At 43.3% G+C, this 49,014-nt stretch carries 36 protein-coding genes and 1 riboswitch; of the genes, 11 read left to right on the forward strand and 25 right to left on the reverse strand.

Translation table 11 applies throughout. From position 1 onward, the window contains the following. Positions 1-613: 613 nt before the first annotated feature. From BLS49_RS20985 to BLS49_RS21065, 17 genes are all read right to left on the reverse strand, one after another. Positions 614-1,639: a LacI family DNA-binding transcriptional regulator gene (locus BLS49_RS20985; RefSeq protein ID WP_175471497.1), complete on the reverse strand. Its 1,026-nt coding sequence runs from the start codon at positions 1,637-1,639 to the stop codon at positions 614-616. A gap of 73 nt (positions 1,640-1,712) precedes the next feature. Beyond that, complete coding sequence (locus BLS49_RS20990) at positions 1,713-2,453, reverse strand: MgtC/SapB family protein (RefSeq protein ID WP_091235443.1); 741 nt, start codon at positions 2,451-2,453, stop codon at positions 1,713-1,715. 24 nt (positions 2,454-2,477) lie between these two features. Then, positions 2,478-4,562: a methyl-accepting chemotaxis protein gene (locus tag BLS49_RS20995; RefSeq protein ID WP_091235445.1), complete on the reverse strand. Its 2,085-nt coding sequence runs from the start codon at positions 4,560-4,562 to the stop codon at positions 2,478-2,480. Positions 4,563-4,579: 17 nt separating this feature from the next. Then, on the reverse strand, positions 4,580-5,389 hold the full coding sequence (locus BLS49_RS21000; RefSeq protein WP_091235447.1) for a histidinol-phosphatase: 810 nt from the start codon (positions 5,387-5,389) through the stop codon (positions 4,580-4,582). Positions 5,390-5,421: 32 nt separating this feature from the next. After that, positions 5,422-6,258, reverse strand: a complete 837-nt coding sequence (locus BLS49_RS21005; RefSeq protein ID WP_091235511.1) for a sugar ABC transporter permease — start codon at positions 6,256-6,258, stop codon at positions 5,422-5,424. Between the two features lie 2 nt (positions 6,259-6,260). Continuing rightward, on the reverse strand, positions 6,261-7,571 hold the full coding sequence (locus tag BLS49_RS21010; RefSeq protein WP_091235449.1) for a carbohydrate ABC transporter permease: 1,311 nt from the start codon (positions 7,569-7,571) through the stop codon (positions 6,261-6,263). Positions 7,572-7,665: 94 nt separating this feature from the next. Continuing rightward, positions 7,666-8,988: a sugar ABC transporter substrate-binding protein gene (locus BLS49_RS21015; protein WP_091235452.1), complete on the reverse strand. Its 1,323-nt coding sequence runs from the start codon at positions 8,986-8,988 to the stop codon at positions 7,666-7,668. Positions 8,989-9,035: 47 nt separating this feature from the next. Beyond that, positions 9,036-9,659 carry a histidine phosphatase family protein gene (locus BLS49_RS21020; RefSeq protein ID WP_091235455.1) on the reverse strand — a complete coding sequence of 208 codons (624 nt, stop codon included), beginning with the start codon at positions 9,657-9,659 and terminating at the stop codon, positions 9,036-9,038. A gap of 536 nt (positions 9,660-10,195) precedes the next feature. Continuing rightward, positions 10,196-12,154, reverse strand: coding sequence for a type I pullulanase (gene pulA / locus BLS49_RS21025; RefSeq protein WP_091235457.1), 1,959 nt, complete (start codon positions 12,152-12,154; stop codon positions 10,196-10,198). A gap of 26 nt (positions 12,155-12,180) precedes the next feature. Further along, positions 12,181-14,214, reverse strand: a complete 2,034-nt coding sequence (locus BLS49_RS21030; RefSeq protein ID WP_091235461.1) for an amylo-alpha-1,6-glucosidase — start codon at positions 14,212-14,214, stop codon at positions 12,181-12,183. Positions 14,215-14,355: 141 nt separating this feature from the next. Next, a complete protein-coding gene (locus BLS49_RS21035) occupies positions 14,356-15,183 on the reverse strand; it encodes a carbohydrate ABC transporter permease (protein ID WP_245742653.1) in 828 nt (275 codons plus the stop codon). An 11-nt stretch (positions 15,184-15,194) separates the two neighbouring features. Next, entirely contained in the window at positions 15,195-16,064 is an 870-nt protein-coding gene (locus tag BLS49_RS21040) for a carbohydrate ABC transporter permease (RefSeq protein ID WP_091235464.1), read from the reverse strand. A gap of 62 nt (positions 16,065-16,126) precedes the next feature. Next, positions 16,127-17,413: an extracellular solute-binding protein gene (locus BLS49_RS21045; protein ID WP_091235466.1), complete on the reverse strand. Its 1,287-nt coding sequence runs from the start codon at positions 17,411-17,413 to the stop codon at positions 16,127-16,129. Between the two features lie 12 nt (positions 17,414-17,425). Next, positions 17,426-19,168, reverse strand: coding sequence for a glycoside hydrolase family 13 protein (locus tag BLS49_RS21050; RefSeq protein WP_091235468.1), 1,743 nt, complete (start codon positions 19,166-19,168; stop codon positions 17,426-17,428). Between the two features lie 33 nt (positions 19,169-19,201). Then, positions 19,202-20,212: a LacI family DNA-binding transcriptional regulator gene (locus tag BLS49_RS21055; protein WP_091235469.1), complete on the reverse strand. Its 1,011-nt coding sequence runs from the start codon at positions 20,210-20,212 to the stop codon at positions 19,202-19,204. A gap of 377 nt (positions 20,213-20,589) precedes the next feature. Continuing rightward, the gene (locus tag BLS49_RS25395) at positions 20,590-23,955 is read right to left on the reverse strand and encodes a DUF6359 domain-containing protein (RefSeq protein ID WP_245742655.1); all 3,366 of its coding nucleotides are present in this window, start codon (positions 23,953-23,955) and stop codon (positions 20,590-20,592) included. Between the two features lie 162 nt (positions 23,956-24,117). Continuing rightward, positions 24,118-25,554, reverse strand: coding sequence for an NAD(P)/FAD-dependent oxidoreductase (locus BLS49_RS21065; RefSeq protein ID WP_091235471.1), 1,437 nt, complete (start codon positions 25,552-25,554; stop codon positions 24,118-24,120). A gap of 76 nt (positions 25,555-25,630) precedes the next feature. Continuing rightward, positions 25,631-25,730: riboswitch (purine riboswitch) on the reverse strand. Positions 25,731-25,974: 244 nt separating this feature from the next. Between BLS49_RS21065 and BLS49_RS21070 the strand changes: the two genes are divergently transcribed. Beyond that, positions 25,975-27,294: a hemolysin family protein gene (locus BLS49_RS21070; protein ID WP_091235473.1), complete on the forward strand. Its 1,320-nt coding sequence runs from the start codon at positions 25,975-25,977 to the stop codon at positions 27,292-27,294. A gap of 46 nt (positions 27,295-27,340) precedes the next feature. Here BLS49_RS21070 and BLS49_RS21075 read toward each other — a convergent pair whose 3' ends face one another. The 4 genes from BLS49_RS21075 to BLS49_RS21090 form a co-directional block, all read right to left on the reverse strand. Next, on the reverse strand, positions 27,341-28,609 hold the full coding sequence (locus BLS49_RS21075) for a glycosyl hydrolase family 28-related protein (RefSeq protein WP_175471498.1): 1,269 nt from the start codon (positions 28,607-28,609) through the stop codon (positions 27,341-27,343). Between the two features lie 189 nt (positions 28,610-28,798). Beyond that, on the reverse strand, positions 28,799-29,866 hold the full coding sequence (locus BLS49_RS21080) for a hypothetical protein (protein WP_091235477.1): 1,068 nt from the start codon (positions 29,864-29,866) through the stop codon (positions 28,799-28,801). An 80-nt stretch (positions 29,867-29,946) separates the two neighbouring features. Beyond that, positions 29,947-30,282 (reverse strand): thioredoxin family protein, encoded by a 336-nt coding sequence (locus tag BLS49_RS21085; protein ID WP_091235479.1) that lies wholly within the window; start codon positions 30,280-30,282, stop codon positions 29,947-29,949. Positions 30,283-30,316: 34 nt separating this feature from the next. Continuing rightward, positions 30,317-31,192, reverse strand: coding sequence for an AraC family transcriptional regulator (locus BLS49_RS21090; RefSeq protein ID WP_245742658.1), 876 nt, complete (start codon positions 31,190-31,192; stop codon positions 30,317-30,319). 129 nt (positions 31,193-31,321) lie between these two features. Between BLS49_RS21090 and BLS49_RS21095 the strand changes: the two genes are divergently transcribed. The 7 genes from BLS49_RS21095 (at position 31,322) to BLS49_RS21125 (ending at position 38,266) form a co-directional block, all read left to right on the forward strand. After that, positions 31,322-32,383: a Gfo/Idh/MocA family protein gene (locus BLS49_RS21095; RefSeq protein WP_091235481.1), complete on the forward strand. Its 1,062-nt coding sequence runs from the start codon at positions 31,322-31,324 to the stop codon at positions 32,381-32,383. A gap of 21 nt (positions 32,384-32,404) precedes the next feature. Then, positions 32,405-33,289 (forward strand): sugar phosphate isomerase/epimerase family protein, encoded by an 885-nt coding sequence (locus tag BLS49_RS21100; protein WP_091235483.1) that lies wholly within the window; start codon positions 32,405-32,407, stop codon positions 33,287-33,289. Between the two features lie 27 nt (positions 33,290-33,316). Further along, the gene (locus BLS49_RS21105) at positions 33,317-34,174 is read left to right on the forward strand and encodes a sugar phosphate isomerase/epimerase family protein (protein ID WP_091235485.1); all 858 of its coding nucleotides are present in this window, start codon (positions 33,317-33,319) and stop codon (positions 34,172-34,174) included. Between the two features lie 154 nt (positions 34,175-34,328). After that, positions 34,329-35,009 carry a response regulator transcription factor gene (locus BLS49_RS21110; RefSeq protein WP_091235487.1) on the forward strand — a complete coding sequence of 227 codons (681 nt, stop codon included), beginning with the start codon at positions 34,329-34,331 and terminating at the stop codon, positions 35,007-35,009. Then, positions 35,006-36,385 carry a sensor histidine kinase gene (locus BLS49_RS21115; protein ID WP_091235489.1) on the forward strand — a complete coding sequence of 460 codons (1,380 nt, stop codon included), beginning with the start codon at positions 35,006-35,008 and terminating at the stop codon, positions 36,383-36,385. The genes BLS49_RS21110 and BLS49_RS21115 overlap by 4 nt, the downstream gene beginning before the upstream one ends. Before the next feature lie 97 nt (positions 36,386-36,482). Next, positions 36,483-37,589 carry an ABC transporter permease gene (locus BLS49_RS21120; RefSeq protein ID WP_091235491.1) on the forward strand — a complete coding sequence of 369 codons (1,107 nt, stop codon included), beginning with the start codon at positions 36,483-36,485 and terminating at the stop codon, positions 37,587-37,589. Beyond that, positions 37,589-38,266, forward strand: a complete 678-nt coding sequence (locus tag BLS49_RS21125; RefSeq protein ID WP_425432169.1) for an ABC transporter ATP-binding protein — start codon at positions 37,589-37,591, stop codon at positions 38,264-38,266. Before BLS49_RS21120 ends, BLS49_RS21125 begins: the two co-directional genes overlap by 1 nt. Positions 38,267-38,360: 94 nt before the next feature. On the opposite strand, the gene xylB is transcribed toward BLS49_RS21125, so the two are convergent. Further along, the gene (gene xylB / locus BLS49_RS21130) at positions 38,361-39,857 is read right to left on the reverse strand and encodes a xylulokinase (RefSeq protein ID WP_091235495.1); all 1,497 of its coding nucleotides are present in this window, start codon (positions 39,855-39,857) and stop codon (positions 38,361-38,363) included. A gap of 101 nt (positions 39,858-39,958) precedes the next feature. Continuing rightward, the gene (xylA, locus tag BLS49_RS21135; protein ID WP_091235499.1) at positions 39,959-41,275 is read right to left on the reverse strand and encodes a xylose isomerase; all 1,317 of its coding nucleotides are present in this window, start codon (positions 41,273-41,275) and stop codon (positions 39,959-39,961) included. Positions 41,276-41,490: 215 nt separating this feature from the next. Between xylA and BLS49_RS21140 the strand changes: the two genes are divergently transcribed. Beyond that, the gene (locus BLS49_RS21140) at positions 41,491-42,666 is read left to right on the forward strand and encodes an ROK family transcriptional regulator (RefSeq protein ID WP_091235502.1); all 1,176 of its coding nucleotides are present in this window, start codon (positions 41,491-41,493) and stop codon (positions 42,664-42,666) included. Positions 42,667-42,774: 108 nt separating this feature from the next. On the opposite strand, the gene BLS49_RS21145 is transcribed toward BLS49_RS21140, so the two are convergent. Beyond that, on the reverse strand, positions 42,775-46,314 hold the full coding sequence (locus tag BLS49_RS21145; protein ID WP_175471499.1) for an EAL domain-containing protein: 3,540 nt from the start codon (positions 46,312-46,314) through the stop codon (positions 42,775-42,777). 229 nt (positions 46,315-46,543) lie between these two features. Then, positions 46,544-47,332 carry a formate/nitrite transporter family protein gene (locus BLS49_RS21150; RefSeq protein ID WP_091235508.1) on the reverse strand — a complete coding sequence of 263 codons (789 nt, stop codon included), beginning with the start codon at positions 47,330-47,332 and terminating at the stop codon, positions 46,544-46,546. Positions 47,333-47,527: 195 nt separating this feature from the next. On the opposite strand from BLS49_RS21150, the gene BLS49_RS24910 reads away from it, so the two are divergent. Further along, positions 47,528-47,671 carry a hypothetical protein gene (locus tag BLS49_RS24910; RefSeq protein ID WP_175471500.1) on the forward strand — a complete coding sequence of 48 codons (144 nt, stop codon included), beginning with the start codon at positions 47,528-47,530 and terminating at the stop codon, positions 47,669-47,671. 142 nt (positions 47,672-47,813) lie between these two features. Beyond that, a complete protein-coding gene (locus tag BLS49_RS21155; RefSeq protein WP_245742660.1) occupies positions 47,814-48,671 on the forward strand; it encodes a hypothetical protein in 858 nt (285 codons plus the stop codon). Positions 48,672-49,014 lie beyond the last annotated feature (343 nt).

The following is a 49,014-nucleotide window of genomic DNA, read 5'->3' on the forward strand; positions in this document are numbered from 1 at the left end:
CAGGCTTTCTCTAAGATTCTTTTCAAACTAGTCTATTCTAAACAATATTCCTACATTTTATACGAAAATAAAGAGTATGCCACAAGTAATCGTGATTAGGCTCGTGTTAAACAGAAGCATCAGGGCTACAGTTGGACGTTTTCAACCTATTTTCAGCACTTCGGTAGCAATAAAGGAAAAAAGTTCCCCTATTCCATCAGGATTCGCTCAAGATCATAAACTAAAGGAACTTAATTCCTCTATTTTGGTGCTAAACGCTGATTTTTCGCATTTTAGGGCAATTTCAGTAAGGATAAAGGAAAATACTTCCTTTATTTTCTTTAAAATCATCTCATTTTCGAAAATAAAGGAGATTTTTTCCTCTACTGTGTTCGATCTGCAATCTTCTGACTTCTCACGAATAAGCTAGCTGTACTATTTCGAAAAAGCGCAATTTGGAGTATATTATTTTCATTCTAGGTGGTGACGCCTGAGCGTCATAGTTGTTTTTTCATGTTTTTCCTGATATCTTGCCTTTTTTCTGCTAAAAAGCTATCTTAGATAACTCTTGGGACAGCCTCTCAAGAGCCTGGTTAGTTTCTTCTTAATCGTTGTAAAAATAGATCCGGTCAATCTAGCTCAAAGGACGATTTGTCGATTGCCGCTCGATGATTTCTGAGGGAAGTGTCACACTCTTATGCACCCAAGCTGGTGGTTTCGTATCCATTAATTCGCTCAAAAGTTGAACAGCCTCTGTTCCAAGTGCGGAGTGATTCAGGTTTAAGCCAGTGATCGATGGAGCCACTTTATCTAAATATGTAACATTATTTAAAGTCATTATGCCAACGTCTTCCGGCACTCTCATTTTTTTATGCTGACAATACTTCATCGCAATTAAAGAGGCAATAGAATCCATCGTCATAATTGCATCAAAGCTGATCCCCTCCTCAATGACCTTGTCTAGAGCTTTTGTGATATCCAACTCTTCATTGCTGCAATATATGATATTTGTGAAATCAGCCTCATTACTTTCCTCAATAGCTCTCTGATAGCCATGAATACGGTCATAAGTAAAGTCCTGCTTTAAGTCCGGAGTCAGGAACAATATTTTACGGTAACCTTTATCAAGCAGATACTTGGTCGCCATATAGCTATCCCGAACATTGTCGTTGTGAACAGAAAATACATTTTGATTCAAGCTGCTCCCGATCATAACAAACGGAACATGATTCTCAAGCATGCTCTTTAGCAGTAGATCTTTATCCGAGGATAATATGCTTGTAAAAATAAACCCGTTCACTTGTTTCTTCTTAAACAATTCAATCGACTTCTCGATCAACTCATCAATGGTATAGTATAACGAGAATTGAACATTGTAGTCGAACTTCTTCACCGCATCGGAAATTCCGCAAAGCACGTTGCTAAAAAATAGATTGTCAAGCATGTCCTTAGGATCTCTTGCAATCGAAAAGCTTATTGTCCCTGATTTATTATTTGTTTGAGAATGTACTGGTACATATTTAATTTGCTCCATAGCAGAGAAAACTTTAGCCTTTGTTTCACTCGCGATATTACCTTTTTGTGTAATAACTCTGGAAACTGTTGCTGGCGATACCCCTGCAAGAAGAGCTACATCTTTTATAGTAGAGATTTCAATCACCTCTCCGAAAAATGAGTACTTAAAAAACAAATACTCTCTATTTTACTATTTTATAACGAATATCCAGTTGAATCTAGTTGAGTTTCTTGGAGAGATTGAATAAATTGGATATTTCTATAGACAACACATCATCATAATTGTAAATTCTGTTGACCGCATTCACAATTTTGTTCTCCCTGGGCAATTTAACACTTAGGCGAACAATTATTGTCTCCAGATGTTCTTCGGTTTTGTGGTTTGACTGAACCAGCAACTCATAAATCTGTATATCTTGTTCACCTAATTCTTCTACGATTTGTCCTAATATTTCTTGACGATCATACATTTTAATGTTCATTTCATGTCTTCTATATTTACGCAGCATATACTTTTCCCACTTCTGAAATACAAACAAGCTGACAAGTACTAGAAAGGTAACGAGAACTGCTCCGAAATAGAACCCTGCCCCTACACATAGACCTATCCCTGCCACTACCCAGATCGAAGCCGCTGTCGTTAATCCGGAAACATAAGAGCCTGTACGAATAATCGCGCCGGCTCCTAGAAATCCGATACCCGTGATAACCTGAGCGGCTAACCGAGCAGGGTCCATTCTGACGTTAGGCTCATTCGCGAAATCTCCAAATCCGTATATAGACAATAACATAATTGTCGCAGAGCCGACGCAGACAAGAATGTGAGTTCGAAACCCTGCCGCATGGTTGTTAATTTCCCGTTCAAATCCGATGATCCCGCCCAGCAACAAGGCCATTAATATCCTTATAGTCATATCCCAGTATGTGATATGCCATATACCTGAGCTCATTCCAGTCATTTATTTTCCCTGCCTTTCCCCTATTCACTCTCCCTTACCTCTTGTTTGGAATAGTATCAATGATTCTTTCAAACTTTCTGATAAATCCGCCAATTTGTCGGAGAGAATAACTAGCTTCTCACTACTATTTAATTGCTCGGATGCTATTGAAGCCACTTCTTCCGACGATGCTGATGATTGTTCTGCTACTGCACTCACATTGCTTATCGACTCAGATAAAACAAGCTGCGATTGATTTAATTCCTTAATTGATGTGGTCGATACCTCATTATGCTGGATGAATAAATCCATTTCCTCTCGCACATGATCGAATATAGTCGCGGCTTCCTTGACTGAATGAATTTGCTCGGTTAATAATGGAGACGCCGTAAGCAGAAGCTCAACTGTTTCCTCGACCTCTCTTTGAATATCGCTTGTAATAGTCTGCACAATGTTGATCGAGTCTTTCGACTGGTCTGACAGATTACGTATTTCATCCGCGATGACCATAAATCCTTTTCCCGCTGCACCTGCCCGGACTGCCTCAATTGATGCATTCAATGACAGAATATTCGTCTGTTGCGTCATTGCCTTTAATACTTCCAATATTTTGTGAATCGAGATTGTACTTTCTTTCAGCCTATCCACTTTACCTATCATTGAGCTTGTCAATTCTTCAGTTGAGTTGGTCTTTAAGATGAGTTCATTCATATACTCTGTTCCCTGACTACTAATTTGATACACTCGATCCGCGGATTCTTCCATCTTTGAATTGGAATCAATCACATTATCCATATTCAATCCAATGTTCTCGGCATAGGTCATTTCTTTTTCAGCCTCTATTGATAGCTCCATCGCTCCCTGTGCAATTTCCTCAATAGCTACCGACACTTCTCTCGCCATCGTAGAGCTCTTCTGTGAAACTTCGGACAATTCAAAAGCAGTATGTAATACATGCTGCGCTGAATCATTCGTTTTATTAACCAGGACAGAAATTTGCTCCATCATCTGATTAAAGCTTTGTCCCAGCTTGCCTATTTCGTCTTGTCCTCTAAAGTCTGTGCGTACAGAAAGGTTGCCTTTTTCGCCCTCCTCCATTAAGGAAGACAACTTCTGCAAGGGTCTACCTACCATTCGTATCACAAACATTCCGATAGCAACGCTTAAAAGCGCAGACAAGACTATGATAATAATGGTGATTTGGATGATGCTGCTCGTCTCTTTAACTAGCTCACTGACCGGCGCTACACCTACCACATTCCACTTAGATAGTTCATTTTGTTTGTACACAACAAGCTGATCCTTGCCATGCTCATCCTTGACAAAAAGTGAACCCTTACTCTCTTCTCCATTACCAGAAATATGGATCGTTGACTTACTTCCCAGCAAATTCGAATCCTCAATATGAACAATATCATTATCATTACTAATTAACATAATCTGACTTGATTCAGCCAAGCTAATGTTTGCTAATACACCTGATAATTCCTGATCTCTAACTTCCAGCAAGACGATATATTCTTTCTCTGGATTGTTCAGGTTCTTCAGCAGTCGCCCAATCATCATCGTAGGCTCCGAATTCAGATCAAATAGACCTTTTTTCTGAGCAGGAATATATACGATTTCTCCATTCGCCTCAATCACTTTATCCAGCCATGAATTGCTGTTCTCTGTAAGGTTAAGCGAGCTTGCACCCTTAGAACTTACTAGCTTTGTTTTATCCATACTTTTAGGCACAAGTCTCACTGAATATAACCTTTTATCCGCTGCAACCATACTATTCAATCTCTCGACGATACTATTGGATATCCGTGTCTTCTCAGCAGTAGCCAGCTCCGGTCCATTATAGGCAACCAACTGACCCATCAGCTCTTGATCAACTAATAGTTGTCTTGACTGACTCTCGTACACCCCAAACAAAAAATCCAACTTATCTGATGCCTGTTCAATCGTTTGCAGAGACGAAGAAGCTACCTTATTTTTAATGATATTCTTCGATACTGTATAAGAGGTCATCCCTAGGATGGATACAAGCACAACAATACTGCAAATAATAATGAGAAAAAGCTTTACTCCAACCGATCGATTGATGGCTCCAAATAGTCGCACCCCTGGTTCCTTGTTCTTCATAACACCCTCCGGATTTCTTATGATTTGAGATCCAAGTAATAAGGATTACGCTGTTTAAAGATGACCCATCGCTTATATCCTATTTGTTCCAAGGTGCTGCGAACCTTCTCCCATTCATCTCCGACTCGCAAAGGATCATGGGCATCTGAGCCAAATGTAATATCCACTCCATAATAATGGGCCTGCTCAATCACATTAACTGAAGGGTACCAATCTTCTGAAGCGACCCGAAATCCGCCTGTATTTACTTCCAGAGCAACGCCTCTTTCTGCCATCGTCTTGAGCAAAGATGATATATAAGGCGCATATAAATCTTTAAACGACTCATATCCTCGATTAAACCTGTCCATATGACCGATGATGTTAACCCATTTACACCGAACAGATAGCTGCATCAGTTCAATGAATCTTTTGAATTCCGCCTCTCGCTCTTCTTCAGAAGCTACACTCCAATCTAATCCTTTATCCACGTTTAATGGAGATGTGAAATGGATCGAGCCAATGACGTAATCAAGTGGAAATCCACTGTAAACGTGACTGTACAAATCAACGTGTTCCTTAAAAATATCCGACTCAACACCAACTAACAATTCTATTTGATCCATGTATTTCTTTTTTAATCGAACAGCCTCATCCACATAATTAAAGAATTCACTTTTGGCCATTGCCAATTTTGGAAAGGGATGATCCTTATCCGCGAAAAAATATGGAGAATGATCAGTTATTCCCAGAACTCGTATTCCTTTTGAAATTGCGCTTTCTATATATTCCTCCAGTGCGCCTCTTGCATGGCCGCATCGTTCGTGGTGTGTGTGCAAATCAAACACAGCTTCTCCTCCAATCTCTTTATAATGATGGTTTATCCTTTATCAGCACCAGCGGTCAAACCTTCCACTAAGAAACGTTGGAAGAACATGAACACTAAGGTAATAGGCAGTGCAACTAATACACAACCAGCAGCAAACAAGGTAAATTGTGTTGAGAATTGACTGCTTACCATGTTGTACAATCCTACTGCCAGTGTCTGTTGTTCCTTCGTTCGCAGCACCATTTGAGCGAAAATAAAATCATTAAATGCCCCGGCAAACGAGGTTACGGACAGGTACACAATTAATGGTCTGGATAAGGGGACAAATATTCTAAAGAATATGATCCAGTGATTAGCTCCGTCTATTCTTGCTGCTTCCTCCAGGCTCCGTGGAATAGTGTCAAAGTAACCTTTTACCAACAAATATCCCATAGCTGCTCCGCCAGTATAAACAAACATCAATGCTGAGTGCTTGTTCAGCAAATTCATATTCAACAGCAAAATGTAAACTGCAATCATGCTCATAAAAGATGGGAACATGTTCAGAACAAATAGTCCGGACATTAAGCTTTTCCGTCCACGGAAGCGGAAACGTGAAACAGCGTAACCGGTCAGCAATACAAAGAATGTACTACATACCATTGATACAAGAGCAATTTTGATCGTGTTCATATACCATTGTGCAAATGGAAACTCTCTAAAAAGCTCTATGTAATGCTCAATGGTAAAACGTTCAGGCAGCAGATGCTCGCTGTAAAGCGCTGTTCCTGGTCGGAAGGAAGCCAGCACGACCCATAAGGCAGGATAAATAGTAACGATGGCAATAACAATTAAAAGCAAATGGTGGCTAATATCGCCAAAGATTTTTTTAAACTTCGCAGCACTCATCATTAGTTAAGTTCCTCCTCTTTAAATGAGCGTGTCCGGCGAACGTTCCAGATCGACAGAGTTGCCAGAATGATAAAGATAATAATACCGATGACAGATGCGAAATTGTAATTACCTTGATTCATCGTCAGATTGTATAGCCAGGTAATTAAAATGTCTGTATTTCCAGCAAATTGATATTCACTATTAGCCGGGTTGCCGTTGGTTAACAGGAAAATAGCGCTAAAGCTATTCACATTACCAGCAAACATACCAATAAGAATCGGAGATAAAGAGAACATGACGCTTGGGAATGTGATCATTCTGAATTTCTGGAAGGCGGATGCCCCATCAACTTCTGCGGCTTGATACAATTCCTTGGAAATCGTAGTTAGAATTCCGATGATGAGCAGCATCGATATCGGATATCCATGCCAGAGATTAACTAATAACACCGTTACCTTGGCCCAAGTAGGATCGGAGAGCCAAGACGGTCCCTGAATACCAAGCCATTTCAAATACTGATTAATCGGCCCAAACTGGGAGTTAAACATGTTGCGCATAACCAAATATGAGACGAAACTCGGAATTGCAAAGGGCAGAATATAAATCGTCCGCCATACGGATTTAAGCCGGGTTCGGGTGCTCTGCACCAGTAACGCTACGCCAAATCCGCCGAAGAATGTCGATATCGTTGCAACAACCGCCCAAATAATATTCCATTTGAGTACCCCATAGAATGTATTTGCCCATTTGTTCAGTGTAAACAATTGTTTAAAGGCATCAAAGCCAATCCAATCTATCAAATTAGCGGGAGGTAAATACTTTGGCGACGAATAGTTAGTAAAAGCAATCATTACAGAAAATACAAGCGGCAGTACGGTAAAGAAAAGTACAAAAAGCAGTGGCACAGAAATAATAAGCTGTGGAAACTTATGCTGACTAACATATTTCAATGATTTTATAAAATTATGAGGTTGAATCCCTTGTTCAAGAGACTTCCCAACTTTATATGCATCTTTAATGTTTGCAATGTACGCATAACCAAACACAATAAGCCCGAACAGCACGATCAATCCTTGAACAATCAAAAAAATGGAGTGATCGCCAGGAACCATCTTATATACTTTTCCAACAAGCTCCAAATGCTGAGCCTTTTCGCCCAGAGTAATGATGCCCCATAATGCTTCTTTCAAATTAAAGATAATGTAGTATAATCCCAAGCCATGTAACAGGAGCATTAGAATGCCCTTCATGTATTGGCGATTATAGATTTGCCCTAATCCCATTGCAACGACGGAGAGAATGGATGCCGTCTTTCTGTTGGGTTTCATTATCAGTATTACATCCCCTTCAAATTAAGCAATTATCCACTTTGAAAGTGGATAATTGCCCAACCATTTATTGTTATCTACTATAATCTGAGATTTACTTAGCGCTTTGCTGTTCAATTCCTGCCTTGATGTCAGTAACAGCCTTGTCCAGAGTTGTCTTTACATCCGCGCCTTCCCAGATTAATTCCAACGCTGCAGTCATAGGTCCCCACATTTGAGTCGCAGGAAGAATATTTGGCATCGGCTGAGAATTTTTAATTTGATCAGTGAATGCTTTTACAACTTCATTACCTGTAATTTCCGGTAGGGAATCCATGCCATTACGCGACGGAATGAGACCTGTCAGTTCAAAGTTCTTCTTCGCTGCTTCTTCTGTAGTTGCGAAATGAATAAATAGTTTGGCTGCATTCGGATATTGGCTGAATGAGCTTACATAATAAGCTTTTACCCCAGAGAAGCTGATAGGTGTCTTACCGTTTGGCATTGGAGGAAGAGGAACTGCCCCGACTTCAAACCCAAGCTTTTCTTTTGTGAAGTTCCCCAATTGAGCTACCCCATCCAGATTGATCGGCAATTTCCCGGTTTGGAACAGATTTGTTTTTACGTCTGCAGTTGCATCTACACCTTTAATAGGAAGAGCATCTTTCAAGCTTTGGAAAAATTTCATACCTTCAATAGCACCTTCGCTATTTAAGCCGATATCTGCCGGGTCTGTTCCATTATTTCCAAAGATATAACCTCCGCTACCCCCAATCCAAGAATAGTTATAGTAAAAGTCCGTTACCTGCCACATAAAACCAAACTTGTTGTTAGTTACATCGTTATAACCTTTAGCAAATTCGATAATGCTGTCCCATGATTTAAGAACCTCTTTATCTACCAGTTCCTTGTTGTAATACAAGAGGTAGGTTTCTACATTACGAGGGTAGCCGTAGATCATACCGTCCAATGATACTGCATCTACCAATTCCTTAGGGTAGTTGGCTATCGTTTCTTCTGCATAATAATCGTTAGGCAGCAAAATACCGGAAGCTACCGCATCGCCTAATGTATTGTGAGGCATAACTAATACATCTGCACCTAGACCAGCAGGGCCGTCAGTTTTCAGCTTTTTCCGTTGTTCAGTTGAATTAACCTCCTGAAATTCGACCGGAATATTATATTTGGCTGTAAATTCCTTCGCGATCGCTTCAATGAAAGGCTGCTCGTCCTTCCCCTCCCAAATAACCAGCTTTGCACCAGGCTCCGGCTCCAGACCTTCATCTTCAGCATCCCCTGACGTCGACGAGCCGTTCTCCGTCGGAGTGTTATTGCTTGTGTTAGGTGTCACGGAATTATTTGAACCGGATGAGCATGCGGTAATAGAAAAAACTAAAACCAATGCAGTCAACAAAAGTGTGAATTTTTTGAAATTCATTATGAAAACCCTCCTAAATTGGCTTTGTTATTACATATGAAAAAGATTTAATCAGACACATGTATTCCTAGATGCTCAGTAAAGACTTCAGCAGACTCGCATTTACCATCTGCATTCATAGTAAATTTGACAATACCGGCATTATAGACCGGGATCATATCGCCGGGGTTTGCAATTTGCTTCAAATCCGCAGTAGATTGTCCGTGCCCAAAAACAACAATATGTTCGTCAGTTCCCAGGTCTGGAGCAATATGAGCATCATAGAAAGATTGAACCCTGACTCTTACAGCGCGTTTATCCTCCGGCCATACCGGCCACCACTGCTTGCTTTTATGGTGTGTATGTATAAATCGCGCGTTTTCGTAAACGCTTTCAATTTGATCACAACTTTGCCAATCATAATCCCGGTATTCTGTCCATTGATCTAGGAACATCTCTGACATTTCAGGAACAAGCGTTACCGGCAAGTTACAAGCACGTGCAAGAGGCAATGCCGAATGAAGAGCTCTTCGAAGTGGACTGCAATAAATGACCTTAACCTTGATATTCTGAAAGAAAGATGGAATTTGTTCTACCTGCCAATATCCTATTTCGGAGAGATCGCAATCTGCGCTTCCTCCCTTTCCGATATTCTTTGTCGACTGTCCATGTCGAATAACGTATAAATGCAACGGATGTATTCACCTCCTTCTCCTTCATGGAATGTTATAGAACAGAAACGCAATTCATATTAATTTCATAAATATTTCATTAGCGTTTCATTAATTTCACTTTTATTTAATCATATATTCCATGTTTTGTGAAGTGATTAATCAAACTATTTTGTTATTATTGCCATAAATTCTTATTTTTCCGCCTGATTCACATTTAAATTATCAATTTCAGGAAATTAAAATGAAACATATGGAAATTATATGTGATAAATTTCAGGAATAATCGTTTCATATTTTTTCATAAAAAAAAGACTCCCAAATATAAATTGCTGCAAAAGTGCAGTTTTTCGGAATCAATATCACCAATCCAACTGAAAAGCCTGCAAAAGTGCAGTTTTATTACTTTTATTGAGCCAGAATCTACGTTTTAGCTCAAAAAAGATGCACTTTTGCATGAATTCCACATGGCTGATTAGCATTCCGAAAAAAAGATGTACTTTTGCAGTAATTACCAAATAGGAAGTCTTTTTTTAAATGTGTACTATTTCAATTAATTAAGGCGTTACTGCGAGGACAACGATTCCAATCCCACTAACCTCTAAGCGGTTGCTTTCTAGGTTCGCAACAGATTCATGTCCGTATCGTATTTCCCAAGCTCCCAATTCTGGAAGCTCAATTTCTACCAAGTTAGTATTAGCATTATATAACACATACAAATGCTTATCCTGATCCCCTCCAGCATGGTTGCGGAGAGTATAAGCTACCGCATGCTTAGGTGAAACCTCGAATTGAAGATGCTTGCGAATCTCTTCAGCCGTCCGCAATCGGAAGGCAGGATGAGTCTTGCGCAGATGGATCAGACTGGCCATGTAAAGAACATCATCCTGATTCTCAGCACAGCGTCCCCAATCCAGCCAATTAGTTTCAATCGGAGATTTATAGCTGTTCTCCACCCCGTCTTTTGTACGTAAAAATTCCTGTCCGGCATGGATGAAAGGAATACCTTGGCTCGTCATCACAATCGCAGAAGCCAGGCGGTGCATATCGCGCCGAACTTCATCACTCTCGTCTGGAGTAGAGATTACGATCTTATCCCACAATGTGTGGTTGTCATGACACTCTACATAATTTACGCTCTGAACCGGCTCATCGGCAAATTGGGCGATATCCCCACCATACTTGATGCCTCCAACAATCCCGCGCTTGATATCATCCTCGAAGCCATCGCCCCCGCTGATAAAGCCCTTTTTATCATAAATAAAAATGTCGCCTTTAATAGCATCACGATACCCGTCGTTAAAATGTCCGATCTCCGGAAGCTTATTAGCATTGTTCTGATTAGCGCGAATCGGTTCTGGCAATACAGTGTCCATGATCCATCCCTCGCCAATTGTCATAAGTGACGGATCAATTTCGTTAAGACGACGGCGAACCTCATTGATTGTACCTGTATCAATTAATCCCATCAGGTCAAAGCGGAACCCATCAATATGATATTCGCGAGCCCAGTACAGAATGGAATCCACGATAAATTTGGTCATCATCGCTCTTTCGGATGCACACTCATTACCGCAGAACGCACCGTTAGAGAACTTGCCATCTTCCTTATAACGAAGGTAATATCCCGGAACCAGCTTGGTGAAATTGACGATATATCCGTCGTACACATGGTTATAAACCACGTCCATAATAACCCGAAGTCCTTTATCGTGCAGAGCTTGGATACACTGCTTCAATTCCGTGATCCGGGAGGAGGGCAAATATGGATCCGTTGCGTAGGAGCCCTCTGGGACGTTGTAATTTTTAGGATCATATCCCCAGTTAAAATGAGGTTCATCCAACTTCGTCTCATCCACACTCTCTGTGGAGTAGTCATAGATCGGAAGTAATTGCACATGAGTTACTCCAAGACCAGCAATGTGATCCAGTCCTGTAGGGATTCCATTCGGACCCCGTGTTCCGCTCTCTGCCAGGCCAAGGTATTTACCCCGGTGCTTGGAACCGCTATCCTCTTTAATCGACAAATCACGTACATGAAGCTCATAGATAACTGCATCAAGATGGGAAACAAATGGAGGTTTGTCCTCCGTCCACCGCTCAGGATCAGTGCTGCGCAAATCCACAATGGCTGCCTTATCTCCGTTTACTGCTACCGCTTTAGCATAAGGATCAGCCGCCTCGTTCCAGACCTCGCCAACCTTAACCCGATACGTATACAACGTATCTTTGCAGTCCTCAGCTACAGTCAGTATCCAAGTTCCCTGCACATCTCTAGTCATCGGCAGCTCGCGAACAGCCTCTCCATTCCATGTCTTGTAAAAAACTGCCAAAACCTCTGATGCTGTTGGAGCCCACAGCCGAAACTTAGTTCTCTCTGGCGTATAGTCGACCCCAAGATCGTCACCATCATAGTAGAACTTCTCATCAAACCTGCTGTCAAAAACAGAAATACCCTCAGTTACCTCAAGATCACCGTAATCAAATACAATATCCAGTTCCTTTTGTACTGCCACAACATTCACTCCTATCGTGGAATTTATTAAATATGCGGCAAAACATCTTCCGTATATGCCCGCAGTATTTCCCCTACACTCCAAGCCTGAGTAAAGCAGCCTCTACTTGTACATGCGAACTCGCCGTCAAAAATCTCTGCAATTCCACCAATCCCGCCATCATGCATATGGTCTTCAAACACTTCGCACATTTCTTTAGCCACTGCTATGGCATCCGAACTGTAATCATGCACTTTGCAATACGATGAAATAAATGCACCTAACGGAAAAGCCCAAGTTGTTCCCATATGATAGGCCGCATCACGATGTATCAATTTACCGATATATTGAGATTTATATTCCGAATCTTCAAAAGACAGTGAACGAAGTCCATAAGGAGTATATAAGTGCTTATATACAACCCCAACAACAGATCTCTCCTTCTCATCTGGAAGCATCGTAAATGGCAATGAGATGGCCCAAATCTGATTAGGACGAATGCTTCCATCGTCCACCTTGCTTCCATCAGGCTGCACTACATCAACTACATCATAGAGACTCTGTGCCTCTTCATTCCAAAAGCGTTCATTAAAAGATTTCCGTACTTGCCGGGCTAATGCTTCATATGGAGTCGAATCACCAAAACGTTCGGCAAGCTCTGTCATTACACACAGTGCGTTATACCAAAGAGCATTAATCTCTACCGGCTTCCCATGACGCGGGGTTACCACCCAATCGCCAACCCGCACATCCATCCAGGTTACCTGGTCATAGCCCCCGCCTGCACGAATGAGACCGTCTTCATCCATTCCTATCGAGAAATCAGTGCCAGTACTATAGGCGTGGATAATTTCTTTTAGCTTCGGATAAATTCGCTGCTCGATAAAACGATAATCCTCTTCACCGCCGGTATATTTTAAATACTCGTGAACCGAATGGAAATACCAGAGCGAGGCATCTACCGTATTGTACAGAGGCTCCTGTCCATCATCAGGAAACATATTAGGAATAAGTCCGTTTCGTACATATCTGGAGAAGGACTCTAATATTTCCCGGGCTTCCTCAAAACGTTTGGTTGATAAGGTAAGCCCCTGAAGTGCGATCATCGTATCGCGTCCCCAGTCGGTGAACCAAGGATATCCTGCCAATACCGTTTTTAATCCTGTGGATTCCCTGTTTACGATAAAATGATCCGCCGCCTCCACGAGACGATCAGCCAAACGATTATGATGGCCCGCGTTACTGACGAGTCGATCCATTCTTTCTTTGTACTCGCGTACAATAGTAAAACCATCCTTCTCATCGAGTGGATCGATAGAGCATTTTACATAGAATGTTTTCCGCTCATAAGGCTCTAATGTTATATTGATTTCGTACGGCGTATAATGGTGGTCGACACCCATAAATCCGTTCCGATTATCAAACTTGTAATAATGATTTTCTTCGTACAAATAGGGTGGAGTAGCCATCGTGACCGGAAGCGTCGAACGATCCAGATACTGCCCCTCTGAAGTCATAAAAGATATCGTTAAATCCGGATTGCTTCTAGGGACTAATTGAAGTCTATTCCCCTCCAGTGCAGTATCGAACACAAGATTGCTTTTCTCAGAGGCATCGCCTGGTGAACGATGATTGAACAGTGGTACAATCTTCAAATTAGTGTGTTCTCTTCCTCCTGTTACTTCATAGCATACCGTCACCGTATTATGTCCATACTCCATGGAAATTGTTTTTTGCAGCTGAACATCCTCTACCTGATACAAATACTGTGGAACTGTGTCCAATTTGAATCGCGTTAAATAACGTTGTCCATTCTTCTCCCAATTCACATATTGCTGAGAGGTCAGATCATAGCTTCTATCACCGATCCTAACTTCTTCCTGTGTTCTGGTGAATACTAACACCCGATTGACAGGCGCTTTCGTAGAACCTATCAGATATCCATGCGACATGCGGAAACCTCCGCCAGGAACCGAGTGATTTGCATAACCTCCGATCCCGTTCCCTATCAACCATTCACGTTCATTGCCTTCTTCGATAGTTCGCCAAGCATTCCGTCCCAAAACATACGCTCTACTCACGGTAGTTCCCCTTTCACCTACCAGGTGATCATCCCCGGTTTACTCCCCACTTAAACGTTTACTTACTACTATGTGGTGCATTATAACACCCTTGTTTTGAGACGGTCAATCGTTTGAGTTTATTGAAAAGAAGCAGGAGGTTTATCCTTTGATAGCTCCTGCCGTGATCCCGGCGATAAAATAGCGCTGAAGCAGCAAAAACAACAGAATAATCGGCAGAATTGCGATTAACGAGCCTGCAAAAACAATTCCCCATTGTGTCGTATACTGTCCCTGGAAATTCGCCAGCGCAATGGGCAGTGTCCGTTTGGCCGGATCATTAATGATGGTAAGTGCCCAAGGAAATTCCTCCCATACTGTCAATGCATTAAATATCGTGGCAGGTACAAAGGCCGGCTTGGATAGAGGAATAATGATTGACGCAAATAATGTCCATGCGTTTCCTCCCTCCATTTCCACGGATTCATCGATATCTCGAGATATGGAATCAAAGAAGCCTTTAAGCAGAAATGTTGTAAATGGAATCGCTCCGGCTGCGTAAACGACGATCAGTCCCCATCTGGAGTCGAACATACCAAGCTGGCGAATCAGGATAAACTGCGGAATCAGCAGCGTCAGACTCGGAATGACTAGTCCGCCCATCAGAATGGCGAAGCTTAATTTTTTGCCTCGAAATTCAAATCTTGAATAAGCAAATGCCAGCATGGATGAAAAAAGAAAAATAAATGCAAAGCTGACCAATGTAACCATAATGCTATTAAACAAGTACTGTGCAAAATTTTGGCTGACCCATGCATCCCTAAAATTGTTAAATGTCATTTCTGAAGGTAAAAATTTAGGTGGAAACTCAAATAGCAGGGTCATCGGCTTAAGTGCAGTCATCAGCATGTATATTAACGGATATATAGAGATGACCGCGCCTAAAATAAGCAGGGCGTACATCCATATTTTTTTCCAAAGTGAGCTCATAGTTTCCCCTCCTAATCCTCTTTGTTCAGACGGAACTGAATGAATGTCAGAATGGCGATAATGATCGCAAAAACATAGGACAGTGCAGAGGCATAACCGAGATCGTATTCGGTAAACGCCTTCTGATACATTCTTGTCAACATAACCTCGGTCTGATGAAGAGGTCCGCCGTCGGTAATCAAGTAAATGGAGGTAAATACGTTAAACGCACCGATAATAAGCATCATCTGAATAAAAAATGTCGTGCTTCGAATCGCCGGCAGTGTAATGTAGCGAATCTTGTTCCACGTATTGCAGCCATCCAGGGAAGCAGCTTCATATTGATCTACCGGCACACCCTGCAAGGCAGCCATGTAAATAACCATGACCCAACCGATACCTTTCCAAATCCCGAGAAATCCAACCACCAGCAGCGCTTTGTTAGGGTCGCTGAGCCAGCTGATTGTGGTATCCGTAAAATGAAGTTTATCCATAATAAAATAATTAAGATAACCCTGATCCGTGAACACAAATTTAAAAATCAGCGACGCAACGACCCATGAAGTGATAACAGGTAAAAAGTACAGTACACGAAAGGTCTTCGTTCCGAATCCATTGCGATGCAACGCGTAAGCGACAAAAAATCCGATAATCATCTGCCCGGGAACCGAAATAAGTCCATATATCACTATATTTTTGAGTGAAACCCAGAACACAGAGTCCGTAAACACGTTCACATAGTTATCAAAACCGATAAACTCAAGATGATTGAGATCACTTAATCGAAAATCATAGAAACTATATATTAGATTCCGAACTAACGGATATAGAATAAATACGGCAAAAAACAAAAAACCAGGTAAGAAAAATAAGTATCCTGCCACTCCGTTCTTCTTGCGCATAGTATGGCTCCTTCATGGATAGAGCGTCTCCAGCCTTTTGGATGACGCTCCTCCCGATGTAATTATTGTTTTAGCAATCCGTCAATTTTACTTACAGCGGCATCCAGCTCAGCTTTGATATCCTTATCGGTCATAAAAATACTGCTCATGGTGTCGCTAAGCACTCCATCAATTTGTGGCCATACATCCACTGATGGGCGAGCCTTGGCAGTTTTAAGCTGCTCCAGGAAAGGTCCGTAGTAGTCGATTGCTTTTATTTCAGCATTATCCATAGCTGCCAGGTTAACCGGAATTTGACCCACTTTACCCATTTCAACCTGAGCGGCTTCTGAGACCATAAACTTAACAAATTTCCAGGCTTCCTCTTGCTTGTCCTTGCTGAAAATACCTAAATCTTCTCCGCCGAGTACTTGAATAGAGCCAGCCGAGCCTTTAGGGAACTGCGCCATTTGCACTTTGTAATCTGCAAACTGTGAGTTGAACTGGGCAACAGCCCAAGGGCCTTCTGCCATCATGGCATAGCTTCCGCTGGCATGGCCTTCTGTAACTGCAACATCCCCTGGTTTGAATCCTGAGATTTGACCTGCTTTATATGCATCTCTTAACTTTGAAATAATGTCGACTGTCGCAGGGCTATTCAAATAAGCCTCCGCGGTGGTGTTATCCGGAGACAGGATGTCGCCGCCATTACTCCAAATCCAAGGCAGCAGATTCCAGCCTTGAAGAGCCGGCTCGCCAAAGCCCCACACTTTGTCATATTTCGTTTTGATTTTACCAAGTGCTGTAAAGAACTCCTCCGTCGTTTCAGGAGCTTTATCTACTCCACTTTGTGTAAGCATATCCTGATTCCAGAACAGAACTTTAGTATTTGTGTTGAGTGGAACACCATAATAATGATCGCCTACTTTGCCTGTAGTAAGAGGACCTTCCAGCAAGCCTTGTGCAATATCATTAAAATCAGTAAATTTTTCATCAAGCGAAAGAAGAAGATCACGTTTCTGGAATTCAGGAACCCAAATAATGTCCAGACGTGCTACGTCCGGCAGGTCGCCGCCACTTCCTCCGATTTGCAGCTTCTTGTGCAGCTCATCCCAAGGAATAGCTACTGCCTTCACCTTAATTCCGGGATTTTCTGCTTCAAATTTAGGAATAAGCACCTGAGTTAGTGTTTTCTCTTCAGGTGAAGCTGTGCTGTAATGATGCCAGAACGTCAAAGTTACATTTTTGCCGGATGCTTCTCCTGTAGAACTCGATTGATTATTGCCTTTATTGTTACCAGAACTGCATGCAGATAGGACGACAAGCATAGTAAGAAGAACAAGTGATAGTTTGCTCCATTTATTTGTCATAGGTAGAACTCCTTATTGTACAGTTTGGATTGTAATATATTGCCCCGACTCGATCACTTCAGGCAGTTGGCCCAAATGCTCTTCGCCGTATATTGAATAATTTCCGTTCAGCTCCAACTGCGACATCACTGATGACAGGTTCTGACGATCCTCTGAGAAGTTCATCAGCAGTATTACATCTTCAGTGTCGTTATGACGCCGAATAACATAGCAGTCCGATCCTTGCTTATACTTCAATTCAAGAGAACCTGATTGCAGCACAGGATTAGTAACCTTACGCGAAATCCAGACTTGATGCTCTTTAAAGAATGCTCTTGCAGCCGATTCCGATTCCTCAAGGCTATCCCATGACATACTGCCACGGCAGCCAGGATCGTTCTCTCCGATCATCCCCAGCTCGTCTCCATAATAAACAGTAGGATTGCCTGGGAATACATATTGAATTGCCAAAAGCTGCTGCAGCTTCGTCTTATCTTCCTTGCACCGAGTCAAAATACGCTCCGTATCATGACTTCCAAGAAGGTTGAACATTTGATGAAGCTCTGCAAGTGAGTACCGGTTAGCCAATTTGACTAGTCTTGCATGGAACTGCTCCAGCGTAATGCTGCGGTCCAGCACATAATCGAACATGATGTTTCTCAGATCATAGTTCATCGCACTGTCAACTCCGCCCCACATCATCAGCCGCTTGGCATCGTCCCATATTTCTGCAATAATGATAGCGTTGGGATTTAATCTTCTAACATAGGATTTCAGCTCCCGCAAAAAGCTGATCTCCACCTCATCTGCGACATCGATTCTCCAGCCATCGATATCCGTCTCTTTCTGCCAAAAGGACACGATATCGTAAATGTACTGCTGTACTTCTGGATTCGATGTCCGCAGCTTGGGCATCCATTGATAATACCCTACGGAATCGTAATCATTTTCGCTCCGCTCTACGGGATAACGATTTACATAGAACCAATCGCGATACCCCGATGCTTTGCCTTTCTTCACAATATCCTGGAAGAATGGATGATAAAATCCGCAATGATTGATCACCAGATCCAGAACTACCTTGATATCTCGCTCATGACACTTGGCTACCAGCTCATGCAAATCTGCTATCGCCCCAAACGAAGGGTCAATGTCGAAATAATTCACGGTGTCATATTTATGATTTGAAGTAGCTGTAAAAATCGGATTCAAGTACAAGGCATTGATACCTAGTTCGCTTAAGTAATCCAGACGCTGGATAATCCCCTGAAGATCACCTCCCATGTAATTGTCACGGGTTGGTACGCTTCCCCAAGGCTCTGTATTCGCCGGGTCATTCTTCTGATCCCCATTACAGAAGCGCTCAGGAAAAATCTGATACCATACCCGGTTCGTGATCCAGTCTGGAGAACCTACAATATCGCGATCACCTGCGTATGAGTAGGAATAGCTTCCTTTGGACCCATTTAACTTTTGAAGCCCCTCAGCATTAAGCCAGTGCGACTCCCCCTTCATTTCAAATTCAAATGTATATTGAAGGTAACGGATACGTGATTCCATCCCTGTCAATATCGTACGGTAGTATTTGTAGTTGTCTGATTCCGCCCAGAGCGTCATTGGCTGGTTTTGAACCCCGTATTCCTCGGTTTTGTATTTGTTCCAATACAACAATCGAACCGATGTTGCCTCATTTGGAAGCCTAAGTCTTAATTCGAGCTCGTTCAGCGACACTAATGTGGCGTCTACCACAGGATCATGATACAAGTTAGTCATCATTTATTTTTTCCCTCTTCATTCAGTATGGTATGGTTAGTTTCCGATTCTCGTATGAATGGAGATCGACTTCGGCACATCAGTTTCTTTATTCATTAACGAGAACAGCATTTGTGCCGCTTGCTTCCCCATCATCTCCAGATCAATATCCACGAAATGAACCGGATGAGTCATATACTTGGACATTGGAAAGTTATCAAACGTCGCCAGCGCCAATTCTGACAACATCGGATTTCCTCGTTCCCAATCCAATATTTCAAAGAGCTGTTCATGCGTACAACAGATCAGCGCGTCTGGACGAGTGCCTGTAATCCCTGTTCGCTCGGACTTTCCCGATTTTTTCGCGAGGTTAAGCGTTTTCAACACATCCGCATGTTCTATAACCGAAATGTCCAGTTGATTACGCTTCATTGTCTCGGTATAGCCCTTCAACCGATCTGCCAGGAACTTGTCCCGTGCGACTGCTTCGCCTCCGGCATAAATCATAATGTTCCGGCATCCCAGCTCAATCAGATGCTCCGTTAACACTTGCCCCGCCTGAACATTATCAATGTCTACCCATGGCACTCCTTCTTTCGGCAGCATGTTCTCACCAGTCACCACATAGGGCATATTATGTTTGATGAGCAAATCATAATTCTGCTCCGTAAGCAGTGTATTCGGTATGATCAGGCCGTCGACACGATGCTGGCTAACCACATTTTCAAACGTAGAACTGCTTTTCTTGTTGACATGGTCACTCATCATCAGAAACATGTGGTCATTGTTATAGACGATCTCTTCGATCCCTTGCAGCACCTTGTAGAAAAAAGGATTGGCATACGCGCGCTTATCGGTGTAATCGGAATAAAAACCAACCGTAAAGGTCTTATTAAAGGCCAGCCCACGCGCAATGGAATTGGGAACATAGTTGTGTTCCTTCATGATAGCTTCGACTTTCTCCCTCGTCTTCTCGGAAATGTTGGCGCTTCTGTTAATAACCCGGGATACCGTCGCTTTGTTCACTCCCGCCAGATCGGCGATCTGTTGAATCGTAATTTTAGACATCTTTGAATTCTCTCCTTCTAATTGCAACCGGTTGCATTATCATTATATAAAACGTTTCTTCTCAATGCAATAAGGATTTTATTGGAATATAGTATTGCAATCGGATAATTGCTGCAAAAGTGCATCCTTTCTTCTATTTAATGCCCCATCTCATCGTATTCCCGCAAATGTGCATCTTTTTTCGCCCAACCTCCCGTTCTAGCGAATGAAGTGGACAAATTGTTGTACTTTTGCAGGCTTTTGTTCGTAATCTGCCATTCTTCTTGTTAAAGCATGCACTTTCGCAGCTTTTCAACTTTACATCAAAAAAGGAGCGTAAAACCTTCACTAAATGAAGGCTCCGCTCCCACAATCAAAAGCAAAAACTTTGAACACCTCTAACTCGCGATGTTTTTACTAATGTAGTTCAGATCATCCAGCAGCTGTTTTGTGAAATCCCTCGTGATTCCTTTGCCCTCAAACGCTCGGATAACGATTTTTAGTGCGCTAATTTTAAGCTGACGCTCTTTATTGGATTTCGCTTTTTGAAGTGAGGATACTGTGGCCTGCAGGCTTTTTAATGTGCCCTTTTTATAAATAAATTTGTTAGTTTCACCAAGAGAAATCAGCTCATCCAGATGATCTATGTCGATCGTCACCTCAAACGTAACACTAACACTCCCACTATTCCCGGCTTGATCTTCTGAGGTGACAATCAAGGTATGTTTGCCTACAGACCATGATAACGGGGTAATTTCAAGCATATTACTAATTAGTTTACCATCCAGCTTATATACGGTTTGCTGCACTCCGCTAATCTGATCACTGACAACAATGGAGAATGGCAACTTCTCCAGCGTTTGCAGCACATGATTTGTTTCACCCTCAACTACGATCTCTGGAGCTGCTCGATCAATATTGATATAGATGATCTTGGACTCCTCCACATTTCCCGCCTTGTCCTCAGAACGGAACTCCACAACATATTTTCCATTCTCCGATAAGGTAAGTGCGCTTAGGTTAGTCCATTCTCCTCCATTCACCCGATACTCCGTTCCACTCAAACCGCTGCCGCCATCATCGCTTGCAATAAAGCTGATCGATACATCCTGTGTATTGTATTCAGCCTGTCCGGTTTTGCCGATGACTTCTGCTACTGTTACCGGAGCAGTTATATCCGATACATTGGCAGCAACATGATTCAGCGATAAAGGTTTTAATTGATACGTGCCTTTAAAAATAGACGAAATCCCGGAAATGCTTACCTTTATTCCTTCAGGATATAGGGAGCTAAACTCTGCATAGCTAACCCCTGTTCTGCCATCGATCCGAATTCGAGTGGAGGAGCCGTCCTCCCGAAGTGCATTAAACTCAAAAGAACCGGCTGGTGAAGCTTGGGCATAACTCTGAATTTGAACATTTTGCAGTGTAATGAGGCGACCTTGATTGTTATCGTTAACTGCCTCCTGCAGCTCTGCCACCGGTAACGGGAGTGTTCCTGTTTTCTCAATCACAACCGGATTCTCCAGCTCTACTTCGCCGTTATATAGTGTTTTGGTTGCGCTAATCTTCAGAACATCTCCAGCTTGATACCCTGCCGCAGTCTGAAAAACATAAATTCCTCCAGTTGCATCCTGAATATAAAAACCTTGTCCTCCGAACACTCCCGGCTGAGACGTTACAACACCCTCAACCGTCACAACAGTACCGTCGGCTGCTTGCCTTGCATTTGCTATGCTGGTCAGCTGTGGAACCCCACCTGTATCACCAGGCAAGGGTTCAGCGCTCACATTTGCAATGGTAACGCTCTTCGTTATTACATTGGCACTGCCTTGCTTCAAGCGAAGGTTGGCAGCACCTGACTGGCCAGGCTTGAGCTGAACGGTCAAATCAATAGATGCGTGTCCCAACGCATTCGCTGTAAGCGAAAATTCCGGACTATAGTTATAATCGGACCAACTGCCGCTGCTGTTTTTAAATCTAGCAATTTGAGTACCTCCGCTGAGATAGATACCCACCTTAAGCGCTGAGACGCTTTGTCCAGGATTTAGACCATCCACTGCGAGACGAATTTGAAACTCTTCACTGCTTGGAAGCTGCGACTGATGGACGAAGTTGTATACCGGATCAGCCACAACAATTCCAGTGGAGCCATAGGCGCCTGGCTTGAATGTAGTTGGATCATACCATTTGTACCCCGCTGCCGGCGCAGCCCACGGTTCAGGCTTTGGCTCCGTTGTATTCGCAGGCTGCTCATCAGCTCCGAGTACTGTTGGCGTATCCAGCTGAAGTCCAGGTACTTCACTTAGAGATGTGTAGCTTTCGTCATGAGCCAGCCATTTGACCGTTTGAACGAGGAACAGACCATCATCTACCTCCTTGAACCCATCATACGTCGTTTTCTTGGCTCCGTTCTCTTCACGAACGTACTTCGGCGTAGCATCCTCAACAGGAGATGAATCTCCAATAAAAGCAGCTTTACCTAGTCCTAGCTTAGCAATAGCAGCATAAGGACCTTCTGCACGTCCTCCACCGTTATAGACACCGCTATCTACCGCATTGCCCCAAGCTGAAACTCCAGTCGGCACATAGGCGATTCCTTTTGCTTTATTCGGATCAAGAATAGCGAGCGTTGATCCGGCGTGAACAGCAACCGAGCCAACTCCTGCTGTTATTCCAAAAGCTTGAGATGGAGCTACGATATCATTTGCATTAACATCACCAAGCGCATTATAGCGGAAACGCACTCCAAAATTGTCCGCGAGCCAATCAGAGCTTGTGATCTCCTGCATAGCAGGTGAGTTACTTTCTTCAGCACTCATTCCCTTGGCCGGGTTCTCGTAGGCACCTCTGCGGTAGCCATTGAATACTTCCGATGAATCCCAGCGGTTTTTGTTCCGATCCGCATTATAGTGATCAGAGATAAAAAATACTGCGCCCCCATTTTGCACATATTGTACTAATGCAGCCTGTTCTGACGCTTTAAATGGAATGTTCGCCTCAGGTATAACAAAAACATCATAATCGCTTAACGCGCTATACGTGATAGGCGCCTCTCCAAAAGTATATGGAATCGGACGCTCCAACGAGCTTACGGTAAATCCGGCTGAACGAAGACCATCTGCAAAGTCAGAAAATGCCCCCTCAATAACCCAATCAGCCGCTCCAGCTGTTTGAGCATGCGAATTGTCGAACAGCACCTTTTTTCCGGTTCCGTCAGGCAACGTTGGCGTTTCTCCATGACCTGGATCTGGCTCACCAGTGTCAGGGTCTGGATTCCCCCCCGATCCATCCTCTGAGAGCTCTATAATCGTTACATTTTTAAGTCCTGAGAAATTGTTGTACGCTGCAAGAGAACCCGATACGACCACCTTTTTACCTACTAAACTCGGGTTGCTTTGGAGTCCGAAGCTGGCACGAAGGCTTGACGGAACTTGAACATCTACAAGTCTACTTGTATCCTGTTCACCTGCTGCATCTGCTATTAGAAAATTATAGTCATTGGCAAAAGGAGATTGAAAATTGGCAGTTAATGATCCTGTAGCATGTCCTGCAATGTAACCCGATACCGTAACGATTTCGCCATTGTTCCCTTTGGCAATCGCCTGGGCAACACTTATGCCCTCACTACTACTCTCCTGAAGCGATACGTTCTCTTCAGCTTCTGCCGCCTTAACTTCCGGTACAAATCCAGCGACACTGCTTACAGCCAATACTACAGTCAGCAGTAAGCCCAGCAGCTTATTTCTCCACGGACAACTCATGAGCAACAAATTCCTCCCCAATTGTGAAATGTACTACCTCCCTATCATATTTTTTAATAAATAGCTCACTGTTGCGCGGTTGTTAAATCTATGTAAAATTTTATATTATTTCCCATAAAAATAGCCCGACGGCTTCATCGCCATCGAGCTATATAATCCATCTTATAATCCGACTTTCTCCATCATTCCCCGGGCGATCCATACTCCAGCTGCTCCAGCCTGCGCTAATCCTCGGGTAATACCGGCTCCGTCCCCTCCACAGAACAGTCCTGAAATTTCTGTCTCCAGAGATTCTGTCAGCTTCGGACGTGCGGAATAGAACTTTGCCTCCACACCATAAAACAACGTATGCTCAGAGGCAATGCCCGGCGTCACTTTATCCAGCGCCTCGATCATCTCAATCAGACTTTTCATCGTAATGTAAGGCAGCACTAGCCCAAGATCGCCTGGAACGGCTTCCTTAAGCGTAGGCTCCAGAAATCCTTCTGCAATACGGCCGGCAGTCGAACGACGTCCACGAAGGATATCGCCATACTTCTGAATGATGACACCCCCATTGGATAGGTCGTTGGCTCTTTGGCATATTTCACGGGCGTATTCATTAGGCTTATCAAAAGGTTCAGTAAACCTATGGGAGACAAGCAGTGCAAAATTGGTATTATTCGATCCCAGAGCAGGGTCCTTGAAGGAGTGACCATTCGCCGCCATAACGCCGCTATGATTCTCCACCACAACATGGCCCGACGGGTTGCTGCAAAACGTCCGTACCCGAGTTCCAACAGTTGTATTAAATATAAATTTCCCCTCATACAAATTTTCATTGATCTCTCTCATGACGACGTCCGAGGTTTCAACCCGAACGCCTACGTCCACCTGATTGTTTGCCATTTTCAGACGTCTGCGCTTCAAAATGTCCGTTAACCAAGCTGAACCGTCTCGCCCCGGAGCTACCATCACTAAATCAGCTTCATAAGTATCGCCGTTCTTTAGTGTAACGCCCTGTACGACATGTTTGCCATCTTCCTTGATCGTAATGAGATCTTCAACCTCGGCCTTGTAGATCATATCAATACGTGTATTCAGGTATTCATAAATGGATTTCAAAATTTCAAGATTCTGTTCCGTACCAAGATGTCTGACCTGTGCGCGAAGCAATTTCAATCCTGCTGCATAGCCGCGTTGTTCAATAGCACGAATCGCTTCTGTCTCCGGATCAGTAATGGCTGTAGTCGCTCCGTGCTCCAGATTGATCGAGTCTACATATTTAATCAATTCCAACACCTTGGAAGGTGAAATATAATCGCTCAGCCAACCTCCGAATTCGGTCGTTATGTTAAATTTCCCGTCGCTATATGCTCCAGCACCGCCAAACCCCGCTGTAATTGAGCAGGCAGGCAAGCAACCTGCAAATTCTTTTTTTCCCGCTGCAGGTGGGCAAAGCTGAATCTTCTCCTCCAGAATAGGGCAGCGGCGACGATAAATATCATGTCCTTTATCCACCAGCAGCACTTTCCAATGAGGCGCTTTGCGCGTCAGCTCATAACATGCAAATATGCCTGCAGGGCCTGCTCCAACAACAATCACATCGTATTTACTCATTAGTCTCCTCCTGAAGTTTAGGAAATGTGGGTGTTTTCGACAAGCAACGAACAAAAAAATCCCGACTATGAATAGGTATGCGAAAACACCTATTCGTAGCCAGGAATTTATGGTTCCTTGTAGAGACCCTCAAACCTTATTTTTGAGGATATACGAATTGTAAAAGTAATAAGAACACCTTAACAAGAATAACTTTATTATACGAATGTGTCAATTAAATTTATCAAGAATGTTCGGATTATATAGGTTTTATAATCAAAATAATCTTTAATCATATCTTAAAAATACTAAAACACGAATTATATTTCAGTAATTCTATAACGATTATTACGGGAATTAGCATTTCCGTTCCGTATATTATATAATTAGCTTATTTACAATCTTCATATCTTATCATTCAAAAGGAGTAGATTTACAACAATGGACAGTGACAGGTTTTTGGTTTTAAACTTGGGTTTAATCGTCATCCTTATTGCGATGACCGCATTTTTCGTAGCAGTAGAGTTTGCAATCGTTCGGGTACGTAGCAGTAGAGTTGACCAGTTGATTAGTGAAGGGCACAAGAACGCATTAGCCGTAAAGCAAGTAACAGCGAATCTGGATGAGTATTTATCGGCATGTCAATTAGGGATTACAATTACAGCTTTGGGTCTTGGTTGGCTGGGTGAGCCCACCATAGAGAAGATGCTGCATCCGTTATTCCACAGCCTGCATCTGCCAGATGCCGTTAGCGGTGTACTTTCTTTTATCATTGCGTTTGTAGTGGTCACTTATCTTCACGTCGTCGTCGGGGAGTTGACTCCAAAGACAATAGCGATTCGCAAAGCGGAAAGTGTAGCCATGTTTACGGCAAAACCACTTATTTTGTTCAATAAACTCATGCGCCCTTTCATTTGGAGCTTGAACGGCTCAGCCAATCAATTGGTTAAGTTAATGGGTATCAAGCCAGCATCTGAGCATGAAGAAGCCCACTCTGAGGAAGAACTGCAAATCATTATTAACGAAAGCTATGAAAGCGGAAAAATTAATCAAAGCGAATACGGATATGTTAACCGGATCTTTGCTTTTGATAATTTGCTCGCCAAGGAAATTATGGTACCTCGCACCGACATGGTGTGCTTATATACAGACAAGTCGCGCCAGGAAAATTTGGATATTATCAAGGAACAGCAATATACCAGATTCCCGGTCGTCAGCGGCAGCAAGGACAATATTATCGGTATTGTGAATACAAAGCAATTTTTCCTGGCATATGAGGATAATCCGAACCTTGAGGTAGCCTCTATCCTCCAGCCGGTTATGGCAGTATCTGAAGTAACCCCGGTCAATGAGCTGTTAAAAAGAATGCAGCTGGAAGGCACTCATATTGCGATCCTGATTGACGAGTACGGCGGTACAGCAGGTCTCGTTACGATTGAGGATATACTGGAGGAAATCGTCGGTGAAATTCGTGACGAATTCGACAAGGAAGAAGAGCAGCCAATTGTTCAGTTGAACGATAATCACCTTGTTGTAGACGGTAAAGTAACCGTCACCCAAATCAACGATTTGCTGATGACCGAGCTTGATACAACCGACGTAGACACGATTGGCGGCTGGTTGTTCGGGATGCATCCGGAAATGAATATCGGTGAGATATACACTCACCATAATCTTGACTTAAAGCTTCTCGAAAAAGAACCTCATCGATTCAGAAAAGTCGAAATCATTAAAAAGCAGCCTAGCGAACAAGCTTTCTAACAAAATTCAATCCCCCTCCTATTTTGATGGAGGGGGATTTTTCAGCTTACATAATAACTACATTTTGGTTGGAAGGGGCGGTTTGAATCGTATATTTCGGTGCCTGAATACGATTGAAGCTGCACATAATATTACTCTGAACATACCCTGGTAAATACGTACTTAGATCGATCCCTCCTCCCTGCATTTTAATATCATTATTGCTGATTAAGCCTGAATTCGCATTTTTCCATATCCATATTCCTCTTTCGCCATTGCTTAAATGGTTAGTTAACACTTTAAAATTAACGATATTACCAAGCCGGATAGCAGTTTTACCTTGAATATTGCTTGAATCGCCCATACTGATGCTGTTGCTTTGAATCGTTATATCATCAGCGGCTTCATTGAAATCTACCTCTATCCCTGAGTAGAAGCTGCCGCTGCCCGAGATCATATTGCTCTCAATTAAATGATTACTGCCATATATGCTGATAGCCGAGTACATGTCCGGTGCAAGCCCGCCCTTATCTGTCCCCTTGTAATAGTTATTGTTTAAATAGGTATTCGTTATCTGATTACCTACTATCATTGTTCCATTGGCATATATTTTTATGGCTCTCTTGGCACAATGATCAAACCGATTATTGCTTATTATGCTATACACATCTTGCCCCTCGTTATGATCCATTGCACGATCTTCAATATAAATGCCATCTCCGTCATCCGCCGGCTCCACATGATGAATATAACATCCTGTTATTAGTAAATTTCTAACAATGGTCTCAGTGCTCTCCCATGCTGTGGTAACGTATATTCCTCTAGCTATTAAACTGCCACTTGTTAAATTGGTAGCTAATATATTGGATATTTTCGTGCCAGTTATAACGATATCCTTTGAATTTCCATATACAGTGATTCCCGATACAACACCAATATAATAATCGCTATCCGGATCAGAGCTATGCGCAGCGTTTGCAACAAAAGAATTACTTATATTGATTCTATGGCTTCCCCCGCCAATAACTACCACACGGTTCACCCGATTGTTTCCATCAAAAGATATTGAACTAATGCTAATATCGTCACCTTCAATACGAATCAGTTCCATACCAAAATATTTTGAATCTGCTTTAATAACCGCCGAACCCCCCGTACCCTTAACGATCGTACCGCTGCTGATCTTAAGACTCTTCTCTGGATTTATCATATAAACACCATTTGGAAAATAAACCGTATCCCCTCGTTGTGCCGCTAACTGAAAAGCCTTCTGAATGACTGCCGTATCATCATGTCGACCGTTGCCCCGAGCTCCAAGATTTTTAACATTAATCATGGCCCATTCCTCCTGTACATCCATCGATGCGGATCACTGGCCCCGCTCGTGAAGCTATCATTTTTGTTGCTTAATTTTATTAAATATCGTGATAGCTTCGGGAACAATTGGTAAATGTCCAAAAAGGCTGACCCAAAATCATTCGCTTGAATGACCTTGGGTACAGCCTTGTTTGTTTGCTTCCTGTAACTATACCTCTGTCAGCCACCCTGACAGTAACGATGTATCGGCAGTTGTCGCGTAAATGGCTTGCAGCTCATCACGCAGCTCTTTTACTTGGGTCAGGTAAGCTATCGATTCCCGCATGGACTTGGAGTATTGCTCCTTGACTATAGCGATCTCCTCAGCATATTTTTCATCCGTTCCCTCTGTAATGGCAAGGTCATACACATCCAGGATGACGTCACCGTCACGACTTGGGTAATGTTCATGCGGTGCAGTACTATCGAAAATAGCTAAGCTCAAATTACGAAAAATCAGCATATCCAGACTATTGGAATCAAATCCACAATGATAAATCTCCGTATCGATCCCCTTATCAGCCGCTGATGCCGCAAGCTTTTTAAACAAAGTAGATTTACCAGAGCCTGGACGACCCTTAACAAAAACACGATTTTGCAGTCCAGCCGTCAAGTTGGGAATAAAATCTACCGCCCCTTTGGATGTTGCTGCTCCAAGAAAACGATGGATTTCGCTTCCCTTGTGATTCTGATCTCCCGATGTACGATGTAAGTATTTGTCTGACCACTCGATGGCCAGTTGATCCATTCGATCTCTGTCAAGATTGTCGATATAGAGCTTCTCCCAGTCATCATGAATCCGGAGTGTTTTATGGAAGGTCTCATAGGCTTTGTTGTATAAGCCCTCTATCTCTTCCTCCAGTTCTTTAATACGCACCGCTGCTTCAGCTAATTTTTGTGTATCCAAAGATGAACGTAAATCAATGTAATGTATTTCGCCATCGCTATTAGATTGCAGTTCCTCGGACCATACCTCACCGTCAATGACAGCAACAGAGAAATCTTCGATAATGATCCCTTCAAGTAAATCACTGTCCAGAGCCTGATGGATGAAATGCAATTTGGAATCGTTCTGCAAGCAGATCTGTGCCAGATCTGCAATGGCCTTCTCCGTTCCTCCCGGATAACCCTGTAATACGTAAATGGCACTCAGTCCCTGAAGTACCGAATCCGTTAGACTAAACAATCCCTGAGCCGTATTCCCTCGAGCAAAATAATGAATACTTGTATCCGCCATTTCCTGCTCTAACTCCCTTCCCTGCTCCGAAGCCGGATGTATAATACCTTACATCCTATGCAACATACCGATGCTGTGTGTTAGCCTAGTTTCAGCCATGTATATAGATCAACTACCGATCCCATAGCATACTCCATTCGTACAGGCTCTCCATTTTCCAGCACAATCAGGCAAGGAACACTCGTTATTTGCCAGCGGTCACGCAGGGTGGGGCTATAATTAATGTTTATTTTGGAGACAGGAATAACCGGTCCTGAGGATACAGCAATCTGGAGCATCTTCTCCGCAAGCTTGCAGGTTCCGCACATGGAAGTATAAAAAAAGAGGCTTTCAAGGCCACGGCCTGCTGAGCTTGCCACTGTGTTATGGTCTTCGAGCCATTGGCCCTCCGTCGTTTCTGGAATATGATTTTGCATCTGTTTAGTCCCCCCCGTCTATCCTTAAAGATAGTTATTGTCCAATTGTGCTGCGATAGTTCCTTGGAGAGATACCGCTAATTCTTTTGAATACCTTGGAAAAATAAAACATATCTTTATAACCGAGCGCCGCGCTAATTTCCTGGATACTCATGTCCGAGTTCAGCAATATTTTTTTCGCTTCTGCCATTTTAAGCCGGTGGATATATTCATTCAAGGGATAACCCGTATACTCATGCACTACTCTGCGCAGGGTGGATACGGAGATGTGGTGTCTGGCAGCGATATGACTGGCAATATTGCCTGAGATCTGAGGTGGCAGAACACCATTCGAAATGTCCTCCATTAAATTGACAACCCATTTCCCCCGATTCCCGGAATCTTCATTATCACCTTGAGAAACAAGCTCATAGAGAAAAGATTCGATCATTAGCGCAGCTCTATCCAGATTGCTTGGAGCTCCGCTATCAATGAGTGTGAACAGCATTTCCATTTTGCTTAATGCCGCATCATTAATGATCGCTCTTTTTACAAGCTCAGGAGACGACAGCCAATGCTCAAGCCACTCTTTTGTTCGCTCACCCTGGATTGTGAAATAATACTCATCCCAGCATCCACCCTCATCAGGACCGTAATTAAACACTGCACCCGGGTAAAAGCAAAACCACGATCCGGCGTTTACCCTCTGTTTATCGCTATCGTTCACTTGATAGTATCCTTCTCCAGCAGTAATTACAGCGAATGCGAAGTCTTGAAAGACGGCTCCCTCTCGCCGCAAGGTTCTGCACGGCAGATGACCGGCACCCACAACAGAGAGCGATTTGATCTTCTGCTTGCCGGAATCTGCTATCGGGTTGAAGACACGTATCGGCTCAGAACTGATCATATAATCCATGTATCTTATCATCATGAACATTTTCCCCTTAATATCAGTGTGGTAAATTTATATCAAGTGAACAAATAACACATATTGTCTAGACATAAGTTAAGTATCATTGTATCAAATAAGCACATATCTCGAAAGAAAGCAGGCGATTCGATGAGCAAATTAAAAATAGCCATTATCGGCAACGGCTCTATTTCAGAGTCCCATCTAAAAGCTTATCACAACAATTCAAAATGCCAGCTATGGGCTATTTGTGACGTTAACGAAGAGAGAGCACGCAAAACAGCCAGTCAGTACGATATTCCCCATGTCTATACCGATTATCGTGAGCTTCTGGGCAACCCTGATCTCGATGCAGTCAGTATTTGTACATGGAATAACACACATGCTGAAATCAGCATCGCCGCTCTTGAGGCCGGAAAAAGTGTTCTATGCGAGAAGCCTCTATGCAAAACAGTAGATGAAGCCCTGCTCATACAAGAAGCAGCTCATCGTACAGGAGGGCTGCTTCAGGTCGGATATGTCCGCCGCCACGCTTCCAATATTGAAGTACTAAAAAAATTTATCGATGCAGGCGATCTCGGAGAAATTTATTATGCCAAAGCCAGCCTGCTCCGTCGCTTAGGCAATCCTGGGGGATGGTTCTCGGATAAGGAACGCTCCGGTGGCGGCCCGCTCATCGATATCGGAGTACATGTCATTGACCTTTGCTGGTATCTAATGGGCAAACCACAGGTCAAATCCGTGAAGGGACATACCTATCAAAAGCTCGGCAACCGATCTAATATCGAAAACTATCATTTCTATCAGGCCGCTGATTACGACGCTAAAAACAATACTGTCGAAGATATAGCTAACGCTTTGATTACATTCGAAAATGGCGCTTCACTTATGGTTGATGTCAGCTTCTCGCTCCATGCTCGGCAAAACTCCTCGCTCATCAACATTTATGGTGACAAGGGCGGTGCTGAAATTGAACCCCAGCTCTCGATCGTGACGGAGCGCCACAACACCATCCTTAACATAGATCCGCAAATCAGCCATCCCGGCTTTGATTTTGTGAGCAGCTTCCAGAATGAGATCGACCATTTCGTGAATTGCTGCCTTGGAACCGAAAAAACAATCAGCCCTGTTGAGGACGGGGTTCAAATGATTAAAATACTTAACGCCATCTATCAATCTGCTGCAGATGGGCGAGAAATCCAGTTCGATTAATGTGAGGAGCAGGTGATTAAATTGAGTGAAAACTTATTAACGAACAAAATCGGCATTATTGTTGACAGCTTTGGTCTGGGCGTATGGGAAGGCTTGAAAAAAGCACATGAGGTCGGTGCAGAGGGAGTGCAAATCTACGCTGTTTCGGGAGAAATGGACCCGGCGATACTGACCGGGGTTAAGCGTAAAGAGCTGCGTAATTACATTGATGGTCTTGGACTGGAAATATCAGCGCTCTGTGGAGACCTTGGCGGGCACGGCTTTCAGGATTCCGTCGCGAATCACGATAAGATCGAAAAGTCCAAACGAATCCTCGATCTTGCGGTTGAGCTCGGAACTCGTATAGTAACTACACATATCGGGATCGTACCTGAGGACAAAAACAGCCGCATCTATGAATCGATGCAGCAGGCCTGTGAGGAGCTCGGCGTGTATGCCAACAGCATGAATGCTTATTTTGCCATTGAAACTGGGCCTGAGACAGCGGCGCATTTAAAGAGCTTCCTCGATACATTCAGCACTAAAGGTGTCTCCGTCAACTTTGACCCGGCAAATATGGTTATGGTAACCGGAGATGATCCAGTGCAAGGCGTCAAGTTGCTTAAGGATTACATCGTTCATACCCACGTCAAGGATGGCAGACAGAATCGCCCGATTGACCCGAAGGATGTATATGGATATTTAGGCTACTCCCCTATGGATCATGGGCAAATCGCTGAGATGGCCTCCTCTGGCGCTGCTTTTGAAGAGGTTCCGCTTGGTGAAGGAGCGGTTGATTTCCCCGCTTACTTTGCTGCCCTACAGAGCATTGGATACAGTGGGTATTTAACAATAGAACGTGAAGTAGGCGACAATCCCGCCGATGACATTCAAAGAGCGGTCAATTTCATTCGCTCCTATCGTTGATAGGCGATATAGCAAGGAGATGAAATCATGAAGCTTGGAATAAGCTCATACAGTCTTTATCAAGCTATGCAGGAAGGCACCATGTCCATTCTGGATGTTATTGAGTGGATCGCAGATATTGGCGGCGAACATATCGAGATCGTCCCTCTGGGCTTTGATTTTACCAACAATCCTGAGTTAATCCACAAGCTCAAAGAGAAGGCATATCAGGTTGGAATCGATATTTCCAACTACGCTATCGGGGCGAATTTTGTTACAGAATCCAAGGAAGCTTATGAGAAGGAAATCAACCGCGTGAAGGGCGAGGTCGATATCGCACACCTGCTTGGTGTGAAATTAATGCGTCACGACGTAGCCTCAAGACCCGATCCATCGATCATTCATTTTAACCATGATCTTGAAAGTCTAGCGAGCGCCTGCAGAACCATTGCTGATTATGCAAGCAAATATCAGATTATAACGAGTGTAGAAAACCATGGCTACTACATTCAAGCCAGCGACCGAGTGCTCTCTCTAATGGATGCTGTAAATCGTCCAAACTTTAAAACAACACTGGATGTCGGCAATTTCGTATGTGTTGATGAGAACCCCCTCTTCGCTGTTCAAAAAAACATCCGCTATGCCTCAATGGTTCACATCAAAGACTTCTACATTCGTCAGGCTGGCAGGAATCCGGGAGAGGGCTGGTTTAAGAGCGCGGGTGGCAGTTACTTGCGTGGAGCAATCGCCGGACAAGGAGATTTGCCGCTATGGGACATTTTGCGGATAGTAAAAGGCTCAGGCTACAACGGTTACCTGTCTATTGAATTCGAGGGTATGGAAGATTGTCGAAAAGGAACCCGAATTGCCTTGGATAATGTGCGCCGAATCTGGAACGAGGTCTAACTAAATATTCATTTATTCCAAGAGCTGTTACCCTGTCATCCATGATGATAGGAGCGCAGCTCTTCTCTTATGAATTTGTGAATTAGCCATAATTGCGATATATTGGCATCATAATTAAGGGGCGAACTTATACACCTCAAGGAGATGTTACGCTGTGATACATATTTTAATTGCAGATGATGACGAGCATATTCGGAAGCTGCTGAGTCATTATCTACAAGCTGAAGGATACCATGTCATCGAAGCCGCAGACGGGATCGAAGCCTCAGCCTGTCTCTCGGATCGACAAATTAATCTTGCCATTGTAGATGTCATGATGCCAGGCAAGGACGGGTTTCAGCTATGCGAGGAGATCAGACAGTTCTATGATTTCCCCGTCATTCTGCTGACGGCTAAAGATCAGCTGGCTGATAAAGAAAAGGGCTACCTCGTTGGAACGGATGATTATGTCACTAAACCTTTTGAGCCTAAAGAGCTGTTGTTTCGAATCAAGGCGCTTCTGCGCAGATTTCAAATGGTCAACGCGCAGACGATCACATTAGGAAATACCGTCATTAATCGAAAGAGCTTCGAGATTAGCTGCAGGGGGCAACAAATTATGCTGCCGCTGAAAGAATTTGAATTATTGTTCCATCTCGCCAGCTACCCTAACCGAATTTTCACACGCGAAGAACTCATTGAGCACATTTGGGGATACGACTTTGATGGAGATGAGCGGACGGTAGATGTCCACATCAAACGACTTCGGGCAAGATTCTCCGACAACAGCAACAATGATTTCATCATTACGACGGTTCGTGGAGTCGGGTACAAACTGGAGGTTACTGCTTCGTGAGAACCTTGTATTTGCGAATCTGTGCAACGACCGTACTCGTCATGATCATAAGCAGCTTTATCGCATTTATTGCCGCGAATACCTACTACCAATATAACCTAAAACCTTATAACAATAACAAAGTTACCCATATGGCTGAGCAAATCAAAGCGTTCTATGAAGACAACCCTGAGATCGACCTGTATGCTTACCTTGAAAATATCGGAAAACTGGGCTATCAGTTTTATCTGGTCAACAATCAAGAAGAAGGGGCTTTTTATGGCCCTGGCTTTCGGGATAAAAATATAGATCAAGACACCATCACTCATGTCCTCAAGGGCAACGTCTATCATGGTATCATTCAGTTTCCTACAGGTCTGTTCATCACAGGCTTTTTCGACAATACTTTAAAAAACACAATCGGCGTGCCCTTAGAAGTGAACGGCAAAACTTATGCTATGTTCATTCGTCCTAATCTGGAGATTCAATTCGGCGAGATGAGAATCTTTTTTGCGCTGCTGATTCTGCTGTCTATCATACTAAGCATCATTTTCGTCTTGATCAGCACCCGTTACGTCGTGAAGCCTATCGTTAAACTAACTGAAGCGACCAAAATGCTGGCGCGAGGAAAATACAACATAAAGCTCGACTTCCGGCGTCGCGATGAAATCGGTACGCTTGCGAGCCATTTCTCCGTCATGGCCAAAAGCATTGGACAGCTTGAGGAAATGCGTCAGGAGTTTGTATCCAACGTCTCCCATGAAATCCAATCTCCACTAGCATCGATACAGGGGTTTTCACACACTTTACTTTCAAAGGATCTACCGGAAGAACAGCGACGCGAGTATTTGCTGATCATTGAGGACGAAAGCCGAAGAATGTCGCAATTAAGTAAACAGCTCCTCACATTAGCATCGCTTGATAAGGAGGAAGCTATTCTGGAAACGACAGCTTTTGATGTCTCGTCCCAGATTCGCCAAGTGTTATTCATGACAGAATGGAACTGGCGCGAGAAAGAGATCGCCATCAAGATGGAATTGCCGGAAACCTATGTAAAAGGAGACAGCAAGCTGCTCTATCAGGTATGGGTAAATCTGATTACGAACAGCATTAAATTTACCGAAGAAGGCGGAACGATCTCACTGCATGTGTGGCAAGAGAATAAGACATGCACCGTAGAAATACAAGATACCGGAATCGGCATAGCAGAGAGCGACCTCCCTCATATTTTTCAGCGATTCTACAGATCGGACAAGTCCAGAAACCGTAAGGAAGGCAGCAGCGGGTTAGGATTAGCCATTGTTGATAAAATTGTTGAAATGCACCAAGGTCATATCGAGGTTACGAGTGATTTAGGTCAAGGAACTACATTTCGTATCCATCTGCCTACCGAATAAAGCCTGATTCATATTCCGTTCATAATACTCTCCTATAATAAAAGCACACCGGGCAAAAAGATATATGCTCAGCAGAATAGATAGGAGATGATCAACCATGTTTATGGCAATACGTGAGCTGCGGCATGCCAAAACACGTTATATACTTATTTCGCTCATCATGGTGTTAATCGCATGGTTAGTGCTTTTTGTAACAGGACTGGCTCAGGGATTATCTTCCGATAACGCCTCATCCATTCAAACCATGAATGCCGACTACCTTGTGCTTCAACATAATTCCGATCAACGTCTAACCCGTTCCACACTGGAGCACCATACTCTGGAAGAGGTTAAACAGCAGACAGCAAATGCGGAAGCAACGCCGCTTGGTGTCCAGATGTCAACGGTGACTAGTGATTATAACGATAAGAGGATCGACGTTACCTATTTCGCAATAAATCCACAAAGTATGTTAGCTCCACAGGTTGTGGAAGGACACATGATAAATGACTCATCTTCCTTGGAGGCCGTTGTTGATCGTTCACTTAAGGAAAAAGGATTGAAGCTTGGCGATGTTATCCACGATCAGGCATCAGGCCAAGCTTTTACGATTATTGGATTCACTAAGGGACAGTCGTTCAGTCATACCCCAGTCGTTCATATCAATTTTGCGGATTGGAAAAGTATTCACCAAAATAGAAGCATTAAGGAGGACGAACTCGCTTTTAATGCGATCGCGGTCAAGGGAACAAAAGAAATCGCTGATGGCATCAAAACGCAGGTATCCGGAGTCGAAGTCATCAGTAAAAGCCAGTCCTTACAGGGGATACCGGGTTATAAGGAAGAACAAGGCTCTCTGCTCATGATGGTTGCTTTTCTCTTTATCATTGCTGCCTTCGTTCTGGCTGTATTTTTCTACGTTATGACGATTCAAAAAATGAGCCAATTTGGCGTACTCAAGGCAATTGGAGCAAAGATGAGCTACCTTGCCCGTGGCTTAATTTCACAGGTTCTTATGCTGTCTATTATCAGTCTTGCCATCGGCATAGGGCTAACCTACGGGGTCTCTCTTCTACTGCCGGAAAGCATGCCTTTTGAGCTCAATGCTGGGGTCATTACGATTTGCACCATCCTGTTCCTGTTCGTATCCCTGCTTGGGTCGCTATTATCCCTGTATCGAGTAGCCAAGGTAGATGCCATTGAAGCAATTGGGAGGGCTGCATAATGAGTACTCAGTTGAGGTTGGACAACGTAAGCAAAATCTACGGAGCTGAGGATACCTCTGTAAAAGTGCTGAAGGATATTTCTTTGGAAGTAAAAGCAGGAGAATTCGTTGCGATTGTAGGACCTTCCGGTTCAGGTAAAAGTACATTTCTATCCATTGCCGGAGCGCTGCTGTCACCAACAAACGGAACTGTTACAATCGGCGGTCAGGAGATTAGCAGGCTGTCTTCACAGCAATTGACCGATATCCGGCTTCAGAAAATCGGCTTTATTTTTCAATCAGCTAACCTGATTCCATATTTAACGGTAAGAGATCAGCTGATTCTGATTGGCGAGCTGGCCGGCATGAAAAAGAGTCATTCCAAGAAAAAAGCGACCGAATTGCTATCACGTCTGGGCCTCGGCCATCGTCTGCATCACTATCCAGAGAGCTTGTCAGGCGGTGAACGGCAACGCGTCGCTATCGCGAGAGCATGGATGAATGATCCTGAAATCATTTTAGCTGACGAACCGACCGCAAGCCTTGATTCTGAACGCGGTAGAGACGTCGTGCACATGCTGGCTGATGAAGTCAAATCTCGCGGCAAGGCGGCCGTAATGGTTACCCATGACCATCGTATGCTTGACCTGTGTGACCGCGTGGTCCACATGGAGGATGGCAAGCTATCCGTATCATAAAATAAGCGCGTGAGCTTCCCTTTTCACTGGCAATGGCCATAAATGAGGAGCATCACGCGCTTGATTTATTTATATGAAAAATTCCAGTTTTTGACTAACCTCGGAATTGTTGCAATCCTTCGTTAAGCACACGAGTCGCAGAATATACCTGTTGATAAAGCTTGAACAAGCGACTGTATGTCTCTACATTAGCTGGAATCGGTTCATACGTAGCTACGTAATCTATGAACTGCTCAGCACAATCCTTCAAGCTGCGGAACCATCCGCTGCCGACTGCTGCCATCATGGCAGCACCCATAGCAGGACCTTGCTCGTTTTTCAGAGAGACCACTGGTGTGCCAAAAATATCCGCCTGCATCTGCAACCAAACCGGATTTTTAGCTCCGCCGCCAATCGAGATGACACGGTCTACCGCGATGCCAGCTTGACGGAACAATTCAAGGGACTCGGCAAGCGAGAACGTAATACCTTCCATCACCGCACGGGCCATATGCTCGCGGCGATGAGTACCGGACAGACCGATGAAGCTGCCGCGTATGACACTGTCCGCATGAGGAGTACGTTCGCCCACCAGGTATGGAGTGAACAGCAAGCCGTCTGAACCTGGGGCAATGGTAGCAACAGGCTCGAGGAACTCATTGAAGCTAAGCTCAGGTGCAAGGGAATCCTTGAACCAGCTTAAGGAATAACCTGCAGCAAGTGTTACTCCCATAGCGTAGAATGCACCCGGATGAGCATGATTGAAGAAGTGCACCTTACCTGCAAAATCCTTGTTCTTATCCTCTTCATATGTGAGAACAACACCGGAAGTACCAATACTGCTAAGGGCATCCCCTTTTTGAACGATACCTGCACCTACCGCACCGCAAGCATTGTCCGCACCGCCGCCAAATACCTTGGTAGATGTTGATAATCCGCTTAGCTGTGCAAACTCAGGCAATACCGTACCTGTAGCTTCCGTACTGCCGACAATCGGAGGGCAGAATCCAGCAGGAAGACCAAATGCTCCCGCTACTTCCTCACTCCATTGACCTTCGGCAACATTCAGCAGCAATGTACCCGCAGCATCGGAAATTTCCATTTCTACACGCCCTGTCATCCGATATCGCAAGTAATCTTTGGGCAGCACAAACTTAGCTGCTTTAGCAAAAAGCTCAGGCTCATGCTTTTGCACCCATAAAATCTTCGGAAGAGTAAAACCTTCAAGGGCAGCGTTTTTCGTGATGGACAGCAGCTGGTCTCCAAGCTTCTGCTCAATTTCACGGCATTCCGCGGTAGTACGTGTGTCATTCCACAGAATAGCATTACGCAGAACATTGTTGTCTGCATCCAGCAGTACAAGACCATGCATTTGACCAGAATAGGATACACCATCGATGTCTTCAGGAGATACTCCGCTCTCTTGGAAAAGCTGCTTCAGACATGAAATCGTGCCGGTTACCCATTCCTCAGGATTCTGTTCACTATAACCTGGACGTTCATGAATAAGAGGATAGGCTGCCGAAGCCTCCCCTTTGATATCACCGTTTTGATCCACCAGCAGCGTCTTTACCGAGCTGGTTCCAAGATCGATCCCGATCACATATTTCATCACTGATAATCTCCCTTCAATTTATCCCCGAGGGAAGTAAATCGTTATTAAAAAGGGGACGGCGCGCGTCCCCCAAAAATGTATCATGTTCTATGATGACTTTATTTTACACCAAACAAGTATTCGTTCAGACGAGCTTTAACCAATTCAAGATGATTCGATTTGTTGTGAATGTCACTATGTTGCAATGCGTATGCTTCCAAAGTTTTGAAGTTAGCTTTGCCAGATACGATGTCTGCACCGATACCGGATTTGAAGCTAGCATACCGATCAGCAATCAGGTTGTCGAAGAATTTATCTTCTTTCATTTTAGCTGCCACTTTCAAGCCTTTAGCAAAGGTATCCATACCTGCGATATGAGCGTAGAACAAATCTTCAGGCTCGAAGGATGTACGTCTTACTTTAGCGTCAAAATTTACGCCACCAGCGCCGATACCGCCATTTTCGAGAATTTCATACATAGCAAGCGTTACAGAATACAGGTCAGTTGGGAACTCGTCTGTATCCCAGCCAAGCAGCATGTCGCCTTGATTCGCATCGATCGAACCGAGCATATTGTTGATGCGAGCTACGCGCAATTCGTGTTCGAAAGTATGTCCAGCGAGTGTAGCATGGTTAGCTTCAAGGTTAAGTTTAAAGTGTTTGTCCAAGCCGTATTTTTGCAAGAATGCAATAGTTGTAGCTGCGTCAAAGTCGTATTGGTGTTTTGAAGGCTCTTTAGGTTTAGGCTCGATCAGGAATTGACCAGTAAAGCCGATTTCTTGTGCATATTCTACAGCCATGTGGAAGAATCTCGCAAGGTTATCAAGCTCAAGGCCCATATCCGTATTCAACAGGGATTCATAGCCTTCACGACCGCCCCAGAATACATAGTTTTCTGCGCCCAGCTCAACTGCTGTCTCCAGACCCTTTTTCACTTGTGCTGCAGCGTAAGCAAATACGTCCGCATTGGAAGTTGTCGCTGCACCATGTACATAACGTGGGTTCGAGAACATGTTAGCCGTATTCCACAGCAATTTAACACCTGTATCTTGCATACCTTGTTTAAGCTTAGCAACGATTACATCCAGATTCTCGTTGGATTCTTTCAAAGTAGCCCCTTCTGGAGCAACATCTACATCATGGAAACAGTAGTACGGAGCACCCAGCTTCTTAAGGAATTCGAAGTTAACTTCTACGCGAGCCTTAGCAAGATCAAGACCGGATACAGTTTCCCAAGGACGAATCATGTTGCCTTGTCCAAAAGGATCGCTGCCGTTCATAGTTAATGTATGCCAATATGCAACTGCAAAACGAAGATGCTCTTTCATCGATTTGCCAAGCACTACTTCATTCTCATTATAATGTTTGAATGCCAATGGATTATCGGAACCTGCGCCTTCAAACTGAATTTTGTTAATGTTTTTGAAATAACTCACTGAGAGTCCTCCTAACAATATTTTAATTTCGGGAAAGCCTTTTCATTCTACTGATCAGTAGCAACATTCAGTGTATTTTATATTGCCTTGCTCTTTTCAACTAGATCGTATCACGTTATACTTAGTTTGTCTAGCCAACTAAGTAAGTTGTTGATATATTTTTTATTTTATGTGGTATGATGTTACTTAATGTACATCCATTTGGAGGATAAATGATGAAGATTACTGGTGATCAACAGTTAATCAAAAAAATGAATAAAACTATCGTTCTGGACACTATCAGGCAACGTCAGCCTTTATCACGTGCAGATATTTCTGCTGCAATCGGACTTAATAAAGCCACCGTATCTTCGCTCGTTTCAGAGCTTATTGATAGCCGTCTCGTCACGGAAATAGGCCCTGGCGAATCCAGCGGTGGACGCAAGCCTACCTTGCTTTTGTTCAACAAGCAAGCAGGATTCGCGATAGGGGTAGACATCCGTGTCAGTGATTTATTGGCAGTCCTTGTAGACCTTGAAGGCAACGTAATCCGCGAGAAAAGCGTACCTCTTGAAGACTTTGCTCCCGAAAATGTGATGGATCAAATTCGAAAAACGATCCGTCAATTATCCCGCAAGCTGCCCGAATCGCCATACGGCATCGTAGGAATCGGGATAGGCGTTCCAGGCCTTGTTGACGAGAAAAGTCATGTCGTATCTGCTCCTAATCTAGGCTGGAATCAAATCGATCTGCTAAAGTTACTTTCACCTGATTTCGGCAGCAATATTCATATTGATAATGAAGCGAATGCAGGCGCGATTGGTGAAAAGCTGTTTGGAGCCGGAATAGATTCGCAAAATCTAATCTATTTGAGTATCGGAATCGGGATCGGAGCTGGCATCATTGTAGGAGGAGAGCTGTATCGCGGAGTCTCCAACTTCTCCGGTGAAGTTGGGCATATGACGATTGCGGAGGATGGACCTCTATGCCGCTGTGGCAATCGAGGCTGCTGGGAGACATTAGCTTCAGAAAAAGCACTGCTGGATCAAGCTGCTCAAGAGTGGCCGGAATCATCAGTTGAGCTGGAAGACATTCTGGAGGTAGCGCGAAGCGGAAACTCTACAGCGATTGAATTATTAAATCGAATTGGCTCGCAGCTTGGTGTTGGACTTGCTAATCTCGTTAACATTCTCAATCCTGAGCTCATCGTCATTGGTAATCGCTTGTCCATAGCTGGAGGACTTCTTCAGGATTCCATGCTTCGAACGATTGAGGAGCGGAGCTTATCCTATCATCGCAATAAGACCCATGTCGATTTTGCCAAGCTCGGAATACGATCAACCGCACTCGGTGCCGCTTCATTGCCTATTACATCGTTCCTTGCTGACCCCGACATCAGCGTAGAATCCTAGAACTAATTCTTTATACTGAATAAGCAGTAGCCCTGAGGATCATCTTCTTTCCTCCAAGCTACTGCTTTTATTGTGTTCATCAAGCAAGTTATTGAGCCACATGGACTGTTACCGCCTGATATCATACACCTTTTTACTCCGTATCAACTGAATTGTATCTTCTTCGGAGAGCGGTTTACTAATATAGTAGCCCTGAATCATATCGCATTTAGCCCGCTTTACATACTTCATTTGCTGCTCTGTCTCTACACCTTCTGCGACAACCTTTAATCCCATCTTTCTACCTATCAGTACAATAGCTTTTGCGAGTGAACGGGGATCTCCTTCATCCGATACCTGCTCGATAAAGGTTTTGTCTATTTTAAGTGTAGTAATCGGCATATCCTGCAAAGAACCTAACGAGGAATATCCTGTACCAAAATCATCCAACGCGATCTGAATTCCTTTTGATCTTAAGAATGCAAGTTTTGGAATCAGAGCATCAAATGACTCCATGATCAACGTCTCCGTAATCTCAAGCTCTAATAAATCAGGCTCAAGTCCCGTATCTTCCAGCGCTCTCATTACCATATCGATGAAATCATCCTGAAGCATCTGAATGACCGATATATTGACCGATATTTTAAATTTGCCGTATCCTTCTTCCTGAAAGCTACTGGCAAAAGCACAGGCACGGAATAACACCCATTCCCCAATAGGAATGATCAATCGACTGTCCTCGGCAATCTTGATAAAGGAAAGCGGCGAGACAAAGCCTAGCTCAGGACTGTTCCAACGGATTAAAGCTTCAAAACCAGTAATATGACCATTCCTCACGCTAACCTGTGGCTGATAAAACAACTGGAATTCACCATTCTGAAGACCTTGCCGCAAGTATTTCTCCAAATTCACCCGTTCATTAAATACCTGTAGGAAGGATTGGTCAAAGACCATGTATTTGCCTTTACCCGCTTCTTTGGCCGCGTACATCGCCATATCTGCATTTTTCAAAATCTCTTCAGCACTTACTCCATGCTGCGGGTAGATTGCGATACCAATGCTAACCGAGACATAGACTTCACTTTCGTTAATCTGGAACGGTTCGAGAAAGCCTTGCATCAGATGCTCGGCCAACAAAAGGGCCTGCTCCTCATGATGAATATTTTGCAGGAAAATAACGAATTCATCTCCGCCCAATCTAAACAGCATGCCCTTATCTTCAATAACTGAGGCTAAACGGCTGCTCGTTTCCTTAAGCAATCGATCTCCGAACTTATGACCGAGTGTATCATTAATGTACTTGAAATTGTCGGTATCAACAAAGAATAGTGCGGCCTTTTCTTGTGGATTCGAAAAGAAAGCTTCGAGCTCCTCCAGCAAATAAAGCCGGTTAGGCAAATCGCTAAGCGCGTCATAATATGCAAGATGCTGCAAACGGTCCTGATACTTTTTCAACTCATGAATATCTGTAATAGAGCCTGTCGTCCGGTAAGCATGTCCTTGATCGTCGTAAAGTACTCTTCCGCGACCCATAAACCACCGATAATCTCCACTTTTGAGACGAAGCCTGTATTCACACTGGAACATACCCTTACTGTCTCTTCTCACAATTTCCAGATCATTTAAATACCGCTCATAATCATCGGGATGTACAAGCTGATCGAGTGTTACGAAGCTCACCAAATCGTTAACATCATAACCTAACAGCTCATACCATCTTGGAGAAAAATAATGCTGATTAGCCAGCACGTCTGTTTCCCAAATTCCACTATCCGATGCTTCCGTAACAAGTCGATAACGCTCCTCATTCCGTCTCAACATTTCCTGATTGTCCACGAGCGTCTCGTAGTTCACTCTAAGCTCGTCCTGGGCAGCAGTAAGCTCCTCAAAAGTAGCCTCCAGCTCCTCATAGCTGTTTTGCAGCCGCAGCTCGTAGTTTTTACGATCCGTAACATCAATCATCGAGCCAGCAAATCTGATGACACGGCCTTCGCTATTGCGTTGCAGCATACCTCTGGCCTGAATCCAGATATAGCTTCCATCCTTTTTCCGCATGCGATATTCTTTCTCATACACAGGAGACTCTCCGCGGAGATACGCCTGCCTTGATTCAATCGTATCCTGCATATCTTGAGGATGAATGAGCTCCATCCAGCCATCCAGCGTTGTAGAAACTTCCCCTCGCCCATAACCTAAAAGTTCAAACATTCGCTCAGACACAAAATAATAATTTGTATCAGGTACAGTATCCCAAATAACCGCTCCCGATCCCATCGTAGCAAGTCTAAATCTTTCTTCGCTTATACGCAGCTTATCCTCCTGCACAATAAGCTCATCGAACTGGCGCTCCAGCTCCTCCTGCGTTGCAGCAAGTTCCTCGTAAGTCGATTCTAACTCTTCATAACTGCTCTGCAGCTTGTTCTCATAGATTTTGCGTTCTTCAATATCCATACCCGCGATGATGAAAACTTCCGGTCGGCCGGAAGCATCCCGAATCGCTGATGTACGGAATAGGAACATTTTAGACTGATTCTGATCTCCATAGGTCAGAGTCATCTCTTGATTATCTACGAACTTCATCGCTATAGCGTTATCAAGAAGATCGACTAAACCGCTATAACGCTCATGGAATCCCTCTATTTGGTCATACCTTTGGTTAGTCAGATCACTTTCCTTCATTCCCGTCAGCAGCTCTGCATATTGATTAAATCTGACAGTACGCTTATCTTTATGTACGGCCCAAACTAACATATTCGTGTGATCCAGTACTTCCTTGGAAAGCTCACGTTCCTCATAGAGCGTTTTCTTGAGATATTTAATATAAATTCTAAGAAGTATGTAACTTAGAACGATCAGCAATGCTATGACACAGCCAAGAAGAATATATCGATTTATAATTTTATCCTTGTAATATTTTGAATGGTCGAAGAAGTACTTTTGGTATAAATATTCGTACATTTCCTCTCCACGCAGTTCATCAATTCTACTGTTTATGTAGGTAACAAGCTCCGGCGAGGATTTCTTAACAGCATAGGATACGTCTAACGGGTATAAATCGTACAAAACCTGGTGAATATCGCCGGTCAGTTTTTCACTAACAATCAAATAATTGACAACATGCTGATTTTCAAACAACAAATCGATAGAACCATTCTTCAAAGCGATAAGACCTTCCTCCACGCTCTGAAATTGCCTATATACAGTAACGCCTGTCTTCTGCTTAAGCAGCTCTTCAGAGTAACGGTTTGCGGCAACGCCTACTTTATAATCTGACAATGATTCTAACGTGATATCTCCTATAAAGCCTCGTCTTACGTATACCCCAGTATAAGTTTGCATGACTGGTTTGGAATATATCATATCAGTGTTATGGTTATTCACTACCACCAATCCGGCAGTATCGATGTCTTCTTGCTTGAGGCGCTGATAAACTTCCATCCAATCCCCTGAAGAATAAAGCAGTGTATTTTTGCCATCCCTAAAGATCAACTGGGTCAATTCCAGATCAAAACCTGTTGGTGAACTATTTTGCTTGAATTTAAATGGTGGATAATCGAGCTCTGTCTGGTAATAAACATTTGCCCGCTCACCAAGCGCTGTTGGCATAAAGTATGTAGTGGCTAACAAAATGGTAAATGTCGCTAACATCATCTTAAGTATCTTCTTCATCGACATGCATCCTTTGTGCATAAAAATGAGTTGATTATGTTTACTAACTGTTCTAAAGATGACAATTAAAGCAATTCTTAATTTTTTTAATTTTATCATATTTACACTGGAACAAATAGGATTATTTCCTATGCGCTTTTCCCCTTAAACGGGATCGGCCGATCACCTAATAGTGCAGGCGATCGGCCGAAATCTAGTATTTTTATTAATAGTCTGATCTTAAATATTTCTAATGATCTTCAGAGTCGAGAAACGGCTTATTTACATAATAGTACATAAATCCCATCAGAAGCCCGCCACCGATCAGATTACCTAACGTAACTGGTATCAGGTTGTGAAGCACACCTGCAAACGAGATCGTTCCAGGATGATTCAGAACAAGCGCTATAGCAAACGTACACATATTGGCGATGCTATGCTCATACCCCGAGATGAAGAAGCAAAATACGAACAGCATCATCGCAAACATTTTGGCTCCGTCTTGCTTAAATGACATCGGGATAAAAAACGCCAAACACACCAGCCAATTACATAAAATTGCTCTGAAGAACAGCTCCGTTGTTGAAGTTGTCATCTTATGCTCAACGACGTACAGCAGAAACCCGTTCACTGATGAATCTGTAAATAATCCTGTCAAAAATATGAGCAGTGCAAATGCAGATGCCCCAAGAATATTACCACAATAACTAAAAATCCAGAGCTTTACGACCTCGATCCATTTCATCTTCTTACGCAAAGCTGCGTAAGTGTAATAAAATGTGTTGCCAGTGAAGAGGTCTCCTCCCCCATACGCAATCAAAATAATCGCCGCGCCGAACGTAATAGCAGCCATTGGATATGTCAGCGGAGAATGCTCCAGGTAAAAAAAGTTACCTGTCTTGAATGCTACGATAACGCCAAACCCAATGAACATACTTGCCAGCATCGCCCGAGCGATGTAGCGAATCTTGCTTTGTCGAAAAATTTTATGCTTTTTAAGCGCCAGCTCTTCGACTTTTAATAGTGGTCCTGTCTCCATAGTTCCTCCTGTGGGGTATTTCCCCTCATTTTCCATATATCTTGAACATTGTCAAGCAAATCGTATAACAATTCGAGCAATTACATATTTACAAATCTCTTTGCGTTGTGCATAATAAAAATATATTACATGATAATGATTATCATTATTGATCTGATCATTTAACTCATGAACACTCAAAAGGAGTTTGAAGCTATGAAGGTATCTACCCGTAAAACTACTCTACAGATTGACGATTTTCTGGATTTGCTAAATTTGGCTGCCCAGTTGGGTGACCAGAAATGGCAAAAGGAGATTCTCCGCAAACTGGAACTGCACATTTCCAATTTGACAAATTAAGGATTTTTATATATAGTGGATCCAATATGAAATGAACGATCTTGCGATGGAAGCACCCGTAAGAAAAGGCAATATTGCCTTTCCTGCGGGTGCTTTTTGTTGTGGGCTCTCATTTCTCATTTTGAAATAAAGGGAGTGTATTATGAGTAAATTCAAATTTTTTTCCGCGTTTCGTCCCAAAATGAAAAGCAGTAAATTTTTCGTATTTGCCCTTGTTATGTTTTTAGGAATAACTCCTTTACTAGTTGAGAACCCCGTGCATGCTGCTTCTGTTGAATTTACAGACTCCGTCAATGACCAATTGAACAAAACAGCCACCTCTGCCGGAGGCACGCAAAAAACCAGGATTACAAAGCAATACAATGATTTCAGTTCACAATATAAGGAGATCATAAGCTGGGATGATAAGATCTCTTCACTGCATTATGAGAATGAGGCTCAGGTGTCAACGGTCCGTAAACAAATCAAAGAAATCAATGATGATAAAATTACCAAATTGGAGACACAAGTAAAAGAACTCAAAAGTAAATATCAGCCTCTTTTTGATAGCTACTCCTCCCTGACCAGACAAGTTGCTGCTGCCAAGAAGCTGAAGGATAAGTCGTTATACAAAGTATTATCCGTACAAGCCGATGTTATGAGGACTGCAGCTACGCTTGCCCGCCAAGAGATCAGAACAAAGCAAGACTCACTTACAGCAGCAAAGAAGGAAAAAACAAATTTGGCGAAAAAAATACGCGGCGTACTAGCTGAGATTGATCCGGTTAAAAATAAAATTAAGGCTGAAAAAAGCGTCCTGTCAGGGCAGAGCAAGCTCATTACTACAGAGTGGACAAATTTCAAGGCAGCTATTAAGAAATCCGATGCTGACAGAACGTCAGATGCATTAGCAAGGCTGCTTACTCTCAGCACTAAAGCCACTTCTCTCAAGCAAAATATATACAGCATGGAGGTAAGCATCGGCAGTATTATTAAGCGAAGTAAAGCTCTGCTTCCTTAACTTAAGGGGCTGTCCCAAAAGTAGGTTTAGTGTCAAAACTAGAAATAGCGGTGCAAGGAAGACGCCCCCTGCACCGCTTGATCCTGCCGCATTCTATGACCGTATCTCATGTGTAATAGTGTCATGATGCGGATTTTCTGAAATTCCTGCAAATGTGCAGGCTTTGATCATGTAAAGTCTCTAAATGCCCTAAATTGCTGCAAATGTGCATGCTTTCTCTAAGGATTCTCTTCAAACTAGTCTATTCTGAACAATATTGCTGCAGTTTTGCAGGCTTTTGTTCATCCTTTCATGGCTACTTTAAAAAAACTGTATTTTTGCATCCTTTTCCTGATATCTTGCC

This window comes from Fontibacillus panacisegetis (assembly GCF_900102215.1).
Taxonomy (GTDB): domain Bacteria; phylum Bacillota; class Bacilli; order Paenibacillales; family Paenibacillaceae; genus Fontibacillus; species Fontibacillus panacisegetis.

What these genes read in the sequence shown, in the direction of transcription:
- BLS49_RS20990 (WP_091235443.1), bottom strand. Translation starts at nt 2,453, where the DNA reads ATGACTGGAATGAGCTCAGGTATATGGCATATCACATACTGGGATATG.
- BLS49_RS20995 (WP_091235445.1), bottom strand. Translation starts at nt 4,562, where the DNA reads ATGAAGAACAAGGAACCAGGGGTGCGACTATTTGGAGCCATCAATCGA.
- BLS49_RS21005 (WP_091235511.1), bottom strand. Translation starts at nt 6,258, where the DNA reads ATGAGTGCTGCGAAGTTTAAAAAAATCTTTGGCGATATTAGCCACCAT.
- BLS49_RS21010 (WP_091235449.1), bottom strand. Translation starts at nt 7,571, where the DNA reads ATGAAACCCAACAGAAAGACGGCATCCATTCTCTCCGTCGTTGCAATG.
- BLS49_RS21015 (WP_091235452.1), bottom strand. Translation starts at nt 8,988, where the DNA reads ATGAATTTCAAAAAATTCACACTTTTGTTGACTGCATTGGTTTTAGTT.
- BLS49_RS21035 (WP_245742653.1), bottom strand. Translation starts at nt 15,183, where the DNA reads ATGAGCTCACTTTGGAAAAAAATATGGATGTACGCCCTGCTTATTTTA.
- BLS49_RS21040 (WP_091235464.1), bottom strand. Translation starts at nt 16,064, where the DNA reads ATGCGCAAGAAGAACGGAGTGGCAGGATACTTATTTTTCTTACCTGGT.
- BLS49_RS21045 (WP_091235466.1), bottom strand. Translation starts at nt 17,413, where the DNA reads ATGACAAATAAATGGAGCAAACTATCACTTGTTCTTCTTACTATGCTT.
- BLS49_RS21050 (WP_091235468.1), bottom strand. Translation starts at nt 19,168, where the DNA reads ATGATGACTAACTTGTATCATGATCCTGTGGTAGACGCCACATTAGTG.
- BLS49_RS21055 (WP_091235469.1), bottom strand. Translation starts at nt 20,212, where the DNA reads ATGTCTAAAATTACGATTCAACAGATCGCCGATCTGGCGGGAGTGAAC.
- BLS49_RS25395 (WP_245742655.1), bottom strand. Translation starts at nt 23,955, where the DNA reads ATGAGTTGTCCGTGGAGAAATAAGCTGCTGGGCTTACTGCTGACTGTA.
- BLS49_RS21065 (WP_091235471.1), bottom strand. Translation starts at nt 25,554, where the DNA reads ATGAGTAAATACGATGTGATTGTTGTTGGAGCAGGCCCTGCAGGCATA.
- BLS49_RS21070 (WP_091235473.1), top strand. Translation starts at nt 25,975, where the DNA reads ATGGACAGTGACAGGTTTTTGGTTTTAAACTTGGGTTTAATCGTCATC.
- BLS49_RS21075 (WP_175471498.1), bottom strand. Translation starts at nt 28,609, where the DNA reads ATGATTAATGTTAAAAATCTTGGAGCTCGGGGCAACGGTCGACATGAT.
- BLS49_RS21080 (WP_091235477.1), bottom strand. Translation starts at nt 29,866, where the DNA reads ATGGCGGATACAAGTATTCATTATTTTGCTCGAGGGAATACGGCTCAG.
- BLS49_RS21085 (WP_091235479.1), bottom strand. Translation starts at nt 30,282, where the DNA reads ATGCAAAATCATATTCCAGAAACGACGGAGGGCCAATGGCTCGAAGAC.
- BLS49_RS21090 (WP_245742658.1), bottom strand. Translation starts at nt 31,192, where the DNA reads ATGATGATAAGATACATGGATTATATGATCAGTTCTGAGCCGATACGT.
- BLS49_RS21095 (WP_091235481.1), top strand. Translation starts at nt 31,322, where the DNA reads ATGAGCAAATTAAAAATAGCCATTATCGGCAACGGCTCTATTTCAGAG.
- BLS49_RS21105 (WP_091235485.1), top strand. Translation starts at nt 33,317, where the DNA reads ATGAAGCTTGGAATAAGCTCATACAGTCTTTATCAAGCTATGCAGGAA.
- BLS49_RS21120 (WP_091235491.1), top strand. Translation starts at nt 36,483, where the DNA reads ATGTTTATGGCAATACGTGAGCTGCGGCATGCCAAAACACGTTATATA.
- BLS49_RS21125 (WP_425432169.1), top strand. Translation starts at nt 37,589, where the DNA reads ATGAGTACTCAGTTGAGGTTGGACAACGTAAGCAAAATCTACGGAGCT.
- xylB (WP_091235495.1), bottom strand. Translation starts at nt 39,857, where the DNA reads ATGAAATATGTGATCGGGATCGATCTTGGAACCAGCTCGGTAAAGACG.
- BLS49_RS21140 (WP_091235502.1), top strand. Translation starts at nt 41,491, where the DNA reads ATGAAGATTACTGGTGATCAACAGTTAATCAAAAAAATGAATAAAACT.
- BLS49_RS21145 (WP_175471499.1), bottom strand. Translation starts at nt 46,314, where the DNA reads ATGAAGAAGATACTTAAGATGATGTTAGCGACATTTACCATTTTGTTA.
- BLS49_RS21150 (WP_091235508.1), bottom strand. Translation starts at nt 47,332, where the DNA reads ATGGAGACAGGACCACTATTAAAAGTCGAAGAGCTGGCGCTTAAAAAG.
- BLS49_RS24910 (WP_175471500.1), top strand. Translation starts at nt 47,528, where the DNA reads ATGAAGGTATCTACCCGTAAAACTACTCTACAGATTGACGATTTTCTG.
- BLS49_RS21155 (WP_245742660.1), top strand. Translation starts at nt 47,814, where the DNA reads ATGAGTAAATTCAAATTTTTTTCCGCGTTTCGTCCCAAAATGAAAAGC.